At 66.2% G+C, this 57671-nt stretch carries 49 protein-coding genes (1 of these 49 running past the window's edge); 22 read left to right on the top strand and 27 right to left on the bottom strand.

Going from position 1 to position 57671, the window contains the following annotated elements; translation table 11 throughout:
- The 5 genes from L6Q96_16915 to L6Q96_16895 all read left to right on the top strand — a co-directional run.
- A protein-coding gene (locus L6Q96_16915; protein ID MCK6556239.1) for a S8 family serine peptidase crosses the window boundary here: on the top strand, positions 1 to 83 show its 3' end. 3853 nt of this gene lie to the left of the window's left edge; only the last 83 of its 3936 coding nucleotides appear in the window; its start codon lies off the left edge, out of view; the stop codon is at positions 81 to 83.
- Between the two features lie 139 nt (positions 84 to 222).
- Positions 223 to 813, top strand: coding sequence for a toxin-antitoxin system HicB family antitoxin (locus L6Q96_16910; protein MCK6556238.1), 591 nt, complete (start codon positions 223 to 225; stop codon positions 811 to 813).
- Positions 814 to 815: 2 nt separating this feature from the next.
- On the top strand, positions 816 to 1262 hold the full coding sequence (locus tag L6Q96_16905; protein MCK6556237.1) for a HEPN domain-containing protein: 447 nt from the start codon (positions 816 to 818) through the stop codon (positions 1260 to 1262).
- A gap of 543 nt (positions 1263 to 1805) precedes the next feature.
- Positions 1806 to 2105, top strand: a complete 300-nt coding sequence (locus L6Q96_16900; GenBank protein ID MCK6556236.1) for a hypothetical protein — start codon at positions 1806 to 1808, stop codon at positions 2103 to 2105.
- Positions 2106 to 2133: 28 nt separating this feature from the next.
- Positions 2134 to 2952: an IS66 family transposase gene (locus L6Q96_16895; protein MCK6556235.1), complete on the top strand. Its 819-nt coding sequence runs from the start codon at positions 2134 to 2136 to the stop codon at positions 2950 to 2952.
- Positions 2953 to 3065: 113 nt separating this feature from the next.
- On the opposite strand, the gene L6Q96_16890 is transcribed toward L6Q96_16895, so the two are convergent.
- The 4 genes from L6Q96_16890 to L6Q96_16875 all read right to left on the bottom strand — a co-directional run bounded on the left by L6Q96_16890 (position 3066) and on the right by L6Q96_16875 (position 7116).
- Positions 3066 to 5006 (bottom strand): hypothetical protein, encoded by a 1941-nt coding sequence (locus tag L6Q96_16890; GenBank protein ID MCK6556234.1) that lies wholly within the window; start codon positions 5004 to 5006, stop codon positions 3066 to 3068.
- A complete protein-coding gene (locus tag L6Q96_16885) occupies positions 5003 to 5866 on the bottom strand; it encodes a hypothetical protein (GenBank protein MCK6556233.1) in 864 nt (287 codons plus the stop codon). Before L6Q96_16885 ends, L6Q96_16890 begins: the two co-directional genes overlap by 4 nt.
- Positions 5863 to 6423 carry a hypothetical protein gene (locus tag L6Q96_16880; GenBank protein ID MCK6556232.1) on the bottom strand — a complete coding sequence of 187 codons (561 nt, stop codon included), beginning with the start codon at positions 6421 to 6423 and terminating at the stop codon, positions 5863 to 5865. The genes L6Q96_16885 and L6Q96_16880 overlap by 4 nt, the downstream gene beginning before the upstream one ends.
- Before the next feature lie 372 nt (positions 6424 to 6795).
- Complete coding sequence (locus tag L6Q96_16875) at positions 6796 to 7116, bottom strand: transposase (protein ID MCK6556231.1); 321 nt, start codon at positions 7114 to 7116, stop codon at positions 6796 to 6798.
- Between L6Q96_16875 and L6Q96_16870 the strand changes: the two genes are divergently transcribed.
- The 8 genes from L6Q96_16870 to L6Q96_16835 all read left to right on the top strand — a co-directional run bounded on the left by L6Q96_16870 (position 7109) and on the right by L6Q96_16835 (position 15519).
- Positions 7109 to 7258, top strand: coding sequence for a hypothetical protein (locus tag L6Q96_16870; GenBank protein MCK6556230.1), 150 nt, complete (start codon positions 7109 to 7111; stop codon positions 7256 to 7258). The genes L6Q96_16875 and L6Q96_16870 overlap by 8 nt on opposite strands.
- A gap of 487 nt (positions 7259 to 7745) precedes the next feature.
- The gene (locus L6Q96_16865; GenBank protein ID MCK6556229.1) at positions 7746 to 8801 is read left to right on the top strand and encodes a hypothetical protein; all 1056 of its coding nucleotides are present in this window, start codon (positions 7746 to 7748) and stop codon (positions 8799 to 8801) included.
- A 51-nt stretch (positions 8802 to 8852) separates the two neighbouring features.
- Positions 8853 to 9095, top strand: a complete 243-nt coding sequence (gene dltC / locus L6Q96_16860) for a D-alanine--poly(phosphoribitol) ligase subunit DltC (protein ID MCK6556228.1) — start codon at positions 8853 to 8855, stop codon at positions 9093 to 9095.
- Complete coding sequence (gene dltD / locus L6Q96_16855; protein ID MCK6556227.1) at positions 9092 to 10303, top strand: D-alanyl-lipoteichoic acid biosynthesis protein DltD; 1212 nt, start codon at positions 9092 to 9094, stop codon at positions 10301 to 10303. Before dltC ends, dltD begins: the two co-directional genes overlap by 4 nt.
- 5 nt (positions 10304 to 10308) lie before the next feature.
- Positions 10309 to 10482, top strand: a complete 174-nt coding sequence (gene dltX / locus L6Q96_16850; protein MCK6556226.1) for a teichoic acid D-Ala incorporation-associated protein DltX — start codon at positions 10309 to 10311, stop codon at positions 10480 to 10482.
- An 82-nt stretch (positions 10483 to 10564) separates the two neighbouring features.
- Positions 10565 to 12097, top strand: a complete 1533-nt coding sequence (gene dltA / locus L6Q96_16845) for a D-alanine--poly(phosphoribitol) ligase subunit DltA (protein MCK6556225.1) — start codon at positions 10565 to 10567, stop codon at positions 12095 to 12097.
- Positions 12094 to 14265, top strand: a complete 2172-nt coding sequence (dltB, locus tag L6Q96_16840; protein MCK6556224.1) for a D-alanyl-lipoteichoic acid biosynthesis protein DltB — start codon at positions 12094 to 12096, stop codon at positions 14263 to 14265. Before dltA ends, dltB begins: the two co-directional genes overlap by 4 nt.
- A 96-nt stretch (positions 14266 to 14361) precedes the next feature.
- Positions 14362 to 15519 carry a DegT/DnrJ/EryC1/StrS aminotransferase family protein gene (locus L6Q96_16835; GenBank protein ID MCK6556223.1) on the top strand — a complete coding sequence of 386 codons (1158 nt, stop codon included), beginning with the start codon at positions 14362 to 14364 and terminating at the stop codon, positions 15517 to 15519.
- Positions 15520 to 15679: 160 nt separating this feature from the next.
- Here the strand turns inward: L6Q96_16835 and L6Q96_16830 are convergent, their stop codons facing one another.
- Entirely contained in the window at positions 15680 to 16075 is a 396-nt protein-coding gene (locus L6Q96_16830) for an aspartyl protease (protein ID MCK6556222.1), read from the bottom strand.
- A gap of 71 nt (positions 16076 to 16146) precedes the next feature.
- Positions 16147 to 17973 (bottom strand): hypothetical protein, encoded by a 1827-nt coding sequence (locus L6Q96_16825; protein ID MCK6556221.1) that lies wholly within the window; start codon positions 17971 to 17973, stop codon positions 16147 to 16149.
- A 454-nt stretch (positions 17974 to 18427) separates the two neighbouring features.
- On the opposite strand from L6Q96_16825, the gene L6Q96_16820 reads away from it, so the two are divergent.
- From L6Q96_16820 to L6Q96_16785, 8 genes are all read left to right on the top strand, one after another.
- On the top strand, positions 18428 to 20008 hold the full coding sequence (locus L6Q96_16820) for a radical SAM protein (GenBank protein ID MCK6556220.1): 1581 nt from the start codon (positions 18428 to 18430) through the stop codon (positions 20006 to 20008).
- A gap of 539 nt (positions 20009 to 20547) precedes the next feature.
- On the top strand, positions 20548 to 21501 hold the full coding sequence (locus L6Q96_16815) for a glycosyltransferase (GenBank protein MCK6556219.1): 954 nt from the start codon (positions 20548 to 20550) through the stop codon (positions 21499 to 21501).
- Positions 21498 to 23168, top strand: coding sequence for a DUF2079 domain-containing protein (locus L6Q96_16810; protein ID MCK6556218.1), 1671 nt, complete (start codon positions 21498 to 21500; stop codon positions 23166 to 23168). The genes L6Q96_16815 and L6Q96_16810 overlap by 4 nt, the downstream gene beginning before the upstream one ends.
- 118 nt (positions 23169 to 23286) lie before the next feature.
- Positions 23287 to 24312 (top strand): hypothetical protein, encoded by a 1026-nt coding sequence (locus L6Q96_16805; GenBank protein MCK6556217.1) that lies wholly within the window; start codon positions 23287 to 23289, stop codon positions 24310 to 24312.
- A gap of 104 nt (positions 24313 to 24416) precedes the next feature.
- Positions 24417 to 26093, top strand: coding sequence for a radical SAM protein (locus L6Q96_16800; protein ID MCK6556216.1), 1677 nt, complete (start codon positions 24417 to 24419; stop codon positions 26091 to 26093).
- Between the two features lie 5 nt (positions 26094 to 26098).
- Entirely contained in the window at positions 26099 to 27469 is a 1371-nt protein-coding gene (locus tag L6Q96_16795) for a radical SAM protein (GenBank protein ID MCK6556215.1), read from the top strand.
- 100 nt (positions 27470 to 27569) lie between these two features.
- Complete coding sequence (locus tag L6Q96_16790) at positions 27570 to 28340, top strand: glycosyltransferase family 2 protein (GenBank protein MCK6556214.1); 771 nt, start codon at positions 27570 to 27572, stop codon at positions 28338 to 28340.
- On the top strand, positions 28330 to 29358 hold the full coding sequence (locus L6Q96_16785; GenBank protein MCK6556213.1) for a hypothetical protein: 1029 nt from the start codon (positions 28330 to 28332) through the stop codon (positions 29356 to 29358). The genes L6Q96_16790 and L6Q96_16785 overlap by 11 nt, the downstream gene beginning before the upstream one ends.
- Here L6Q96_16785 and L6Q96_16780 read toward each other — a convergent pair.
- The 14 genes from L6Q96_16780 to L6Q96_16715 all read right to left on the bottom strand — a co-directional run bounded on the left by L6Q96_16780 (position 29324) and on the right by L6Q96_16715 (position 48771).
- Positions 29324 to 30943 (bottom strand): hypothetical protein, encoded by a 1620-nt coding sequence (locus L6Q96_16780; GenBank protein ID MCK6556212.1) that lies wholly within the window; start codon positions 30941 to 30943, stop codon positions 29324 to 29326. The two genes, L6Q96_16785 and L6Q96_16780, sit on opposite strands and share 35 nt — an antisense overlap.
- A 67-nt stretch (positions 30944 to 31010) precedes the next feature.
- On the bottom strand, positions 31011 to 32000 hold the full coding sequence (locus tag L6Q96_16775; protein MCK6556211.1) for a GDP-mannose 4,6-dehydratase: 990 nt from the start codon (positions 31998 to 32000) through the stop codon (positions 31011 to 31013).
- On the bottom strand, positions 31997 to 33517 hold the full coding sequence (locus tag L6Q96_16770) for a B12-binding domain-containing radical SAM protein (GenBank protein ID MCK6556210.1): 1521 nt from the start codon (positions 33515 to 33517) through the stop codon (positions 31997 to 31999). Before L6Q96_16770 ends, L6Q96_16775 begins: the two co-directional genes overlap by 4 nt.
- Positions 33518 to 33520: 3 nt before the next feature.
- A complete protein-coding gene (locus tag L6Q96_16765; protein MCK6556209.1) occupies positions 33521 to 34696 on the bottom strand; it encodes a radical SAM protein in 1176 nt (391 codons plus the stop codon).
- A 136-nt stretch (positions 34697 to 34832) separates the two neighbouring features.
- Positions 34833 to 36272 carry an alkaline phosphatase family protein gene (locus tag L6Q96_16760; GenBank protein ID MCK6556208.1) on the bottom strand — a complete coding sequence of 480 codons (1440 nt, stop codon included), beginning with the start codon at positions 36270 to 36272 and terminating at the stop codon, positions 34833 to 34835.
- Positions 36269 to 37891, bottom strand: a complete 1623-nt coding sequence (locus L6Q96_16755; protein MCK6556207.1) for a cobalamin-dependent protein — start codon at positions 37889 to 37891, stop codon at positions 36269 to 36271. The genes L6Q96_16760 and L6Q96_16755 overlap by 4 nt, the downstream gene beginning before the upstream one ends.
- Positions 37892 to 37920: 29 nt before the next feature.
- Positions 37921 to 38883 (bottom strand): class I SAM-dependent methyltransferase, encoded by a 963-nt coding sequence (locus tag L6Q96_16750; GenBank protein MCK6556206.1) that lies wholly within the window; start codon positions 38881 to 38883, stop codon positions 37921 to 37923.
- Between the two features lie 292 nt (positions 38884 to 39175).
- On the bottom strand, positions 39176 to 40078 hold the full coding sequence (locus L6Q96_16745) for a hypothetical protein (GenBank protein MCK6556205.1): 903 nt from the start codon (positions 40076 to 40078) through the stop codon (positions 39176 to 39178).
- A complete protein-coding gene (locus tag L6Q96_16740; GenBank protein MCK6556204.1) occupies positions 40065 to 41093 on the bottom strand; it encodes a Gfo/Idh/MocA family oxidoreductase in 1029 nt (342 codons plus the stop codon). The genes L6Q96_16745 and L6Q96_16740 overlap by 14 nt, the downstream gene beginning before the upstream one ends.
- Before the next feature lie 12 nt (positions 41094 to 41105).
- Positions 41106 to 42026, bottom strand: a complete 921-nt coding sequence (locus tag L6Q96_16735; protein ID MCK6556203.1) for an NAD-dependent epimerase/dehydratase family protein — start codon at positions 42024 to 42026, stop codon at positions 41106 to 41108.
- Positions 42023 to 43231 (bottom strand): glycosyltransferase family 9 protein, encoded by a 1209-nt coding sequence (locus tag L6Q96_16730; GenBank protein ID MCK6556202.1) that lies wholly within the window; start codon positions 43229 to 43231, stop codon positions 42023 to 42025. Before L6Q96_16730 ends, L6Q96_16735 begins: the two co-directional genes overlap by 4 nt.
- Positions 43232 to 43263: 32 nt before the next feature.
- Entirely contained in the window at positions 43264 to 44925 is a 1662-nt protein-coding gene (locus tag L6Q96_16725; GenBank protein MCK6556201.1) for a B12-binding domain-containing radical SAM protein, read from the bottom strand.
- 20 nt (positions 44926 to 44945) lie between these two features.
- Positions 44946 to 46862: a hypothetical protein gene (locus L6Q96_16720; protein ID MCK6556200.1), complete on the bottom strand. Its 1917-nt coding sequence runs from the start codon at positions 46860 to 46862 to the stop codon at positions 44946 to 44948.
- A gap of 187 nt (positions 46863 to 47049) precedes the next feature.
- Entirely contained in the window at positions 47050 to 48771 is a 1722-nt protein-coding gene (locus L6Q96_16715) for a hypothetical protein (GenBank protein ID MCK6556199.1), read from the bottom strand.
- 1077 nt (positions 48772 to 49848) lie between these two features.
- Between L6Q96_16715 and L6Q96_16710 the strand changes: the two genes are divergently transcribed.
- Positions 49849 to 50622, top strand: coding sequence for a methyltransferase domain-containing protein (locus tag L6Q96_16710; GenBank protein ID MCK6556198.1), 774 nt, complete (start codon positions 49849 to 49851; stop codon positions 50620 to 50622).
- Positions 50623 to 50641: 19 nt separating this feature from the next.
- On the opposite strand, the gene hxsB is transcribed toward L6Q96_16710, so the two are convergent.
- The 7 genes from hxsB to L6Q96_16675 all read right to left on the bottom strand — a co-directional run bounded on the left by hxsB (position 50642) and on the right by L6Q96_16675 (position 57614).
- A complete protein-coding gene (gene hxsB, locus L6Q96_16705; protein MCK6556197.1) occupies positions 50642 to 52156 on the bottom strand; it encodes a His-Xaa-Ser system radical SAM maturase HxsB in 1515 nt (504 codons plus the stop codon).
- A 2-nt stretch (positions 52157 to 52158) separates the two neighbouring features.
- Positions 52159 to 52398 carry an HxsD-like protein gene (locus L6Q96_16700; GenBank protein MCK6556196.1) on the bottom strand — a complete coding sequence of 80 codons (240 nt, stop codon included), beginning with the start codon at positions 52396 to 52398 and terminating at the stop codon, positions 52159 to 52161.
- On the bottom strand, positions 52391 to 52894 hold the full coding sequence (locus L6Q96_16695; GenBank protein MCK6556195.1) for a hypothetical protein: 504 nt from the start codon (positions 52892 to 52894) through the stop codon (positions 52391 to 52393). The genes L6Q96_16700 and L6Q96_16695 overlap by 8 nt, the downstream gene beginning before the upstream one ends.
- 212 nt (positions 52895 to 53106) lie before the next feature.
- A complete protein-coding gene (locus tag L6Q96_16690; protein ID MCK6556194.1) occupies positions 53107 to 54765 on the bottom strand; it encodes a hypothetical protein in 1659 nt (552 codons plus the stop codon).
- A 47-nt stretch (positions 54766 to 54812) separates the two neighbouring features.
- Positions 54813 to 55202: a His-Xaa-Ser repeat protein HxsA4 gene (hxsA4, locus tag L6Q96_16685; protein ID MCK6556193.1), complete on the bottom strand. Its 390-nt coding sequence runs from the start codon at positions 55200 to 55202 to the stop codon at positions 54813 to 54815.
- Positions 55203 to 55234: 32 nt separating this feature from the next.
- Positions 55235 to 55858 (bottom strand): hypothetical protein, encoded by a 624-nt coding sequence (locus tag L6Q96_16680; protein MCK6556192.1) that lies wholly within the window; start codon positions 55856 to 55858, stop codon positions 55235 to 55237.
- 358 nt (positions 55859 to 56216) lie between these two features.
- Positions 56217 to 57614: a hypothetical protein gene (locus L6Q96_16675; protein MCK6556191.1), complete on the bottom strand. Its 1398-nt coding sequence runs from the start codon at positions 57612 to 57614 to the stop codon at positions 56217 to 56219.
- Positions 57615 to 57671: the final 57 nt, after the last annotated feature.

Genomic DNA, 57671 nt, shown 5'->3' with positions numbered 1-57671 from the left:
ACAAGTCCCTCCGCCTGATGGCTCGATCGAGCGATAGTAGGCGGTTCGATACGGATAAGCTGACTCTGGTGTGCAGGCCGTAATCCGCTAATTCCCTTTATCCTGGCGCGTGCGGCAGAGTAATCCCGGTGTGGAGGTCCCGGGTTTTCGGACCAACGCGAGTGCACAGGCCGTCCGCGGCCGGTTGCGCCGCCGCGGTCCACCATCGTAGTATCTTGTCGTATGGGTCGCGATACTACGATGCCCCGGCTGGGGCGTACCGCGGCTTCCGGGCGGTTCGTGCTTCGTGTGCCGGCGGGGTTGCACGCGGCGTTGCGGCGGGCGGCGGCGGCGGCCGGTCTGTCGCTCAACGACTATTGCACGCGCAAGCTGGCGGCGCCGATCGGCAGTCTGGGTGGCGCCGGCGGAGCGTCAGGGGTGGTCGAGCGGGCGGCCAGCGTGTGCGGCGATGCGCTTGTGGGCGTAGTCGCCTACGGATCGTGGGCTCGCGGTGAGGCGGACGAGCGCTCCGACGTCGACCTGCTCGTTGTCGTGGAGGCGAGCGTGTCGCTCTCGCGTGCGCTGTACAGAAAATGGGACGCGACGCCGCTGACCTGGGAGGGGCGGGTGGTCGAACCGCACTTCGTCCGTCTACCGGCGCTGCCGGAACGGGTCGGCGGGATCTGGGCGGAGGCGGCCATCGACGGCATTGTCCTGTTCGAGCGTGGACTGGTCGTGTCGGCGCGGCTCGCGGCGGTCAGGCGAGACATCCTCGCGGGGCGTCTCGTGCGGCGCTTCGCACACGGTCAGCCGTACTGGTTCGAGGTCGCCTGACGATGCGCAACCGCGAGCTGGCCGCCGACTACGTTCGACGCGCGACCGTGCGGTTGCGCGCTATCGACGTGCTGTTCGAGGCGCAGAGCTGGGCCGACGTGGTGCGAGAGTCGCAGGAGGTCGTCGAACTGGCACTCAAAGGCGTGCTGCGAAGTTGCGGCATCGACGCTCCGAGGATCCACGACGTCTCGGAGGTGTTATTGGCCGAGCGCGACCGGTTGCCTGCTGGCCTGCAGCAAGAGGTGGAACGGCTGGCGGCAATCTCGCGCGATCTGCGGCGCGATCGCGAGTTGGCGTTTTACGGAGCCGAGGACCTGACCCCATCGAGCTTCTATACGCGGGCCGACGCCATACAGGCACGGGATGGGGCGGCGTTCGTGGTGCAGGCGGTGACCCCCTGCCTGGCGGCAGTGGTAGACCGATGGACACCCATCGTTGACCCTGGTTGATGGACAACCATCGGTGTCTACCGTATCCCAGTTGTGGTCGGGCGAAGCGCCACCAACGACGGTGGGTGCCGACGGGTGTCCGCCACTCCCGGCGAGATGCGCCCCCCTCGGGGTCGGTATCGCTATCGCCTTCGGCATCAATGCTCTACTCCCCCGTTGGACTCGGCGCGTGTGGCCTCCGAGTGAGGACATGAACGACGCCGGGGCGCGCTCTCGACACGGGCACACCGGGGCGGTGTGTGCGGACGCCCGTGCCGCACGCGCTGGCATCCGCGGTGCCGGCTCGTGGACGGTGGTTGGACACACATTGCTTGAATCCACTCCCGCCTCCGCCCGGTGTTCGGCCGCGACCGATCGGAGTCGGGGTCGGTATCGGAATCGCTTTCGGTGCGCGGCGGGATTCGATCCCGATGTCGATAGCGATCCCGATTCCGATACCGACCGGGTAACGACCCAGCGCGCACATCAACCGTAAGCGTCCCGCCAAACACATATCCACCGCAGGGCCGGGCCGAGCGATAACCGTCGCCGGAGGTAAGGGCGATGAGGCAAGGAGCATTGGGGCTGACCGTACGGGGGCAGCAGTGGCAGGCGACGGTACGCGAGTGGGAGCGCAGCGGCCTGGCGATGCGGGAGTTCTGCGCGCGCCGGGGTCTGAAGGCGGCGACGTTGTCGTGGTGGCGACAGCAGATCAAACGTCTGGCAGAGCGCCAGGCGAGGCCAGAGCGGGTGGAGCTGGTCGAGATTGGCCGTAGAGAGGCGAGCCACGACCGCGCCACGTTCGAGGTCGAGGTTCCCAGTGGCGTGCGAGTGCGGGTGCCGATGCGCGCTGTACCGCATTGAGCAGATCTTCGGTCGCCACGGCATCGAGGTGAGCCGCGGCCTACTATCGCAATGGAACGGGGCGGTGGCCGACCTGCTGGCGCCGCTGGCGAAGGCGGTGCACGAGCAGGTTCTGCAATCGCGCTGGATCCAGTCGGACGACACGAAGGTAAAGGTGCAGGAGGTCGAGCGGGTGTATCGCAACGGTCATATGTGGGTGTACCGGGGCGAGTTGGGCGACGTGGTCTACGACTTCGACTGGCAGCGCAACAAGGGCAGTCCGAGTCGGATGCTGGCCGGGTATCGGGGTTACTTACAGGCGGATGCGGCGCCGGCGTACGACGACATCTTCGTCTGCAACGAGCAGATCGTCGAGGTGGCGTGCTGGGCGCATGCGCGGCGCTACTTCAGGAACGCGGAGCTGACGGCACCGGATGAGGCCGGGCCGATCGTGCTGTGGATCCGGGATCGGAAGGAAGAACTGGCTGCACATTGGCAGCGAAGCGGCAGCGCGGCGCACGGCCGTGCTGCTTACGTTGGTGAACACCTGCAAGGCGCACGGGGTCAACGTCTTCGAGTATCTGCGCGACGTGATCGAGCGCGTGAGCACGCATCCAGCCAGCCGAATTGCCGAGTTGACGCCGCGGATCTCGAAGCAGCTGCGGCAAGCGCCGGCATCCACAGCCAGGCCGGGTGGATCGGCCGCTGCGGCCCCACATCTCGCTACAGACGCAATCGCGCCGAACGCACCCATCATCGAGCCGTCGCAACCGCGCCGACATCGCCGCCCGCAGGAGGAGTCAGGGGGCGTCTTCGTAGTTCCTTGACTCCTCCGAGGACGGCGGCACGATCCGCCGCGATGGCGTGAACGCCACCGGCATCACAGCCTACGACAAGTTGCGTGCCGAAAGCAGAATCCGCCGACCCTGTGTTTCGCGGGACGCTTACCATCAACCCGGCCCAGGGTGTGGCTCGCCGACCTCATGGAACACCGCCCACCACCCTCTGCCGGAGGTCTCGTAGTGCCTGTATGCTCGCTCTCCCGTGGATGGGTGCATGCCGCAGGGTGTACGTTTCGCCGTCCAGCGCTCGGAGCGAGCCAGTCACCGTGTGATCCACGAGCCGGAGCTCCAGCGTCGCAACCTGACGCCCTTTGGCATCCAACACGACCCCCTTGCCGTCCCGCAGATCGACGCGAACCCTCCCGCCCTCAGGAAGCCATCGGCTGTCCATCAACACGTTCGCTTCGACCATGGTGCCGGTGCGTTGTAGATCCGCGATCTGCCACCGCTGCCCACCCGCCCGTCCCATCAACAAGCCGCTCTCCTGCGCGGCGACGGGGGTTGCCAGCACGGCGAGGACCAACAGTAACATCCCGCGGCGCACACTCCCCCGTCGCCACAAGATCAGCAGGAGAGCGGGAACGACCAGGAAGAGCATCGTGAGCCGAGCCGACGGTGCCGCAGTCGTAGAGCAGCTGATGGGAGGCGGGGGCGCATCTTGCACGGTCACCGGGCCGCGGCGCGTGATCACCACCGGCAGCGGGTCGTGGTTCGCGCCAACGACCACTGGCGGCACCTCCTTCCCGGACTGCGGGGCGAGCGTCTGGAACTCGTACGTGCCGAGTGGCGCATCGGACCGCGCGGTGAACGTGCAGTAGAGCACCCCATTGCCGTTGATCGCCGGTGCCGGCAACTGCAGCGAGTACAGCGTTGCTCGAATGCCGGTGTTTTCCCCGTATGCAAATGCCTCCTTGCGCAGCTCGTACCCCGACGGCACGGTCACCCCCGTAGGGCTGCAGTCCAGCGAGTGTACGATCGAGGCTGGCAGGAGCAGGTCGAGCGCCACGCCGCCGAAGTCGGAGCCGTGCCGCCTCACAGCGATGAAGAAGTGCCCGCTTCCGCCGCGCGCCACGGTCACCGGCCAGTACTCCAACTCAACCCGGTGCGGGAGGGTGACCGTCGCCGTGACGGTCTCTCCGCGGGCGTAGGCCAGATTCAGATCGAACACCGTGAGCCACCGGAACCAGCGGTCCGGCGGCCGGTCGACCACCAGCATCATCCGGCCGTTCCTGGCGTAGAAATCGACCAGCCCAAACGGGTTCGCCTTCGGCACGTATCCCTTGGGAGTCGTCACTGCACTGACACCGGTGGGTCGATTCGGCAAGGTCACGATCCCGTCCGCGTTGGACGGACCGGCGGTCAGTTCGCCGATCCGATCGATCTGGTTCTCGACCAATTGGTAACCGGTCACGGTCGCGCCGCTGACGGGTGCACCCTGGTCGTCCAGCACACGCACCCGCGTCGTCGTCGGGGTGTGCCAGATCTGCGCCCCAAAATGAGTGCGCGGCCAGACCCCGCGCCGCAGTTGAGCGCTGGTGTTCAGTGCCCACGCGGACCACCGCGACCACAGCCGCCAATCGTTCCACGGCCAGGTGTCTGCGCCGCCCATCCGGCCCTTGATGCCGTTCCACGCGGGGGCGACATCCTCGTACGTCAGGATTCCCGCGTGCCGTGCGCAGGCAAGGATCTCGTCGCGGTGGACATCGAAGTCGTGATTCGGATCCGGACAGCACCCCCTGGCGTCTGGACAGTCCGCGTCGACGAGGCACGGCTGTCCGAGCCGGTCTCCGTCCGTGCATTCGTTGTTGGTGCAACGAGCGTGGCAGAACCGGGCAAGGTAGAAGCCATTGTAGTCCGCGGCCGTGTACACCCCGTCGGGTACGCAGTCGCACTGGGCGGGAAATGGTGTGGTCGGCGTGCCGTTCGGATTCGGGATGTCGATGGCGAGTGGCGAGCCCGCGTTGTATACGTCCGGGAGCTCTAGGTAGAAGTGCCCTAACTCGTGCACGAGCCCCCAGTCCACCTCATCGACGTACGACGGCGCCAGCGGCGGGTTGCGCGCCGGGTCCCACGCCATCATCCAGGTTCCGTCCGGCTGGCGCTTGTCCGCCGCCGGCCAGGGGCCGCCCTCCAGGGGGTCAATGGTTCGGCGATGACCGTGACGCGGTCCAGGCGCATCTGATCCCGCACGCCCTGGGGCGCGACGATCGGGTACGGGGCGAGCGTGCGGGTGTTCATCCACTCCAGCGTCCGGTTCACCCAGTCCTCGTAACTGTACGTTCCCGTGAACAGCGACTGCCGGCTGTTGAACTGGTCGTACAGCTCCCGCTCGACCCACATCCACAGCGCCAGCGCGTCCGTTCGGACGCTCAGCCGGTTGTTCGCGGGCAGCACGTCCGACTGCGCGACCTCTGCCACCAAAGTCTGCGGAACGGCCGGCCACGCCCGCTGGAAATCGCTGGTGACCTCGCCGCCGGGGGCAATTGCGGGCAGCACGGTGGAGCCGACGAAGGCGTTGTCGGCCAGCCAGGTCACGGTGGTCGCTGGTGCGGGTTGCCCGCCCTTGTTGACCACATGGACGCGCCATGTGACCGTCTGGCCGACCGTCGGCCAGCGCTGCTCGGCGGCCTGCTCCGGCGCACAGAACGTCGTCGGTCCCCACCCAGCCCACGCGATGCAGTAGTTGAACAGTTTCGGGAGGCGCTCCATATACGTCACATCCCGCTCGAACGTGTCGGCAAGCTGGTTCGTCGTCACGGTGGCAGCCGCGCCGCCACCCGCGGCGTCCGGGGGCAACGGCGGGAGGGGCGGACACTCGGCCGTCACCACGCTGCCCGGGTTTGCCGGATCCGGGTGGGAGCAGAGGCGGGCGAACGCATGGAATGGTGTCGAGACGGCCACCGTCGACGCCAGGACAGCGATCCGCACCCGGGTCGTCATGGCTGGCCCTCCGTGCACCCGTGCAGGGCGGCGTCGACCGCCTGCATGATCTCGTCGATCGTCACGACCCCGTCCCCGTTCTCGTCGCCCACGCAGGGCCGCAGGGCAGGTGACGGGGTCGGGGTGAGCGTCGGACTGACCACGGGCGTCGGTGTCCATGTCCCGCCCGGCGGGGCTGTGGGTGAGAGCGGCACCATCTCGAGCACCACATCGACGTCATGATCGGTGATCGTCACCGTCTCAGGACGCCAGCACCCGAACGGGTTGCAGCCAGGTTGAAAGTTGTATCTGGCCGGCGCCACGTTGTTGAACACGAGCCAGAGCCCTTCGACGTACGGCTCCGGTAAGGGCGGGATGCTCCGATACGAGGCGATCAGCGAGAAGATCCCGGAACCGCAGCCGTGCGGCCGGATCGGAGGCGGGAACTCCTGTGCACAGATGCGCAGTCGGTACCCCGTCTCCCCCGCGGCGGCCCGAAGGTCAGGGGGATCGACTGCACCCAGAACCCCCACCGTCACCCCAACGGCCACCAGTAGTGATGCCGACCTGACGGTCATGGACACCTCCTTGCTGCGGCAGTTACTACTGCGAGCCGACCGAGTGGTGCCATACCACCACTTCGGGGGGGGGGGCAAGGGAAAGGATTGCCGTGTGTTAGGAGCAGTGGGAATGTCCCGGGGGGTATTGTATTTTGCCTCTTCTCCAAAGCGTGTGGGTAGATTCTGGGCGTTTTGATCATGATGACGGACCGGTTGATGGGTGGAGCGGAGAGTTGGCCACAAGCTGACGCGCAGAGCGCGGGGCGGCTGGGTGCGGGCCCCTCACAAGGCCCGCGGCGGGGCGGGGAGCGATCGATCGAAGACGCAGGGGTCCTTCAGCTTGTGGGCAGCTCGGAGCGGGGTGCGTGGCGCCGGCGCGCGTGCGCACACTCAGATCTGCGGCAGCATGCAGGTGAGGACTTTCAAGCGCAGGTGCTCCTCGTCGCGCAGCCCGTAGGCACGGCGCTGGATCACGCGGATCTTGTTGTTGAGCCCCTCGACAAAGCCCGGCGACACCTTGTTCTCCTCGCGGCAGTAGGCGGCGATCCCCTCCCAGTGCCGCTCGATCATGGCCGCGAACTTCTCGTACGGCCTGAGTCGCTGCCACTTCAGCGCCGCCTTCCAGTTCTCGAAGAAACGTCGCGGCCAGCCCTCCGCGCGGTAGTCCCACAGCTGGCCGAAGGACTCCTTGAGGACGTAGGCCGTGTTCAAGCGCTTGTTGGCGGTCAGCAGCTTCTTGAGGGCGCGCCGCCCATCGAGCTTCTATTCGCGGGCCGACGCCATACAGGCGCGGGATGGGGCGGCGTTCGTGGTGCAGGCGGTGACCCCCTGCCTGGCGGCAGCGTCGAGATGAACGCGGTCCACTGGCGTTCGTCGCCTCCCGACACTCGCCCTGCAACCCCGACGCCGAAGCGTCGAGCGCGGTGCCGAATACCGCGTCGACGCGCGGCGCAGCACCGTCGAAGCGTGCCGCGGCGGTCCGCAGCGCCGCGTTCAATGCGCGCGGTACGCGCGCCCGCCGCGCCACCGCCGCGTCGCCGCGCACGTCCGCCGGCGCGCCGAGTGAGATGACATCGGCCTTCACGGCCCAGTGCCGCGGCAGGCGCGGCGACCCCGGACATCCTCGTCCGGTGTCGAGTCATCACGGAAGCCGACGGGAAGCAGCGCAAGGAGTTGCTCGTCCGGATCTTCGCTACACCGGATCTTGGCTATGTTGACTCGTTTGTTGCGAAGGTGGTAGCTGCGGAAGGATCGTTGTCTGCGCAGTTCTTCCAGACGCCCCGGCGGGATTCCCGCGTGGCAACGGGGCGTCGTTGAACGCCGAGGGAGAAGAGGCTGCCATGTTGCCCTGTACGACGAAGTCGAGCTTCCACGCTTTAAAAGTGGCTCTGGTGGCGGTCTGCCTTTTCGGGACCACCGCGTGTTCGGGAGGGTGGTTCGCGAGCCCGACGCCGACGCCGACCACGCAGCCGACGTCGACTCGGACCATGACCCCGACCCTCGCGCCGCGCGCGAGCGATACCCCAACGCCGGCGCCGACCGCCCCACCCACACCCGATGCCGCCGCGACGGCAACGGTTAGCGCGCGGCGCGCCGCATGCGAGGGCGCCGTCGCGGTGCTCTCTGGCCGTGAGAAGGATTCCGCGGCTCTCGACCGCGCCGAAGTCTTGGCGATGGCGGTGCAAGCGCCGGATCTGGTCATGTGCGGTGCGGTAGTGACCGACGACCCGGCGCGGTGCACGCGACTGATGCCCGAAGACCGCGGACCGGGCGGCGCGTGCCGCGCTCTGGTGTCGATATTCCATGAGTTGCGCACTTATCCCGGGCGCAACTCCTTCCTGATTACGGAAGACGATGGGAGGGAGCTGGCGCAGGTGAGTGCCCCGCCAGCGGGGGTGTGGGATGCCGTGCGCAAGGCGGTGCGCTCCGGCGACGCCAGGGAATGTGCCGCGGCGGGAGATCTCGCTTCCATATGTCGTGCGTTTATCGAGCTGGATGCGAAGCGCTGCCGCGTCGAGGGTAAACTGGCCGACTTGCGTGTCGTCGCGCCCAAGACGGAAGGCAAACCGAAGCTCGGTACGTTAATCGAGGACTTCTGCAAGGAGAACATCAAGACCAGGGCCTTTCTTGCCAAAGGGCTGGCGGACGTGGCCGAATCTGGCCCGCCGCGCGAGCGCGAACTGGCGCGGGCGGCGCTCGGGCGCGCCGGCGCCTGCGGTGCTCATGCCGAGAACGCAGTGCAGGTTTGTATGGGCGGCGCGGCGGTCGCAGCGGCGGGTACTACCGCGGCGCCGGTAAAGCCCGCAGCCGGGGCAGGCGGGCCGGCCCCGGGGGCTGCCGGCGGGCCTGCGGCGCCGGGCTCGGCAACCGGTACCACGCCGTCCCGAGCGCCTTGAGGCCCTACGACCCGCGGTTGCGAGGAAGTCGCTGCCGGAGAGGCTTGCGCCGTGTCGGTGCAAGAAAAAACCCTCGCCATTCTGGCGCGCATCGCCGAAACTGACGAGGTGCAGAAAGACCCGGCCCTGAGGCTGTTCGATCTTGCCGTACTCGACTCCCTGAAGACCGTCGAGCTGATCCTGGCACTGTCCGCGGCCTTCGGGATCGAAATCTCTCCGGCCGAGTTCGACCGCGACGAGTGGGCGACGCCGAGCATGATCGTCGCAGACGTCGAGCGCCGGGTGCAAGCGTGAGGCAACCCCGTCTGGCCGCGGCGTCGGCCGCGCTGGTTGTCTTCGCCGCCGCCGTGGCCGCGAGCGCTGCCTACGCGCGGCGCGCGGAGATCGGCGCCGTACACGCCCTGGCCCCGCAGATGTTCGCGCAGAAGATGCGCGGCATCGCTTTGCAACAAGCCGCGTTCCGACAGCCCGATTTGCTGCCGATATACGGCAGTTCGGAGTTGAACGTTCCAAACGAGTTCCACTCCAGCGCCCTGTTCCGGAGCTATCCCAGGGGGTTCACCGTGTTTCCGGTCGGCAACCCCGGCAGCACGAGCCTGATCTGGTTGCAGGCGCTGGCGGCGGTGGGAGGGGATCTGGAAGGGAAGAAGGTGGCGCTCTTCCTATCGCCGCGTCCCTTCATGACTCCGACGGTCGACCGGCATGCGTACGCGGCCAACTTTTCGCCGTTGCAGGCCAACGAGCTCGTCTTCAGCTCGCGCCTGAGCTTCGGCCTGAAACAGGAGGTTGCCAGACGCCTGCAGCAGTATCCGGCGACGCTGGCCGGCGATCGCTTGCTGAGGTTCGCGATCGAGCGGTTGGCCGACGGATCGGTATCGAGCCGTTTCCTGTATTACGCGAGCTGGCCGCTGGGGGCGGCGCATTGCCTGGTGCTTCGCCTGGCCGACCACTGGGAGAACCTCGCCTTCCTCCGTGCTCGGGGTGGCTCGTCCCCGGTGCCGCGGCAAGGCGCCGAGCTCGACTGGCCGGCCCTGCTCGGCCGAGCCGAGCGTGAGTCCGAGCGCGCCGCGGGCAGGAACCCGTTCGGATTCGAGAGCGGATTCTGGGCCGCGCATGCCGCCGAGATCGCCCGGCAGAAAGGCGCGTACGCGTCGCCCGCGGCGGCCCCGGACATCGAGGGGAGCGCCGAATGGAAGGATCTCGAACTGCTATTGCGCGTCATCGGTGACCTCGGCGGTCGGCCTTTCCTGCTCAACGCGCCGTTTAACGGGACGTACTACGACTACCTCGGCGTGCCGTTGCCGGCACGCCGCGCGTATTACGATCGGCTGCTGGCGTTGGCGGATGCCTACGGCGTCCCGGCGATGAATTTCGCCGATCGCGACACGGACCCTTACTTCACCGCCGATCCGATGGCCCACTTGAGCGGCAAGGGCTGGGTCCACTACGGCCGTGCGTTGGACGCGTTCTTCCATGACCGGCCCGCTGCCGGTGACGGTTAGATGCCATGCAGCCAACGACCGAGAACGCTGTGCCGACCCGTCTCCGCTGGCTGGTCGGGTCCCTCGCCGAGAGGCCCGTGGCCGTAATGCTTTACTATCTCGCCGTACTGCTGGGTCTGGCGCTGCTTTACGGCGGAGGCGAAGTTATGACCTCGGGGTTCATCTACCAGGCGTTTTGATCGAGGTCTGCGGGCGGACTTCACCGCGGAGGCAACGGCACAGCAGGCGGATTCTTGACGCACCGATCGCGGGCGCGAGACGGTGCTGGCGGCGAGAGATCGGGTTGTCGAAGAAATCGCGTTGCGGTTCACCGAAGGCGGACAAGGAGGGTCGAGGACGGACATCGTCGGCACGATTGACGAGTGGGGACGGCGAACCCCGGAGCGCGTTGCGCACGTCAGTGGCGGGCGCCGGCTGACCTATGCCGCGCTCTGCCGTCAATCCGACGCCCTTGCCGCGCATCTCGCCCGCGCGTTGCCGGACGACGGCTCGCCGGTTGCCGTAATCGGGCACAAGGAGCCCGAGGTGCTGGTCGCCTTCGTGGGGGCTGCCAAGGCCGGGCATCCGTACGTTCCGATCGAGAGCGCACTGCCGGCACAGCGAGCGGCACGCATCGTGGCCATGGCCGGTTGCGCTTTGACGCTGACGGTGGCGGATGTCGCCGAGCTGACGCGCGGCCGTGCCGCGGCGCCGGCGCGCCGCCGGGCGCCGGCCGAGCCGTACTACGTCATGTTTACTTCCGGCAGCACGGGCGAGCCGAAGGGCGTCGTCATCACGGGGGGCAACCTCGGTGCGTTCCTCAACTGGATGCTTTCGACCCACGCCTTTGCGCCCGGCGAGATCTACCTCAATCAGGTGTCGTACGCGTTCGACGTATCGTGCATGGACACCTACACGGCGCTGCTCGGTGGCGGCACGGTATTCAGCATTACCGGCGAGGACTTGAGCCGACCCAAACAGCTTTATCGCTCGTTGGCGGCTTCCGGCGTGAGCACCTGGGTATCCACACCGTCATTCGCGGGCATGTGTTTGGCCGAGCGCACGTTTGCCGCGGCGCTGTTGCCGCGACTGCGGCGCTTTCTGTTCTGCGGCGAGGTACTGCCTCCGGAGGTTGCGGCGCTGCTGCTCGATCGTTTTCCCGGTGCGGAGGTGTGGAATACCTACGGGCCGACGGAGACGACCGTGGCGACCACGGCGATCCGCGTCGATCGTGATCTGCTGGCGCGATATCCGGCGTTGCCCATCGGCCGGGCGATGCCGGGCGCGCGGGTGCCGGTCGTCGACAGCGACGACCGGGTGGTCGAGCCGGGGGCGATCGGCGAAATCGTGATCGCCGGGCCGCACGTGAGTCCCGGTTACCTCGGGCGACCGGAGTTGACCGCGAGGGCGTTTTTCGAGCTGGACGGTATGCGCGCGTATCGTACCGGGGACCGCGGTCACTACGAGGATGGCCTGCTGTTCTTCGATGGCCGGCGGGACGATCAGATCAAGTTGCACGGCTATCGCATCGAGCTCGGCGACGTGGAGGCGAACTTGCGGCGCGTGGCGGGCGTGCGCGATGCGGTCGTGTTGCCCGTGATGGACAAGGAACGTCCCCGCTCGCTTGCCGCCTTTGTCGTGCTCGGCGAGCGTCCGGAGGGTTCCGACTTTGAGGTGTCGCGTCGGTTGCGGATGCGTCTGGCGGAGCGTTTGCCTGCCTACATGTTGCCGGGGCGGTTCGTATTCCTCGACGCCCTTCCGATGACCGCCAGTGGGAAGGCGGATCGGCGCCGGCTCGCGGCATTGCTGAAATGATTCCGTACGCGAGCTTTCTGTATTTCGGCGTTTTGCTGTACGTCGCGGTGCCGGCCGTGTTGCTCGGGCTGGCCGGCAGGAACCTGCGGCCCTGGATACTGGCGGCCACGGTGGGGATGCTGTTGGTGCAGTACGGCGGCATCCTCCGCATCGAGCCGGGCGTGGAGGTGCGCGAGTTCTGGCTCGTCGCGGCTTACGCGCTGTTCGAGTGGGTTGTCGCCGTGGGCTTCTTGCGCTTGCGGGCGCGCGCGGACCGCCGGTGGGTCTTCTACGCGGCGGTGGCGCTTGCGCTCCTGCCGATGGTCGCCGGCAAGTACGTGCCGATCCTGGCGCCGCAGTTTCAGTTCGGGTTTCTCGGCATTTCGTACGTCACGTTGCGGGCGGTCGACATCGTCATCTGCACGCAGGACCGGTTGATCGTGTCGCTGCCGGTTCGGCAGTTCTTCGCTTTCCTGTTCTTCTTCGCGACGATCTCGTCGGGCCCGATCGATCGTTACCGTCGTTTCGCCGGCGACTGGGAGCGGCGCCGCACGCGAGCGGAGTTCCTGGACGACATGGCAGGGGCCGTGCACAGGCTCTTTCGGGGCTTCTTCTACAAGTTCGTTCTGGCCACCCTGATCGAGCGGCACTGGATGGCGCCCGCGGCGGCGCGAGTCGATCTCGCCGGCACGCTGTCGTACATGTACGCGTACAGTTTCTACCTGTTCTTCGATTTCGCGGGTTACACGGCCTTTGCGATCGGGATCGGTTACTTGTTCGGAGTGCATACCCCGGAGAACTTCGACCGGCCGTTTCTCGCGCGGGACATCCGCGATTTCTGGAATCGCTGGAACATCACGCTTTCGTGGTGGCTGCGCGACCATATCTACATGCGATTCGTCATGGCGGCGTTGAAAGGCCGCTGGTTTGCGAGCAAGTACGTCGCTTCGTACCTGGGATTCTTCCTCGCCTTCGGCCTCATGGGACTGTGGCACGGGGCGGCGCTGCACTACGTCCTGTACGGGCTCTACCACGGGGCGTTGCTGTCGTCCCACGAGGCGTTCGCACGCTGGAACAAGCGCCGGAAGCTCTGGGGTGACGGCCCGTTGTGGCATGCCGCCGGAGTGTTCCTGACTTTCCACTGCGTGTGTTTGGGGTTTCTGCTCTTCTCCGGGCATCTGACGGCGGGGGGCGCACGGCACGCCGATCGGGCCGGGGCCGCGTCGGCGTACGAGGGCAGTTACGAGCGGGCGAGTTGCGAGGAGATCGGAGGCTGGGCCCGGGACCGAGCCAATCCGCAGGCGCCGGTCGACGTCGAGATCGTGGCCGACGGCAGGGTGCTCGCCACCGTGCGTGCCGATCTTTACCGGCGCGATCTTGCCGATGCGGGCAAGGGTAGCGGGGAGCACGGGTTCGTCTACGTGCTGCCGCGGCACTTGCAGGACGGTTCGCGGCACGAGGTGGCGGTACGGATCGCGGGCACGGGTATTGCGCTGGGCGACGAGCCGAAAGCGATCGTTTGCAGTATCCCGGTGCGGAGCATGGATGGCGGGGACGATGCGCTCGCCGCCGCGGCCGCGGTGCCGGAGAAGCGGGAGCTCCCCGTCTATGTCGACAACCGGGATGGTACGATCGCGGCACGGCACACCGGGCTCATGTGGGAGAAGAAGGTTGCACTCGATGGCACGGTGGAGGGCGCCAACCTCCACGACACCGACAACTGCTATCCGTGGGCGGGGACCTGTGCAGCGGACGGTGCCGATTGTCGGGTCGATGCGGACTGCGGGGAGAAGGGGCGGTGTCGGGCCGGCGATTGCCAGGCGGCGGCGCCGAACGGGCGGACGATCTTTCAGTGGATCGAGCAACTGAACGCGGCACGGTTCGCCGGGTACGACGACTGGCGGCTGCCGACGGCGCAGGAGCTGCACGGCATCGTGACGCCGCTGGAGGAGGGCGACCCGGCGACCCGGGCGGCGTTCGTCGGCGAGGCCTGCGGCGCCGGCTGCCGCGACATTGGCGATCCGGCGTGCAGTTGCACGCAGACCGGACTCTACTGGGCGGGGTCGAACGCGCCCAGCCCCGACGAAGCGTGGATGGCGTTTTTTTACTGCAACGGCAACCTGTTCCTGGACGTGAAGTCGAACACGTTCTTCGTCCGCGCGGTGCGCGGCGGTGCGCCGCCGCCCTGATCGATCGCGGGCGCACCGTGGTCGGGGCGTTGCGGTCGGAGCACTTCGCTCTTGCCCAAGTATCACACTCCGTCTACGGTGGCGCCGAGTCGTCCCATGTCGAAGACGGAACAGCCCGGACGGGCCGTTGGCGACACGGACCGGGTGCCGTGGGTGCGCCCGATCATCGAGGGTGACGACGCCCTCCTATCCGACATTCGTAAGGCGTTGGTGACCGGGCAGGTCACCAACAACGGCGAGTTCGTGAGGACTCTCGAGCGCCGGCTCGCCGACTATTTCGGGGTTGAGGACTGCGTGGTGGTTGCCTCGGGGAGCGCCGCCCTGCTGCTCGCCACGCGCGCACTGGGTCTTGCCGGCGCGAGGGCTGTGGTGCCGGCGTTTACCTTCATCGCGACGCTGGGTGCCCTCGTGCACAACGGCGTCACGCCGGTGTTCTGCGACATCGAACCCGACACCTGGACTCTCAGCCCGACTCACCTTGGGCGTCTGCTGGCGAGCGACCCGGCGATTCGGCTGGTGGTTCCGGTGAACGTATTCGGGGTGCCGCCGGACCTGCCGGCGCTCAGACGACTGCTGAGCGGCACGCCGACGGCGCTGCTGTTCGACAACGCCCACGGGCTGGGGACGGAGTCCGGGGGCGCGCATTGCACGCGGGAGCCTTTAATTCAGACGTACAGCCTCCACGCCACGAAGACGCTGCCTGGGATAGAGGGTGGGGCGGTGGTTTCCAGCGATCCGCGGCTACTGGCCGAGGTGCGCCGTCTGCGCAATCACGGGCTGGCCGCCGATCCGCTCGAGTCGACGCCGGGGTTCAACGCCAAGATGAGTGAGTTGCACGCCGCCGTGGCGTTGCGCTCTCTGGAGAGCCTGGACGCGGCGCTGGTGCGGCGGCGCGAGTACGCGGCACGGCTGCGGCGGGTACTGGAGGAAGACGGGAGGGCGCTCTTTGTTACTCAACGGATTCCGGACGGAGTGCGGTCGAACTTTCAGAACCTGGCCGTACTGTGTCGGCGCGAGGATCGGGGTGGTTTGAGCGCGATACAGGCGGAGTTCGCCGGCGCCGGTGTCGAGACGCGCCGTTACTTCTGGCCGGCGCTGCACGACCTGCCCGCGTACCGGGGTCGGTTCTCGCTGCCGGTCACGGAGGCGGTGGCCCGCAACGTGCTGTGCCTGCCGCTGCACAGTCGGATGGAGCCGGCGGTGCTGGAACGCATCGAAGCTTCGATACGGCAGGTGGCAGCGCGGTTCGCGTAGGGGCCGTGCGTCGGGCCGGGCACTCGGCCACGGGACAACCTCCTCATTGCTGCGTTGAAGCGACGGACTGTGCCGCCGCGGACCGCGTCTGTCTGCCCGTACCGGTCGACGCAGGGCTCTCGACCGGGTGTGCGGCGATACCGTCCGAGAGGCGGTACGGTCACCCGCGCGGTGACCCTGCTACCACCATCGGCAGGGGCACGAGGTCGCGCCGAATCGCGTCCAGCACGAAGCCCAGCGACTCCAGCGAGACCGCGCCGAGCAGGGTCGCATCCCCGGCCTCGCCGAAGATGACCGGCGCGGCGCCGCGCGTTCCGGCGTAAAAGAACAAGGCGTCGCCACGGTCGCGTTCTATGATCGATCCATCGGCCAGGCGGAACCTCTGGTGCCCATGCGGCTGAATCCCCAGCCGTTCGAGCACGGCGCGCGGTACGAAAGAGTACACCGCGCCGGAGTCCACAAGGAACTCCACCGACTCGCGCGTGTCCGGCGCCGCGGGATTGGCGACCTCGAGGGTCAGCCCGGTTAAGGCCACGCACGCGAGGATAGACGGCACGTCACAGTCCGTCAAAGCCGGCGACGCGGCTCGCTGGCGATAGCGTCGCCGGCGATGCCGAGAGATGGCTTCTACCGGGCTGCTGCGCCGTAACAGGCCTCGAACACCGTCCGACAGGCGCGGAGATCGGCGTCGGGCGACGCCGACCCGGTGAGAATCGGCGGCGCCGGTCCCGTCGGACGCGCAAGAAGGTCGCGGCGCATCGCCGCCCAGTAGCCGTTCATCGGCGGGTCCGCGAGTGCGCACTGCGGGCGCGGCAGGCTCCGGCCGGTGCGGACGCGCGTGTAGAGGTCACCGAAGACGAGACATTCGAGTTGAACGGCGGCCCGGCAGTCGGTGGTTAGATCCGGGTCCACGAAATCGCGGCAGGACTCTTCGTTGCCCTTGCGATGCGTGCCGTAGAAGTAAGCGTAGGCGCGACGCTCGGTCGGACTGAGGTCTGTGGGCGGTGCGCCGTCCACCTTGCCGCCGCGTCGCCACGCCAGCTCGCGAGCCATGCCGCCGATGCAGTCGAGAGCGAGCGTGGGCGCGGAGAGCGATCGGCAACGCGCGATCGTGTGCTCGACCCGCGTCAGTCCATGCGGTGCAAGGCCGTGATCGTGTTCTCGCGCGAAACCCTCGCCGAATCGCCAGCCGCATGCGGCGCCGGCCTGGTTCTGCCGCAAAGCGGCCACCGGTCCGAGTCCTCCCACGATGGCATCCGGGCGGTAGAGCAGCAGCGTCACCACGATTGCCCCCGCGGCGAACCGGAGCCCGGCCCCTCGGCGAGCCGTCGCGCGCGCGCACGCCCATGCGAGGGCGAGCGCGTACAATACGACAAGTGTCGAGTATCCGTAGATCTCGTAGGCGTCGAGGCCGCCCTGCGCCATTGCCGAGAGCGCGACGAGGAACAGGCAAGTGAAGCCGACCACGAGGCCGAGTGCGACCGGCGCACCGGCGATCGCCGGATCGGGCCGGCGCGACTTGAACCGTCTCGCGGCGCGCACGAAGAGCACGATCCCGATCGCGAGCGCCAATGCCCACGCTGCCAGAAGCCCGATACGGTACTCGCCGAGAAAGAGCAGATCGTCGAGGAACAGCCCCGGAAAAGTCCGCGCGCCCCTTTCGGGCTTGGCGGCCATGGTCGCCCAGCCCAGCGCGTGGCGTTGCGCGACGACCAGCAACTCCGGCAGGGCCCCGAACGCGAAGCCCGCGGTTGCGGCCACGAGACGATGTCGGTAGGGCCACGCGACCGCCACCTCCGCCACCGCGAGGACGGGAATTGCGAGCGCGGTGCCCTTGTTCAGGTAGAGCGCCACGCCGACCAGTGCCCACCGGAGGGCGGCACCGGCGACCGACGGGCTCTGCACCCCGTAGGCGAAGACGGCGAGCAGGATCGTGTCAATGGCCGCTCCCTCGGCGTGGTTGCCGACGCCGTTCATGGTGGTGAGGGTGATCACGCGTGGGGCGCATGCGAAGGCGATCACAAGGGCGGCGGCGGCCACCCAGCGCACGCGTCGCGCCGTCAGTCCGAGCTCGCTCAAACACGCGCGCAGGAGCCACAGGGCGGCTACCGCACCGGCGGCGGCGATGACGTGGGTGGCAAGCTTCAGTGCCAGGACGTTGCGCCCGAGGATGGAGAACGACCCTGCCGTCAGCAGGCCGCTGAAGAACGAGCCATTGTCGTACTCGTTGGGTGCGTACGCCAGCAGCGGGAAGCGGATGCCGTGGGCGAGTACGTCGACGGCGATGCCGCCGATGTGACACTCCTGGTCGCTTTGCGGGATGAGATGCGCGCGCGCGAGGAAGCGAGCGACGAAGAGCAGGACAGCAAAGCCGGCAACCTCCGCGAGCATGCGCAGGACGGCCCGCGCCGTGGACGGCTTCGTCTTGCCGGGGTGATGCTCGGTGGCGATCATCCCCCGGGCAACACTTTCCGGCCAGGGTTGGCGATCGGTTGAACGCGGGTGCGGGCCGGCTTCGACTCACCCAGCTCGCGCAGTCGTCGGTACGATTTCACTGGGCCTTTCCCGCGCAACGCAACTCACCGGCGTTAGGAATCATCGCACGGCGAGGCGATTCCTGTACACCCTGTTCCGCGCCGCGTCCAATCCGCGGCGAGCCGCGCTCTGTCTTGACGACTTCTTTTTCTGTCCCGCAACGTGACGACACCCTGCTATGGTACGGCGTACAATGGAAGGCGCCGTAAATGCCTCGTCAGGGCCCCGCATTCGGCGATCGGACGGAGGGGGCAGGGCCCTCAGGGTTGCGCTGCTCGGTCACTCGAGCGCGCACGAAGACTTCACATACGCATTCGGGCTTTATCGCATCGTTGCCTACTGCCGCAGCCTGGACCTGCCGCACGAAATTCGCGTGTTCGACCGCAGTTCCAGTGCCGACGAGGACGAGGATCTGGAGCTCTTGCTCGACTTCCGGCCGGATGTGATTGGGCTCAGTGCGTTTCTGTGGAACCTGCCGCGCATCGTGCGCCTGGTCAGCCGCTTGCGCCTGGGTGGCACCTCGGCGGTGCTGGTCGTCGGCGGGCCAAGTGCGGTGGGATTCGAGGATCTGGCCTGCGACGGCTCGCGCCCGGATTTGCTGGTGATCGGATATGGCGAACAGACGTTCGCCAATCTGCTCGACGCCGTGTCGGAGGGTCGGCTCGACGAGAGCCTTGGGAAGATCGGTAACGTCGTGAGTTACCGGGGGGGGCGTCCCGAGCGGTTTGGGTGTTCGCAGCCACCCGACTCCCTCGACAGCCTCACGTCGCCCTACCTCGATGGTCTGGTCGATCTGCGCGGCCGCTCCACCATTTACATTGAGACGGATCGCGGCTGTCCCTACTCGTGCTCGTTCTGCATCGAGAGCACCGCCCCGCCCAAGGTGGCGCGTTTCTCGATAGCCCGCATCGAAACGGAACTCATCTGGGCGCTGGCACGCGGAATTCGGTACGTGGAGCTGTGCAGTGCGATCTTCAACCTCGATACGGATTGGGTGCGCGAATTCGTGACCATGGTAGAGCGTGTCGATCCGAGGCAGCAGATGTCGTTCTCGGCAGCGCTGTTCGCCACCCACATGAACGAGGAGCAGGCCGAGTTGTTCGGGCGTCTGCGCATGAAGTCCGCCCTGTTCGGGCTCAATTCGGTGAATCCGGCAACATTCAAGGACGTGCGTCGCGTGATAAGACCGGAGGCGTTCCGCGAGAAGATCGCCATCTACGCGCGTAGGGGCAGACCACAGGTATCGCTTATCATGGGCCTCCCGGGGGATACGCCGAACGGCTTGAAACAGACGCTGGCGTTTGCCGAGACGCTACCGGCCGACGTGATGCTGTTTCGCTTCATGGTGCTCGCCGGGACGATCTACTACGAGCGCCGCGAGCCGTTGAAGCTCGAGATCGACTTCGCGCATGGTAACCGCATCCTCAGCACGTACAGTTACGACCGGGCCGATTTCGAGCGCATGGAGGCAATTGCGGCGAGCGCCGGATTCGACGAGGTAAATCCGGGCGAGTGGGTGCGGCGCGCCGACCAGGAACGCTTTCGGGTGCGTAAGCCGATGTCGCGCCGGAAATGGAACTTGCTCTATCGGATATTGCGATCGATGCAGATGTCGCGACAGGCATGGCCGGGAGGCGCCCGGTATCGTCGCGTCTTTCTGGAGGTGCTGCATTTCGCAGGGGTCTCCTTCGAAGGTCCGGGCCCGACCCGGACGGATATCTACGTCTACGATCGAGACGACGAGGTTGCGGCACTGGAGCGGTCGCGCTTCTTCAGCCTGACGCTGCGGGACCGAACACGCCGCCCGACGGGCGGCGCGCCGGCCGAACCGGACAACGGTCGCTCTTTACTCGGGACGTTCGCGGCAGCGTTCAGAGCGGCGGAGATTGCGTCTATCGAGGCTCGCGGTTCTGCGGCAGGTGGCGGGGGCTCCGCTGGCTCGCGTCCGGAGTAGGTGCGGTTTGCAGCGGGGGCACCCTCCTCTTCGGGGGTTGTGTGCCACACCGTTGCCGTGGAGTTGGGGTAACCGTGGGACCCGCCCTTGCCCTTGGAGCCGAGCCCCCGATCGGCTTGTTGGGGCGCGGTTCTTCCTTGACGCTTGAGGGTATTGGCCGTAACTCACAATATGCAGTCGGTGGCTAAGTATTGATGGGCACAATTACGGCGACGTATTCCGTACGACGCTTCCCGTTCGCCCCGAGTAGCCCCGTTTTCTCAGGGGCGTATCGAGGGGCAGCCTGGCGAGCGGCTTTGCGGCCCCGCCCCTCGATACGCCGCCGAAAAGATGGCGCTACTCGGGACGAACGGAATACGTCGCCGGACTAATGAACCGGAGTACTAAGTAGAGTTCGGCGCAAGTGTGGCAACGTATTCGCATCTGTGACTGGCGGGCTGGTGCGGCTGTCGGTTCGGTGTCCGGACCCCTCCGGCTCGCCTTTCGCCAGGGGGTAGCCCCGGCGCGATCGAGTCGGCAGTTTCGACGGGGGCATCGCTGTGCTTGAGACGGAGCGATCCGGTGCGATCGTCGAGGTCGGGCCCGACGGGGGGAAGGGCGCGGGGCCGCCTGTCGCGCCGCCGTTCCTGAGCATCGTTGCACCGGTGCATAACGAAGCCGCGGTGGTCCGGGAGCTGGTGGAGCGCTGTGCCGCCGCTGCACGACGCTGTGCGGTGTCGTTCGAGGTAGTCATTGTCGACGATGCCAGTACGGACGACACGGCTAGCCTGCTCGCGAGCTTGGCCGCCGACCCGTGCGTACGTACGTGCCGGCTGCCGGCTAATGTCGGGCAATTTCGCGCCACGCAGGTGGGGTTGCGCGATGTGCGTGGTCAATCGGTCATCGTGCTGGACGGTGACCTGCAGGACCCGCCAGAAGCAATTCCACGGCTGGTGGCGGCATTGTCAACCGGCCCACGTCACGTCCTCGCGGTGCAGGCGGTCAAGGACAGCCGCGACGATCCGCTGCCGATGATGATCGGACAGCGCCTGTTCCACTGGATGCAGCATGTCCTGAGCGGGGTGGCGGTGGCGCGGGGAGCCGGCAGTTATTGCATCATGCGCCGCAGCGTGGTTCGGCGTGTGGCCATGGCCGATCTGGCACACGCCAACCTGGCGGCGGTTTTGGCCGTGGTCGTTCACGCCCTCGGAGGGGAGGTCGCGACGATCTCATACGCCAAGGGGGCCAGATACGACCGCCGCGGTCGCGTAGGTTGGATGGGGCTCGCTGCCGAGGCGGTCGAGTCGCTGGCGGTGACGGGGGCTTTGTCGCGGCTCCTGGGTGGTGGGGCGATCTTGTTAGGGCTGGGGGGCCTGGTGCTCGGGGGCTCGATGGCGATGCGGGCGGCGCTGCTTGCCGCCGCGGTGCTGACCGCCGGGGCCGCCCTCGGTTCGCGCCGCCGGGCCCGCCGTGCCGTTGCCGCCGGTTTGGCGGTTGGCGACGCAGACGGATGAGTGCCGGCGAACATCTCTGGCTCGCAGCCAACGCCACGGCGCTGGTTCTGCTCGGCGCCGTGCTGGCGGGATGGGCTCGCGCGCGGCCACGATTGCGGCTGCCCCTGCTCGTTGGGGTGGCAGGTCTGGGGCTGGGCATGGTCGTGGTGCTGTCGGCCTTCGGGCCGGCGCAGGTCGAGACCGGTTGGATTACGGTGCTGCAGGAGGGGCGGAGTGTTCGCAATATCCGGCAGCTCTATGGCGGCACTACCCACGTTGGCTCCGGCTTCGCGGCGCTGACGGCAGCGCTGGCGGACCCGGGTGTCGAAGCCCTGCGCGCGGTGGTGCATTTCAACCTCTGCCTGGCGGCTGCGAACGCGCTGATCTTTTTCCTGCTGGCCACTGTCGTGCTGCGCACGTGGCTGGGCGGCCTGGCTTTCGCGCTCGGTTACGTGTGCAACCTGAACACGCTGCACGCGGCTTTCTCCGAGACCCCCGCGATGTTGTGGACGACGTACTTCTGGCTGGGGTGCGTGGCCGCTGGTGTGGTCCTGGACGACGAGCACGGCTCGGGACGGTTGCGGTTGCTGGCGCTGCTCGCGTTGGGGTTGCTGGTTGTTCTGGCGGCCAGCGTGCGTCTGGAGTGGCTGATAATCGGCTTTCCGGCGATCGCCATTGGTGCAGCAAGGGTACTGGGCATGGAGGCGCCGATGCGCTCCGGCGTTGCGGCCCTGGGCCGCGTCGTGCGGAACGTGGTAGCGGGGCCGCTCTGGATCTTTCTCGTCGTCGTCGTGTTGTTGCTCGGACTTCAGAGCTTGCCGTCGTGGGGACCGGCAGCTTACGTCGTCGACGGCATGGCTCCCTTGAACATGTCCTTTCTGCTGTTGCCGCTGAAGCTCGGAGTGTTTCTCCCCATTGGCTTCATCGTCCTCTTCATTCTCGGGACGATTTACACGACGCGGCACTGGCTGAGGTTCTGTCTATTGCCGATCGCGCTGTTGACGTTGTTCAAGAGTTACTCGGCGGCAGCGCAGGGGAACTTCGAGCACTTCCGTTACGCGAGTTTCGTCGTGCCCGGGGTGTTTTACGTCGCGCTGTTCGGGTTTCGCGAGCTTGCGGAATGGGCCCAGAGATGGACCTGGCCGCCGTGGTGGAGGCGCGTGGCGTTGCTGTCGCTCGCGCTCAGCATGACGGTGTGGCAGCCGTTGGGGCCGCGGGAGCTGTTCGGTCGCCGCCAGCGGTTGCCCGGTATCGCCGATGCGATCCCGCTGCTGGCAGTCAACCAGCAGACAGAGGTTCGCTACCTGCTCGATCTCGTGACCCGGTATCCAGAGTGTGTCTTCCTGGCAAAGGCCCCGCGGAGCGAGTCGGTGGGCGTGGAGGTGGCCGGGGCCCGCTGGGCGGCGTTCGGTGCGCCGTTGCCGTACTTCCGGGAAGTGCCGGACGCCGGGATGGGGCTCGATGCGGTGGCGCGGGAGATTGCGCCGAGTACGGCCTGCGTTCTCTTCTATCGCAGCCTGGATTGCAGTCTCGTCGAGTTCGACGGTTGCCGTGCCGAGACGGAGGGCCGGGCGGCCGTGGAGGAACGCGTGCTGGAGAACCTGCCGTTCAGCGACATCGGCTCTTACGGTGCGCACCGCGCCGAGGTTGTCCTCGGCGTATATCCGGTCCTGGGAGAACCCCGGTGAAGGTCCGGGAAGGGGGTGAGGGTGGACAACTGGTGCAGCGCGGAGCAAGTGCGGTGACGGGTCAGCGTCGGTGATCGGTGGGCTGGTATTGCGAGCGAGGACGTACGGCGTCGAACTCATGAGCGCGGGTAAGAAGCCGACGGTGGGGCTTTCCTGGAAGCGGGCGGTGGCGCTCGTGCTGGGCGGGACTGTTGTCGCGGCCGTCTTCATCGAGGTTGCGGTCCGCGTCGCCCGCAATTCGCTGTTCACCTGGCAGAGCAGGGACAGCGAAAGCTCCGTGGTAGTCGACCCGGCGGTCGGCCGTCTACCAAAGCCGGGCCTCGTTTTTCGACATCCGGACGGTTTCACAATCACCATCGGCGAGCATGGCACCCGGAGCAACGGTGAGACGGGCACGGTGGCCGAACGGCCGTTGACGCTTGTGGTTGGGGACTCGTTTGCGATGGGTGACGGCGTTGACGACGAGGATTCGTGGCCGGCGGTGTTCGAGAGGCTGTCGGGGAGCCGGGTGGTCAACGCCGGCATGGGTGGATTCGGCCTCGACCAGGCCGTGCTGCGGGCCGAGAAGCTGGCGGAAGTATACGCTCCCGATTCCATAGTGGTGGGATTCATTCCGCACGACGTGCTCCGGTGCGAGATGTCGTACTGGTCGGGTCATCCGAAACCGTACTTCGATCTCGACGGGATGGGCCTTCGTTTGAACCCGGCTCCGGTGCCGGCACGGTCGCCGTTGGCGCCGCTGAAGCGGCTGGTGGCATGGAGCGAGACGGTCGACTTCCTGTTCCCGACGGCGCTGCACTGGGAAGGCCCGGAATCCGTTGCCGTGCACAGGTCTGGACGCGAGGTGGCGTGCCGTCTGATGGCCAGGTTGGCAGCGTTCGGACGGTCGCGCGGCGTCCGCGTTGTCGTCCTTGCGCAGCCGCAGCGACCCGAGTCTTCGGCGGATGACATCGAGATCAAGGACGGCGTCCTCGCCTGCGCCCGGGCAGCCGGGCTGCCGACCCTCGACCTTTTTCCAGTCATTACCGGTTTGCCGGCTGAGCAGCGTGCGGCCCTCTTTCCGCGTCACATGAACGCGGAAGGCAACCGGATTGTGGGCACGGAACTCACGCGCTTCGCTGCCGGCGGATATTCCTTGGATTAGCCGTGGACCCTATGTATGGTTGCCACTGAAGTCCACTTCAGCGAGGTGTATTGGGGCCCGCCCCGGGGTAGCGATCTCACTCCGTTGGAGCGGAAGCTGCGCGCATGAACGTCGACCCGTTGATCTTTCGAATCAATCCGTGGGCGGATATCGAATCGCTGCCGGCCGCCGAACGGCGATTTCTGAAGTGGTTCGACCGCACGGTGTTGCTGTTTCTCGGCAGCGCCTGCAACCTGGAGTGCGTCTATTGCTTCAAGATGACCCAGGCGCCTCCCCTTCAGCCGCTGGATGTGCTTGGCGAACAGGTGCGACGTACGGCGGCTCACGGCTTCAGGCGCGTCATCCTGACCGGCGGTGAGCCGACCCTTCATCCGGGGCTCGATCGGTTGCTGGCGATGCTCTCGGAGTCCGGTTTTGTGGAGTTCGGCATTCAAAGCAACGGTCTCAAGCTGGCGGACCCCGCGTTCGTCGAGCGTCTGGTGCGGGGCGGTATGCGGTTCTGCCACATCTCCTTCGACAGTCCCGACCCGAAGACGCAGAACGAGTTAGCGCGCAACGGCAAAGCCTTCGATTCCATCCAGGCTGCCTTGCGAAATCTTGCCCGGCATCCGGACGTCACTCTCCACATCAAGGCGGTGATCACCAGCGTCAACCAGGACCAGGCGGGTGCGCTGGTGGAGATGCTCGCGCAGCTCAAGGCGGAGATCGGGCTGAGCCCGGCGGTTACGATCACCCCGATGGTGCCGCCGGATGAGCACTACAGCGAGTTGCTTGTCCGCTACCGCAATATTGCGCCTGTCGTCCTTGACGCGATCGATGCGGGACGCCGGGCGGGACTGGCGACCTTCTACCACCACGTGCCGTATTGCGTGATGGATGGCCGCACGCGCGAGTCGATCGACTATTTCACCTGTGACTCCGGCTTCCGGCAGGACGGCTCGCTTGACGGCGAGACCATGTATCTGAAAGGGCCGCGTTGCACGACGTGTGCGCTCAATGGGGTTTGCCAGGGGTATCCCGGTCAGTACGCGGCGCTGTTTGGCGACGAGGCATTCCAGCCGATCGGTGGGGCGGCGGTTGGGGACCGGCCCATACCGGCGATCGCCCCTGTATCCGACGGAGGCGACGAGGTCAGTCTGCGTCTGCTCATCGGCACGGTGCGCGACGGCGCACCCGAGTATTGGTCGTACTTGAGTATCGAGCGGCGGCTCGATCAATTTCGTGATGTCGCGGCGCAGCGAGTCGTGATTACCGGGCCTGAGCCGCTCCGTCATCCGGCGCTCCCGCAGATCGTGAGTTTGCTGGCCGAACGGGGGCTGCCGGTGTGGATCGAGACCCTGGGTCTGGCGTTGTCGCGTCTCACGACCGTGGAGGCCCTGGTCGGCCGTGGCCTGCGCGGGGTGCGATGGCTACACTTGCCGGCGACGGCCCAGCCTTACCGGAGCCAGCTCGGTAAGCCTCTCCCCGCGGAGGTGGTCAGCCGTGTCGGTCTGGTGCTGGCCAAAGCCGGGGTCGAAGTCGAGCACCTCTTTCTGGTCGACGACGAGCCGGCGGACTCGATCCGGGCGCGGGTCGAGAGTGTGCGACGCCAGCCCTTCGAACGGATCAGGCCGAGTCACTTCCGTCTCAGCGTGGTCCCGTTCTCCGAGAAGTGGGGCGGGAGTCTCGGGCTCGTCGGTCTGAGCGAGCCGCAGGCGGCGGCCGTAGCGCACGAGCTTTCTCGCCTCGCCGCATTCGAATCGGCGCGTGTCTTCCGAACCATCAGGCCCCTTCCGGAGTAGTGCTGGTGCAAGCCCCCGTGCGACAGCAGCGCATTGAGTCGTATCGAGGATTTCGGCCGTTCTCGCGACCGGCCTCGGCGCGGGATATCCGCGCCCTCTGGGAGCGGCGACTGATCGGCGTTCCCGGGGGGCACCCGATATGGCTCCACATTCACGTCCCGTATTGCCCACAGAGTTGTGCCTATTGCCATTGCGGACGGCAGCAGCTCGCCGACCGGAGCCAGCTCGACGGCTGGTTGGAGCGTACCCGTGCGGAGGTCGAATTCTTCGCGCCCGTGTTGGCGGGGACCAGCGTGCGGCAGGAGTATTTCGGGGGTGGCACGCCCAATCTGCTTTCTCCCGACCAGCTCGAAGTCCTTTTTACGCTCGTCGAGACGCACTTCGACCATGGGTCGGTGGCGCGCCGTACGTTCGAGATGTTGCCGAGTGCGTATCGGCCGGGCTCGCTCGAGGTGGTGGCGAGGCACGGCATTCGGCGACTGAGTTGCGGGGTTCAATCGACGGGTACGGATGTGCTTAAGCGCGCCGGCCGGCAGTCGGACTTTGCGCGCCTCGGAAGTCTCATGGAGGAGGCGCGCGGTCGGGGGATCGACGACGTCAACCTCGACCTCGCCTGGGGGTTGAAGGGGGAATCCGAAGAGGGGCTTTTTCAGAGCCTCGATAACGTTCTGGCGTTGCAGCCGACCTCGATCAGCGTGCACATCATCTCGCCGACGGCGAAGAATCCGATGTTCGAGACCGAGGCTGAGGCCATCGCTATGTACCGGCGCTTCCGGGCGCTGCCGCATGGTCCGCACGGCCGCCGGCTAATCGAGCTGTGGCCCGAGTACACGTGGCGTGAGTTGCCGACGGTGATGGTCGTGCTGCGCAAGGACTACGTCGATGCCGGGCGGTACCGTACTTGGCAGTATTCCGATACCGAAGCGGTCGGGATTGACCAGTTCGGTATCGGACGGCATGCGGGCTCGCACCTGCTCGGCTGGGCGCGCTTCATGAACATGACGGATGTCGAGCGCTTCGACCCCGACGAAGCCGGATATCTGCTGTCGCAGGCCGATGCGGTAGTCGACGGCGCGATGGATGCGTTGGCCGGGCTGATGCGCGACGACTACTTCGATTTCGCGGCGATCGCCGGCTATTACGGTGTGCAGGCCGTCTCTCCGGTTCGTGCGGCGATCGAGGAGCTGGTTGCCGAAGGACAGATCCATCGAGACGGTAGCTTTTATCGCTGTTCTCCCGGAGCCGGCGGGTACATGCGGCCGGCGGAGTTGGCGCTTTTCGATCTGGCCACCTCGAGGGCCGAGGCGATCGAAAAAGGCAGTAGATCGGCGCAGTCGCCGGCGCCGGCCGACGTGGAGCGGCGGGCGCCGGCCTGAATCGGGGTAGGGGGAACAAGGGGCATCGCCGTGCGTCACCGAGGCTCGCTTGAGCGGTCTGCCTTGACCCGCCGACTTGGGGGAAGGTAAGAGTCCGCCGATGTCCACGAACCGCGCCGTCGTCAGACTACAGTCCACGAGATCGTGTGAGGCGGCGAGCCCGGAGGCGCGGGTGAGCGTGATCCTGCCGGCCTACGACGAGGCGCAGACGATCGGCGATATCGTCCGGGGAGTGCGCGGTTGCGCTCTGAGGCTGGCCGAGGTCATCGTGGTCGACGACGGCTCCGCCGATGCCACAGCGGCGGTTGCCGAGGCCGCAGGGGCAAGAGTGATCCGGCATCCGGCCAATCGCGGCAAGGGTGAAGCGGTGCGTACGGGCCTGCGCGCAGCGTCGGGAGACGTCGTCCTGTTCCTGGACGCCGATGGGCAGGACGATGTCGGCGACATCCCCTCTCTACTGGCGGCGATCGAGCCCGGTGTCGACATGGTGATCGGGTCGCGCTTTGTGGGCAGGCTCGAGGACGGGGCTATGACGCCGCTCAATTGGTTGGGCAACCGCTTGCTGACGGGTGTATTTAACGGCCTCTATGGATCGAGGATCCGCGACACGCAGGCCGGTTTCCGGGCGGTAAGACGCAGCAGCATGGATCCCGAAGCGTTGCGGGCGCGCTCGTATGACATCGAGACAGAAATGCTGATCCACGTGCTGCAGCGCGGAGGCCGGGTCGTCGAAGTACCCGTCACGCGTTACGCCCGGGCCGGGGGGGCGACGTCGTTCGTCCCCTTTTATCACGGGCTCGGGATCCTGCGGGCCATGATTGCCGGTAAGCTGCAGGGCTGGGTCCGCGGGCGAGCGTGCCATGAGGCCTGACCGGAACCTCGAGCGCCCGAGGGGTGGCGAAGAGATTCAGCGACAGCGGAGGTCGGTAGCGGGCCGGCGTGTGCCGGACATCGAGGCGATGCGGCGCTGGCTGGTGTGCGATGCCGTGCGTCCCGACGGGGCGGTCGTTTCGTGGGTCAATCCCGCCCATCCGGGTTATCCGTATCCGGAGGCGGCGGGACTTCTTCTGAGCACGATTTGCGGGATGTCGGGGGGTATGACCGACATCGCGACCGCCGACCGCATCGCCGGATGGTTATGTCAGGCGATCCGTGACAACGGTGGGTTTGGCCGTAACGGTACAACGTACTTGTTCGATTCGGCGGTGGTGTTGGCCGGGCTCGTACGGTACCGCGAAGCCGGAGGGCGGATCGGAGGCGAAGCCTTCGTCCACCGGCTGGGGAGCTTTGTCCACGATAGTATCGCCAGCGGCGCCGCCGTGGCTCCGCGGTCCGCGGAGGGCGATGGACGCTGGTCGACGCAGTTCGGTGCTCATCTCGTGAAATGCCTGCACGGACTGCAGTTGTACGCGTGTATGTTCGGCGGTCCGCTGCCGGCGCATCTGGTGACGGCGCTTATCGACCGTTCCGGCCATCAGCCGAGCCCGCTGTATGTGCACCCGTTCTGCTACGAGCAGGAAGGCCACCTGGTCGTTCAGCACTACGGCCTCGCCAGTCTGCTCGAGCCGATCGACGGGGCTCTCGAGTGGTTGGCGGCGCTGCAGCAACCGGACGGTGGCATCCTCGCGTTCGCCAACGGGATGGACGGCTTCGGCGAGGCCCGGTCCGACTCGACGGCCCAGGCGGTTCGACTATGGCTGTTGCGCGACGGGGCGCGCTTTGGCGCGGCAATCGAGCGGGCCCTCGCTTTTCTCGCCGCGTGCCAGGCTCCGGAAGGCGGCATTCGATATGCACCTACGTCCGACGACGTCTGCAGTTGGGCGACGATGTTTACCTTGCAAGCGGTCGAGTGGTTTATTGGCCGACCGAACTTCGAGGAACTTCTGTAGCGGCGCCGCGGGGGCCGCGGCGCAGGCGACCGCCTATCCACTTGTCGCCCGAGACGGTCCAGTCGACCGCATCGAACGGAGGTCCGGACAGAGCTTGTACTCGGTGCGTCGAGTCTGTGCGCATGACGACGGCAACCTCGCCCGGCAATGACACGATCTCTTCCCGGAAGATCCATGGTGCGTAGAAGTATCGTTTGGTGCCGAAGAAGATCTCGAACTGACGCGTGGCCGGGTTGGTCAGAGCTCTCATCTCGTGTTGCATGTCAGGTTGAACGATCTGGCGCACCCGGACCTGGAGTTCGGGGGCCCGGGCGGACAACCACCGGTTGAGCAGGTGCTGGTCTGTAACTACGACGGTGCCCCGGGGCAGTGCGGTCTCGATCCAACCGACGATCTCGCCCAGTTGTCGTGCATGATCGCCGATGTACAGGTGGGTAGTCGGCAGCAAGGGCCACAGACCTGCGGCGGCGGTTGCCAACAGCAACGGCCCGGCGAGGCGTTTGGACAGGAAGGCGAGAGCTGCAGCGATGGCGCATGCAATTGACGTGGCGCAAAGTAGTATTCCGGCAAACCCACCGACCCACATCAGTCCGGCGGCGCCGAGGCCGACGAGAAGTCCGCCTCGCAGGGCGCTCTCCCGCCGTCCGCAACCCCACCGATCGACGGCCCGGGCGATCGACAGCGCCAGGAACGGGAGGGCAGGCAGGACGTACCGCGGCGAGGCGTCGACGTAGATCAGGTGGGTGAAGGGAAGGAGGCGCAGGGCCGCCACGAACGCCAGCGCGGCCAGCGTGAGCAGATTCTCCAGCGGCGCGCCCCGCCACGATATCCAGACGAGCACGGATATGACCGGTGTCAGCGCCAGCAGGGTCGTGATTGCATCCGCGGGCGAACCCCCGTATCCCGCCCGTTCGGCGGGGTCGATGACCGGATTGTCCGGCACCGAGGATGGGTAATGCAGCGGCCAGAGGACGTCCTGATGGTAGACCGCGCCAGCCATCACGAAAGCCGCCGGGATCACCACCACGGCGGCCAGGAGTGGGCGGGAGTTCCGATCTCGGATCGCATGGGCCACGAACGCTGCCGTTAATACCACGGTCTCGACGCGCGCGAGTACCACGAGACTCAGCACCAAACCCGCGGCGATGGGGCGTTTGCGTGCCGTCAGCCACGCGGCGAGGAGCACTCCCAGGGTTGCGTCCGTGTTCTGAACCCCGGCTGCCGCCGCGGCGAAATACAGGGGCGAGAGAGCTACCAGACTCGCCGAAAGATTGGCGTTCGCGTGTCCGAACCGACGTGCGAGGGCGGCGGTAAGCGGGATGGCTAGGCTCGCCATGACAACGTGTACCGAGAGAAACGCCGGGAGTCCGGCGACGGCCACGGGCGCATACAGGGCCGAGATCGGTGGCCTGGCCTTGAGGAGAAACAGCATGTCGAGCGGAGCCTCGGCGGTGAGGCCGGCGAACATCCAGCTCAGGATACCTTCGTTGTCGAGAAAGCTGTCGGTGTGTACGGCAAGCAAACCGGCAAGGGCGAACGCAGCGGCAATACCCCACGCGACCGCGGGGCGTGGGGCGGACGGCATCCCTTTGCCGCTGCCGCCGCCGGTTTTCGCTTCGGTTGCCCGGTCTGGGTTGGCGGTGCCGGTCACGTCAATGGCGCTCGAAACCTCTGGCCCACGCGGCAGTTCGTTCGATCCCGTCGCGCAGGCCGACCGCGGGCCGCCAGCCGAACAGGCGCTGCGCGAGCGCCGCATCGCAGCACAGGCGATGCACCTGAGCGCGCCGGTCGTCGACGTGCACGATCTCGGATCGGCAACCCGTGATCTCGCGGACGTACCTGGCCACGGTGCCTATCGTGACGTCGTTGCCGGTTCCGAAGTTGACCGCCCGGCCGACCGCCTCCGGGTGGGCGCCCATCGTCAGGAATGCCTCGACCATGTCGGTGACGTAGGTGAAATCGCGCGACTGCTCCCCGGTGCCGTGAATCGTCAGCGGTTCGCCACGCAGCGCGGCGCGAATGAACAGGGGGATGACATCGTAGACGTGGCGGGGGCCATACGTATTGAACGGACGGATAATGGCCACCTCGGTACCGAAGGTGCGGTGCCACGCAATGGCCAGGCGGTCGCAGGCCACCTTGGACGCGGCGTAGGGAGAGGTCGGCTCCAGCGGATGGGATTCGGCGATGCGGTCGGTCGTTGCGGTGCCGTAGATCTCGCTCGACGATGTCACCACCACGCGCGGATTGCGGCCGGACCGGCGGACCGCTTCGAGGACGTTCAACGTGCTCTGCACGTTGTTGTTGAAAACGTCCACCGGAGCGGTGAGAGAGCGGGTCACCCACGCATCGGCGGCGAGGTGAAACACGACATCTATGTCCAGGGCGGCGATCTGGTCGATGGCTCCGCTGGCGGCCAAATCGCCGGTGAGGGTGCCGCGCAGCCGCGGGGCCAGCTCGTGCAGCGGACCGGATCGGGCTCCGAGCGCGGCGTGAGACGTATAGCGCACAAAGGCAAACACCTCGGCGCCGAGGGCCAGGAGGCGCTCGACCAGGTGCGAGCCGACGAACCCCGCGGCGCCCGTGACCAGCGCTCGGCGGCCAGCGTATGCACCCGGATCGTAAGGGTCGGCGTGGCTCACGCGCCGCGGCCTCCGATGCTGCGCGCCACGCCGGCGGCAGGCGCCGCCGCCGCGGCGGCGACGGCCCGGGTAGGCTTGCCGCGCCGTCTCAGGAAACCGGCGCTGGCCAGGGCGAACTCCAGAAACTCCTTCGTCGTCAGGCGCTCGAAACGGGCGCCGAAGTAACCGTAAAACAGCATGCCGACAAGTTCGTAGAACCGATTCGGTTTCACCTTGATCAGTTGCCGGACGAGCGGCAGCAGAAACGGATACCGCACCACAATAGAGAAGAACTTCTGCAAGTTGACGAGCCGATCGATGCCGGGGAAATCCAGGGGGCTCTCTTTCAGGTAAAAGAATGCGAAGTCGTCGGCGCCGAAGTCCTCTTTGAACAGTCCTTCGCGTTTGCACGACTGGTAGAGATCCATTGGCGGATAGGGATGCAGGATGCTGCAGCGAGCCCACATCGGTTGCAGCCGCACGTTAATCTCTAACGTGGCCAGCGCGTCATCGAGGGTCTCGCCGGGGATGCCCACGACGTTGAACATCTTGACCGGAATCCCGTACCGGTCGAGGTACGTCATGGCATTCTCGACGTCATCGAGGACGAACTGCTTCTTGAGCACCTCGTTGCGCAGGCGGTCGTTCGCCGTCTCCAGTGACATGGACACGCCGACGCAACCGGTTTCCTTGAGCAGACGTGCCATGTCCTCGGTGACGCTGTCGGGCCGGGTCATGACGTAGTACGGGAGGCCCACCCGTTTCGCGTATAGCGTGAAGGCGGGTTCCACCCAGGGTCGCATGTGTAAGATCTCGTCGTCGTTTTCGAGCGACACGATGCGCAATGGATCCCAGTGGTCCCGCACGTAGACGATCTCGTCGACAAAGCGCTCCGGCGACACCTTCCGTGCCCAGCGCCCCTGGCCGGCGTAAAGACGCATGGCGAGGTGGTTATGACAGAACGTGCAGGGGAACTGGCAGCCGCGGCCGGGAATGAAAGTCTTGTTCCCGCGCTTGCGCAGGATCGGATAGCGGTAAGGCAGCGAGCGGTCGGGAAAGGGCAGGGCGTCGAGGTCGGTGACGAGAGCGCCCACCGGATTTTCGTGGATGCGTCCCCGTTCGTCCTTCACCCAGGTGCCGGGAACGGCGGTGTAGTCGTCGCGAGCGGCGATCGCAGCACAGAGGTCCCGCATCACGTAGTCGCCCTCGCCCCGCACGACGACGTCGACGCCTTCCCGTTCGATCACTTCCGGAATGAAGGTGGCGTGCGGCCCTCCGAGAACCACGAACACCCGCGGCGCTGCCGCCTTGATCTGCTTGCACACTCCGAGCGCCCAGACGTGCATGCCAGTGATGATCGAAATGCCGACGATGTCGGGCTGCCACGCCAGCACCGAGCGCACCAGATCGGGTTCCTGCGACTCGAGAAACAGCCGAGTTTCGTGCCCCGCGTCCTTGAGCACCGCGGAAACGCACATGCCACCCATCATCTCGGTGGTCAGCGTCTGGACGAACGCTACCCGCAACGAGTTCCCCATGCGTTACTCTCGAGCCGCTCCGGTTTCCGGCACGGCAGCGAAAGGGGCACGCCGGCCTTCGGCCAGCAAGCGTAATGCACGGCCCGCCGTCATCCGTATGGTCCGCGCGGGCGCGCCGGCCAACGCGGGATATGCTTCGCATGGTGTGAAACACCCGCCACAGGCCAGTCTTTCGATGTCCGCCCGGGCATCGAGTACGGGCGCGGAGCCCCACAGGTCGGCAACCGGTTGCCGGAGCGTGCTGCCCAGAGGCCGATCGTAGACGTGACACGGGTAGAGATCGCCCTCCGGAGAGATGAAGGCGGCGCTGCGCAGTGCCTGACAGATAACGCCGGCGGGCTCGCCGCGACGGTAGAACTCGAGGTTGGTCAGGAAGATCAGCTCCATGATTTCGACCAGGTTGCGGGGCAGACCGCGGCGGCGGACGTGGTGTCGCACGAGATCTCGCGTCGCCACCGCAGGCAACCCGACGAGGTCGGAATTGCCGAAGAAGTGCGGGGAAATCTGCAACCAGTTCCAGTGCCACTCGGCGCTTCGGAAGCCGGGAATGTCGCGGTGTAACAACCGGCCCAGCTCCTCGACGTGATCCACATTGAAGGGACTGACGGTAGTGCCCGCATAAACCGCACAATCGTCGCGGCCACGAAGCGACCGGAATGTGTTCCACGCGCGCCGAAACGAGCCGTCTACGCCACGAACGGCGTCGTGTACCCTCGGCGGACCGTCGATGCTGACGGTGACGATGAGTTCGACCTCGGGACGCCGGGCGCGGACCATCTCGACGACCGCGATCGTGCGCTCTCGAAACCAACCGTTCGTCTGAAAATGCAGAACGCGCAGCGCCGGCGTGGCGTCGAGGACGGCGGCGAACAACTCGGCGACGTCACGACGCAGGAAGGGCTCGCCCCCGGAGATGTCAAGCCAGAACAGGCCGGGCATTTGCGTCAGCACCCGCCGCACTTCGTCCGGGGTCACCTCAGGTGCCGGTCCAGCCTGATACGTCTTGCACGTGCGGCAGCGGAGATTACAGCGACGGGTAACGTCGAACATCAACCGCGTCGGTGTCGTCGGCCGGCGAAACCAGGTCTCGGTGAGGCGAGCGATCAAACCGACACGGCGGGCGAGCTGCCAGCGACGCGAGAAGCTTCGTTGCGATTGCACGGCGACCCCGGAGCGCATCCCGTCGTCTACCAAATCTCGCACCGGGCGGAAATGCAAGCCGCCAGACGATACGCGCACGCGCGGTAGCAGCGACCGCGGACATCGGCCCGGCTGCGAGTTCCGGTCCCCGACCGCCCCGATTCCGCAAGCGGGGTCAGCCCGATCCCTCTGCCGTTTCGATGGCTTCGATGAGCACTCGACCGCGGCACCCTGCCGGGTATCTCACCCCGAGCAGAAAGCCGATCGTCGGAGCGATGTCCATTATCGACGGCCGGTACTCGATACGCTTGCCCTTGCGGATACCGGTTCCCCACAGCAACAACGGCACGTACTTCTCGGCGTCGAACAGCAGGTAGGAATGATCGATCGCCACCATGCCGTGATCCGAACTGACCACGACGGCGGTGCGCGCCGGCCCGTGGTCTTGCAGCCATTGAAGGATGTCCGCAATCCGCTGGCCGGCGCGGCGGATCGCTTCGAGGTACTGCGGCGAGTCGCTGCCGTACGCATGTCCCAGGAAGTCCGCCTCGCTCAGGTCGGCAACGAACAGGCGGGTCTCGTCCTGGCGCCGGAGATCGTCCTTGAGCCATTCCAGCATCAAATCGTCGGAGCGGTACACGCTGTGGACCGGTAACGACACTATCCTCGTCCGCCAGTGCCGTTTCGAGAAGTGCTTTACGTGCATGGAACCGTAGAGAACCGTCTCCACGATGTCGGGCAGCCCCTCGACCTTGATTCGCCTGCCGAGGTTGTTGTCGCGTACGCCGTGGACCTCGGGAGGCGTGCCGGTCAGGATGCTCACGAAAGCGGGGTTGGTCAGCGCCCGATAGACCGTCGTGGCTCCGTTTTCGAACCAACTCCCGTCCCGGCGGAGGGTTTCGACCAGCGGCAGGTCCGCCTCGCGGAACCGATCGAGCCGGCAGCCGTCGATGTTCAAGAGGACCACTCGGTCGGCAATCCGACCGCGCGGAGTCGGAAGAAATGCACCTTCGGCCCGCGGTTTCGGCCGGGTCCGCCGTGCCACGACGGCCGCGACCAGGAAACTGGCCCACAGTCCCAGTGCCGCCGAGTCGACCAGCGGATTAGGTTTGAAGTACAGCATCAGCGCGCAAAGCGTCGCGAAGTAGATCGATATCGACGCACTGACCGTCGTCGGCGCGATCGTAAAGAGCGAGTTGTACAGCTTGCGCACGGCCACCGTCGGATCGCGCGCGACGATGGAGTCGGGAATGCCCATGAACAGGAACTGAATGAAGACGAATACCAGCACGTTGGCGCCGAGCAGTTGCGCGGCAATGGCCGTCTCGAATCCGGCCACGCTACCGCCGAAGGCAACGAACAGCGGGGTGAAAAGCAGGAAGACCGGATAGAAGTCCGATAGCTTGAAGCACGCGTAAACCCCGGCGAGGACCGGAACGAACAGGGCGGGGTGCGGTCCGGCGCTGCCGAGGAGCGCCAGACTCGTCAGGCTGCCAATGAGGAAATAGGTGTCGAGCGTGTTGTTGAAATACAGCACGCGCGTGCACAGGTCTTCGATACGTTCCGTATAGAAACGCGCGACCAACCGACTGCCCAACGCGGCGATCGACGTCATCGGAGCGCCGCGGGCGACGGATCCGGAGGCGTGGGCGCGTCTGCCGGTGCGGCAGGCGTCCCCGGCGCGACTTCCTCCGCCGGCGCCGACTTGTAGACGTACTCGCTGGGGCCGAAGAGCCGCGCCCGCAACCGGCGCTTGATCTCGAACAGGTAGGTGCGGATCGCCCAGAGCGCGTAGTAATCGCGTTCGATCAACGATACGAAGAGATCGATGGCGATGATGAGCGGCGTCTGCGGCACGTGCAGGAACAGACGCTGCAAACGGTGGCGGAGGACGAAATCCATTGCCGGCGTCGGCGTAATCGGCAGCAGCCGAAACAGCACGTGATAGCTCTTGAGCTGGCGGACCGTCTCGATATCCTCCACCGAGCCGTGCGCAAGGTAGTGTTCCTGCCGGCCTTCCTCGATCTGTTCGATCTCGCGCTGGCCGATCAGCCCCTCTCGGTGCGCGCGCTCGGTCAGCGACACGCCGGGCAGGTATTCCAACCAGAAGATGCTGGCGCGGCGCAGGCCGCGGCGGCCGCTGAGCAACCGCAGGGCATCGATCAGGTCCTGCTCGCTTTCCCCGGGCAGGCCGAGGATGAAATCGGTCGAGTAACCGATGCCGGCGGCGTCCATGTTGTCGAGCGCATCGCGGATCTGTGCGTTGCTCTCTGGCCGCAGCAGGACGCCGCGCCGGATCGCCTCGTTTACGGACTCGATGCCCATCTGAATGTGGTGGCAGCCGGCGGCGCGCAGCGCCAGCACCACTTCCTTCGTGAGCAGACGTGGATATCCCATGATGCGAAACGGCAGGCCGATCTCCGCCCCGTAACGCCGCAAGAACTCCAGCGTCCACTTCTTCGATCCCGACAGCACGTTGTTCTTGATGTCGATGTATCGGAGTCCGTATCTGGCCCGCATCGTCTTGAGTTCGTCGATCACCTTGTCGACGCTCTGGTCGCGCATGAACGGTCCGAGTCGACGCTCGTGCTCCCAGTGCTCCTTGAAGTTCTCCGAGCAGAAGGAGCAGCGGCGAACGCAGCCGCGGTTCGTTACGGTGAGGTAGTAGTGGCGGTACGGGATGTAGTCCTCGAACAGCCGCTTATCGATCATGGGCAGTTCGTCGAGGTTCGCATTCGGCCGCGGCGGGTTGCGAATCACCTGACCGTTGCGCTTGAACCACAGGTTGGGGATGTCGTGCTCGATCCGACCGCGCTCGATGCTCGCGGCGAGTTCGGCGATCGCATAGTCGCCCTCGCCGACGCAGACGACGTCGACGCAGGCTTCTCGTATCACGCGCTCCGGGACCGTCGTCGGATGGATGCCGCCGAATACGACGGTCACGTCTACCTCCCGCTTCACCCGCCGGCAGAGATCGAGCGCCCATTGGTAGTTGTCGGCAAACACGGAGACGCACAGCAGGTCCGGTCTCGCCGCCACGATCTGTCGCACGACCTCGTCTTTTGCGTCGAACAGACGTGCGAGCCATGGAATCGAAAAGTACTGCGCGTCGTTGAACAGGGCGCGATCGAAAGCGACCTGGACGCGGTGGCCGTTCTGCTTCAGCACGGCCGAGATCGCCTCGAGGGAAATGTTCTCGGCGCCGGTTGCGGCCAGGACGATATCGAGCGGCATGCGGGTCTCGCCGGATAGCAGCAATCCGTTCAGGGCGCGGCTTTACGTAAGACGGCGCTGAACAGGTTGCCTTTGCCGGCCAGCAAGCGGGCGGCTGCCCTGGCAACCCGGCCAAACCCCGAAGCCGTGTCGATCTGGGGCCGGATGTAGAAGGTCGAGTATTGCCTGCACTCGACCACGGTATAGTCGGCGAGGTTTTCCGCAAGAAGGTGCGGCAGCGAAAACCCCTTGTCTCGGTCGATACGAATCGGCCCTTGTTCGACCGGCGAGTGGAATTCGACCAGCCGGAGAATGTCGGCGGGAGACAGGTCGGTGGCCACGGGCCGAAACCCGCGGAGCCGGGAGTTGATCTCGGCGCAGGTGTCGCGGGGAACGCGCATGCCGAAGCCCATGACCTTCCACGCCGAGGCGGCGATGCGAATCAGCGGAGACCGAAAGAAATCCCGATTCGGTTCGTGCGCCAGCACGAGATAGCCGCCGGGCTTGAGGACGCGATCCAGTTCGCGGATGACCGCTCGGTAATCGAAGCAGTGGTGCAAGAGCGAGTTTGCCGCGAGCATGTCGAAGCTGCCGTCGCGGAAATGCAACTTCGCCGCGTCGCCGCGAACGAAGACGCAGCGGCCGAGTTGCGGGGCGGCGAGTTTCGCGCCGGCGCGCCGGAGCATGCCCGGGCTTTGATCCACGCCTACGATCAAGTCGCGCGGGCCGAGATGGCCGGCGAGAAGATCCATGACGAATCCCGTCCCGCAGCCGACATCGAGTATCCGAAGGCCGCGGCCGGGCGTCGAACGGGACGCAAGGTCTCGGAGCAGCGCCGCCCCGCGCGCTCTCCACCACTCGGCGTCGCCCTCGATGACCTCGGGGTGAGCCTCGTCGTAGCGCTCCGCTTCGAGATCGTAGTAGACGCGGTTTAGCGTCCGGACGAGCGTGTCGTCCGGATCGATCCGAGCCTCCGGGGTCGCGCCACTGCTGCCTGCCGGATCAGAGTGCATCGATCAGCACGGGTTGCCGCCCGCAACCCAAAGCGAACAACCAGCCCGTTCGCCCCTGCCGAGCCTGTCCCTCGATACGCGCCAGAGCCCTTCGATACGCCGATTGAGAAGACATCGGCTACTCAGGGCGATCGGGTCGTCGAGAAGGCGCTACTCGGGACGAACGGGAAGGCACTGCCGCTCCATGGCCTGAAGGTTTCTTCTCGCCGTGCGCGCAAACTCGGAAATCGTAAATCGGGGTGAGCGGGTCGCATCATGCAGAATACCTTGGCGAATTCATGAACCAGAGTACTCAGGCACGTGGAGTTCCATGAGTTAGTCTGGAGACCGTATTCACGGTTACGGTGTCGGCGACGTCGACGACCGCGGAACGGATGCCCAGCCGCTGCAGGTACTCGAGGGCCTGCGGCAACGTGGCGGTCCCGCCGGGCGCGATGCGGTCGGCCACGATAAACCGGTCCGTGGTGCGCAGAAGCGATTCGCAGGCCGGTGGCGTGGGCTTCATCAGGAACCCTGACGCATTGAAAGGCGCGACGACGATGCGAATGTCCAAACCCCACTGCGTCAGAACTTGCATCAGAGAGACGAAGTTGTTGGTTACCACTCCCGGCTCGGCACCGAAACGCTTGCGCACCACATCGGCAAACACGCCCAGCGCTTCGTGGTTTCCGAGGGCGACGGCGATGTCGGTTATCTGGCTGTGGAGCAGAACCACCGGCGGCCTGAACTTCCTGAAGGCGGCCATTTCGACGTCGATGAGCAGCGAAAGGATGGTGCGGAAATCGCGCGACAGGACGCCGCGCAAGACGGCGAGTCCGCGCAGACCGATGCCGAAGAGATCGGCAACGCCAAGGTTGCGCAGCACTCGCAGGCCGGCGCCGACCATTCCGTGGTCGGTGGCGGCGCGCACGTAGCCCATGACGTTGGGAATAACCGGATACACCTCGAGCCGTGAGGCGACCCGCGCCAATGCCAGAGCCTGCAGCAGCACCGGGTCGTTGAGCGGGGCGAACGCTCCGATACCGCAGTCGGCAGCCGCGTTAAGCAGGTGCGCGCTTGCGGCGGGCTTCGAGAAGCGCACCAAACAGTCGAGGTCGTCCTCTTTGGAACCGCCCGAAACCCCGAGGAACGGGCGCGCACTCAGGATCGTTCGCGGCGGTCCCTGCCAGCCGCGGGCGCCGTCAGAGGGCGACATGTCCGCCGTCCATGGATCGGTAGACCGCGTCGATAATTTGCTGCACGGCGAAGCCTTCGTGCCAGGAAACCGCCGGCCTGTCGCCGTTCGCGCAGCAGGTCAGGAAGTCGAGGTCCTCGTTGTAGTAACCCTCCCCGCCGTATTCGACGCTCAGGTCGACCGGCGCGGTGTCGAATCCGGACCGGTGGAATTCGGTCCATCCCCGCGGAAAATTGTCGGCGGCCCGGGTCAGGAACAGGCGGGCCCGATCGTCGGTAAGCTCCAGCGTACCGCGCTCGCCGACGAGCACGATCCTGGTGTACTCGACCGGGTAGCCGGCGACCGACCAGGAGGTGTCTACCGACGCGACGACGCCGTTTTCGAACTCGAGAATCGCCGTCGCCACATCTTCGACGTCCGAGTGGATACCGCGGCCGCGCGCGAAGACGCCGCAGGCTTTCCCCAGTATCCAGTGCAGGAGGAAGAGGAGATGAGACGTCGAATTGATCACGATGCCCCCTCCCGAGGTCGCCTTGCGAAAGACCCATCCGCTCGGCGGGCGGAACACCTGGCTCAGGTAAACGGTGCCGTGACACTGGTGGATCCGGCCCAGAGTCCCCGCCTGGACGAGAGCGCGCATCTGCCGGTACAGAGGATAGTGGCCTTTCATGTACCCGACGGCGTGGACCAAAGCGGTGTCCTTGACCAGCTCCAGCAGTGTGGCGGCGTTCTCGAGGGTGTCGGCGAGCGGTTTCTCGACGAACACGTGTTTGCCGTGCGCGACACAAACCCGGGCGACCGGCAGGTGGGCCGCGGCGGGCGTACAAACGAACACGGCGTCTACGGCCGTGCGGTTCAACATGTCGTCGATCGAAGTGAAGAACGGAGCCGCCAGACCGAGGCTGCGCACCTGATGTGCCAGGGAGGCCTGCGGGTCGACGACAGCCACGACCTGTGCGCCGGGAATGGCACCGATATTCGCCGCGTGCATGATGCCCATCTTTCCCAGTCCGACAATGGCAACCCTGATGTTCAACGGCGCCTCCGATCAATCCGTGCGGAATCCCTTGCGGTCCGTGCAAAGCCGCCGGATGCCCTCTGCGAAGCTCAGCGGGGAAAACCCGAAGTCCGCCTGGGCCCGGGAGATGTCGCATTCGTTCATCTGGACGATGCCGATGATGTTTTCGACCGTAAGCGGGGGGTTCCTGGAGATCAGCGCCATGGCTCTCGCCAGCGCGAAGCAAACGGGGACCGGAATGCCAATCTTCGGCCGTTTCTTGCCGACCACCTCGCCGACGCCGTCGATGAAGCGCGCGAAGCTCACCCCATCGAGTCCCCCGAGGTCGTAGGTTCGACCGACCGTGTTGTCGGACCCGAGGCAACGCAGGATCGCCGTCGCGACGTCGTCGACGTGCACGGGCCGGAACCTCTGTTGCCCGCTGCCGACGAGCGGGATGACCGGGAATCGGGCAACGTGCTGGGCGATCTTCGCGAACAAGCCCCGTGCCCCCGGTCCGTATATCGTGCTCGGCCGCAGGATGGTGAAGCGTAGGCCCGAGGCTTCGACGAGCCGCTCTGCCGCGAGCTTCGTCATCCCGTAAGCACCGGTGTTGCGTTCGTTGGCCGAAAGACTGCTGACGAACACGAACCTCTCCACCCCACCCTGGCGGCATGCGGACAGGAGATTCCGCGTGCCGATGACGTTGGCGCGTTCGCTCCGTGCGAAATCGGCGGCCATCTCCGACGTTGTGCCGGCGCAGTGCACAACGGCGTCGACGTTCGACACGGCGGCCACCAGCGAAGGCGGGTCCGTCACGTCGCCGATCGTCATGCTCGCGTCCACGCCGCGCAGGAGAGCGCGATCGCTGGAGGGCCGAATCAGGCAGCGCACGGTGTGGCCGAGCGCGGCGGCGGTACGCGCCACGTGCGAGCCGAGGAACCCCGATGCTCCGGTGACGAGAACGATCATTGGCGGATCGCCGCGCGCACCCGCGGCAGGCTCGCGGACCGCGCCTCCAATGCCATCTGCACCGCCGCCCAGGCTTCGTCGACGGAAATCGACTTCATGCACACGTTGTTGCGGCAGGAGCTGTTGTCCTTCGAGTAGTACGCGTTCAGGCACGGACTGCACGGTACGTTCTTGTAAAGCACGGTGTCGGCAGTACCGCGCGGCCCGTAGAGGCTCGGCGTTTCGGGTCCGAAGAAAGATACGGTCGGCACACCCACGGCCGCCGCCAGGTGCAGCGGACCGCCGTCGTTCCCGATGAAAAGCTGCGACCGCTGCAACAGGAGCACGAGCTGTTCGACCTCGAGCAGACCGCAGAGGTTCGTTACGCGAGGGTTCGGGGGTATCAGAGCGGCCACCTCGTCGACGTACGGCGCCTCGTCGGCCGCTCCGATGAGCACGATGCGATGATCCGGGTAGTGCGTGGCGATGCGACGAATCAGCTCTCCGTACGACGCCAGCGGCCACCGCCGTTTGTAGTCGAGGGGACCGGCGTTGACGCTGACACAAATCGGCAGGTCGGCCGGTGCGACTTTATGCTCGGCCAGAACCCTGTCCAATGCGGTGCGCAAAGCCGGCGAGTCCGGAACCGGCTTTGCGAGGGCGAGGTCGTCGGTGTCGGCCCCGAGCGCCTGCAGTGCCTTGAGGAAGATCTCCGTCACGTGACGCGAGTGGTCGAACGACACCCGTTTGGTGTAGAAGCGCTCGCGCCAGAACTTCGGCGTATGAAAGCCGACGGTGAGCGCCGCTCCCGACAGTGCGGTGACGATCGACGTGAAGTTCGAGAAGAACTCCATGTCGATCACCGTGTCGAAGCGCTCGCGTCGGAGAAGACGCACGAGGCCGATGAAGCTCCTCACGAACGCAGCCACGCTGCCGGCGTCGTACGGGTGCACGCGATCGATAGCCTGGATCATCCTGCAAATCGCTTCGTTCTGCGCGAAGGTCAGGAAGGTAACGCGGCAATCGGGATAGGACTTCTTCAGGGCCCGCAGTGCCGGGGTCGCCATGACGATGCTGCCCATGCCCCAGAACTTGATGACAAGAACCTTGCGGATCGGTGTGCCCGCCGCCCGATGCCGTGCCGGCCGCCATCGCTCCGCGCAGGAGCGCAGGAGACCCAGAGCGAGACAGAGCGGCGGCCCGAGGTGCTGATCGATGCGCCGCATGATGCGGGTCGACCGAGGCGATACTGCGCGGGTCATGAGGCGCGCCAATGGGCCAACGGCCGGGGTCTATCGAGGGCGGGAATCACGACGGTTCCGTCTCCGCCGCTGAGGGCGAGACGCATGGCCAGTTGCCGCCGGCGACGATGCGCCATCGCCATGGTCAATCGCGTCGAGGTGTCGCCGGTCGCGAGGGCCATGGCAAGCCGGACCGCGCGGCGCGGCCGGAGCGCCAGACTCAGCGCGTAGAAGAACGCCATGGCCGTCAGGTTCAGTCGAGACAACGCCCGCGAACCGGCGATTTCGGCGTACGACACGCTGTGCACAGGATCGTTGAAAGCCAACAGGGAGCGGAAGTACGCGGCGTCCAGTTGCACCTGGCCGCTCGCAAGCAGAGACGAAAACATCTCCGAGCCGGGGTACGGCGAGAAGGGAAAGACGTTCACGTCGTCGACCCCGGCCACGGCGAGGCGGAAGAGAAAGCGGAAGCTGGCGAAAACGTCGCCCCAGGTCCAACCGGGAAACCCGAATACCAGGCTGGTCTTGATCGCGAGCCCGGCGCGCCGGGCGTTGCGGATCGACTGCATCATCCGGTCCGGATCGATGCGCTTGTTGATACGGGCGAGCTCCGGGCGGGAACCGCTTTCCGGAGCATAGGTGACGATGCGGCACCCCGAAGCGTGCAGGAGATTCGCGACCTCCGCGTCGATGGCCTCGCTCCTCGTGCCGGACGGGAGTTGCCAGGTGATGTCGAGCCGCTCGGCAATCAGCAGACGGCAGAAGTCGACGATCCAGCGTTTGTTGACTATTGCGGTCAGGTCGTAAAAGTCGAAATTGGTAATCCCGTAACGGCGGATGTAGTCCTTCATCTCCGCCACTACCGCCGACGGCCGGCGCGCCGTCCATCGCGTTGTCCACATCGACGGGCTCGAACAGAAGGTGCAGCGATAAGGACAACCGCGGCTGGCAAGAATGGGCATGCAGCGTCCGAGGTTGGCGCCGTGAGTGAGGGCGTTGTCGATGTAGGTCTCGATCGGGAAGAGAGTCCAGTCCGGCGGTGCAATGTCGTCGACCGCCCGGATACGGTCGCGCGGCGGGGTTTTCAGGATGCGGTCCCCTGCGGGCGCGCGGTAGACGATGCCACGCACGCCGGCAATATCCCGCCCCTCGGCGTGGGCGGCAAGGAGATCGACGACGGTTTCCTCGCCTTCCCCCAGCACGCCGGCGTCAATCGCCGGGCAGTCCGTGAGGGTGAACTCGGGGCACGCGGTGACGTGCTCGCCGCCGACGACGATGAAGGCTGCGGGCACGGCGTTGCGGATCGCAGCGATCAGGGTGGCGGTGAGGGGCCATTCGACGGAAAACATGCAGGCGACGCCGACGACGTCGGCCTGCCGATCGATGCGCTCGACGATCTCCTCGGGGCGCAAGCCGTGCGACAGGGCGTGTTCGTGCCAACGCACACGGCTGTACTGGTGTACCGCCTCGCCGACGGCATCGACGACGCTTACCTCGTGGCCGGCGCGGCGCAATGCCCCGGCGATGTAAGCCAGACCGAGCGGCGGCACGGCATCCTGCCCCAGGCCGCTGGCGCTGGTCAGTGTCGGAGGCCTGACCAGGCAGATGCGCAAACGCCGCGCGGTCGACGCCCGATCCATGGGCCCGCTCGCCTCGCCGGTCGGCGGTCCTGCTGCCATCGGAGCGGTTACTTGCGGCGTCATTGCCCGAAGCGCAGCCCGTCGAGCAGGTGCTCGTTGGCCTGCGTTACCTCCACGATGTTCGGCCGCCATACCCAGGGGAGATCGCCGGGCAAAGCGGCGACGAACTCCAGCTCCAATAGGCCGGTCGCCGCCAGCCGGTCTGGCAGTCGGATCTCCGGCCCGGGCAGAGGGCCCTCGAAGTCCACGCCGGAGACGCCCACTATGCGCCAGCTTGCCGGCCACTCGTTGCTCGTGCGGACGATGTGCGGAACTCCACGTCCGGGGGTCCGAACGGGAACTTCGTAGCGCACGGTCGAGAAGCCCGGCAGTCGATCCGGTAGCCGAGCGCCAGGCACGGTGAACGGCTCGCCGAACTCGACATAGGGCCAGTTGTGAAGGAGGGGCCGATTTATGCGTGGCCCGGCACAGACATACGCCGTCGGCCGTTCGTGATCGACCACCCACTCGCATCGGCGCATGCGCAGCCAGTCCAAATAGCTGCGTTCGGCCTTGACCGCGATTGCGGAGGTGGTGTCATCGACGGGTACGGCGGCGACGATCCCCTCGGTCCGGGCGATGGCAGTGTTCGGCACCTTCAGGAGCAGGAGGGAAGACCCGTCGCCGGACCGGAGTGCCGATGCGGGTTCGCGGAAGAGGTCCGGGTCGCGCTCCGCGAGCAGCGACATCAGTTCGTCGACGGCCGGGCCGTGGAGCGAGGCGAGCAGACCGACGTAGGTGTGGCCGCCGCCATATAACTTCGCCACCACGCGCTCCGCTTCCGCCATCGTGAAGGACTGCGGCGCGCCGCGTTTGGCTAATGCGACGCGGTCGGTGGCGGCCAGTGCGATCGCGCAAAGACAGATCGCGATCGGCGCCCACAGGAACCGCGCCGGGCTCGCGCCGCGACCGCGGCGAACGAGAGCGACGATCGTGCCGGCGGCATACATCGTCACCACTGCCAGCACGGCGACCTGGAGTACCTTCATTGCGTGTGGCGCCGCGGGCAGCAGCACGAGGGCTGCGCTCTCCAGAGCCGCGACGGCAATGGTTGCCGGGACGCCGAGCGCGCCCATGCGGGCGGCGATCAGGCACAAGAACGGGACACTTGCGGGCAGGAAGTAACGCGGGGCTGGGAATGCTTCCATGAGCAGCAGGCAGGTGACGAACATCGTCACGGTGGCGTAGACGAGGGCAGCCGTCATAACGGTGTGCACTCGATCGGTTACCGCTGTGTCGGCGGAGAACACGCTCCGGGGAAGGAAGCGTGCCGCGAGCGCTATGACACCGCCACTGAGTGCGAGGCCGACGGCGAAGCGGGCCGTCGGGACCTGTCGCGCGATCTCTATAGCGGCGTCGGTTGACTCCACGCTGAACGGGATTGCGAAGGCCAAACCGCATGCCGCCACGGCAAGCAAGGGCCGCCGGCAGGCGAGGGCGGGCAGCAAGAGATGGAACGGCACCATGACAATAGAGCCCAGCTCGGCACTGACGGCCGCCGCCAGAGCGACCGACGCAATTGCGCCAAACACGATAGCTCGAAATTCCACCAGCAGCGCCATGCCGGCGAAGTACACCACCCACGGCAACGGCAGCAGGTTGGTGTAAGTGAAGTTCGTGATGTCGGTTCCGACCAGGACGACCGGGAAGTACAGGCCGAGCCCCAGGGCGGCTCCGCGCAGCCCCGCGTAGCGCTGAAGGAAGAAAAAAGCGAACGGAATGGAAAGCAGCCACGAACCCAGGATTATGTCCTGAACTGGTGTCTGGTCGCCTCCAGCCCGCAGGGAGTAGGACAGTAGCCGGTTCCACACGGCACCATGGAAGAGCGGCAGCGCGCCGGTGCGGCCGCCGAGCGAGGGGCAATCGTTCAGCTCGACGCAGCGCCGCGCCTGCGCAAGATACTCGGAGAACGGCGATTGTCGCGCGATGGACGTCACCGCGGCAACGGCGGTCAGCGCGCCCAGCCCTGACGCCAGAGCGATCCAAGAAAGACGCGTACGTCGAGCCGCGCGCCCGTCCGAAACCAGCGAGTCACGTGCCGCGGTGCGCACTGCTTCCCCAATAGGCGACCCCGCAGGTCAATTCAATTAAAGAATCCGGACCCCGCCGGGGCCGGCGCCGGTCCTACGGCCACGCGTAGGTCGCCAGCACCACCTCCGCTCCCGTGTGACCCGATTGGAGCGGGTTGTTGTATGGGCGCGACCAGAATCGGTACTCGCCGAGGAGCCGGTGTCCGTCGACGAATGACGTGCACCGATCGGCGAAGGTCAGATTGCAGTCGCCACCGTAGTACAGACGGACACACGACGCCCCACCGGCGTACCGTCTCACGATTTCCTCGACGAGCATGTCCCCTTCCGGCACTACCACCGGTTGAGGGATCGGCTTGCCGAAGACGACATGAGCGTATCGTGTTTCAACCTTGGGGTCGCCGCGGTGGTCCTCGATCACGCGACCGATGAACACGCAGTCCGGGTTGTTCTCGGTCAAGGACATGAGGTGGCGGACCTCACGCTGATTGTCCAGATCGAGCAGGATCTGGGCGAACCCACCGCCGGGATCGTATTCGGGACGAGTGTAGAAGGCCACGATGCCCGGCAGGGGAAGCGTGAACCATGCCATCAGGTAGCCGACGCGGACTACGCGGCGCCATGTCGGTTGCCAGTACCGGTTTACGATCGTGTCGAGTTCACGTTTGCCGAACAGCCCCAGAAGGAAGATGGCCGGCATGACGTAGCTCAAGTAGCGTCCCATTTCGTAGTAATGGTACTCGCCGGCAAAGTACATCCGCACCAGGATCAGCAGCGACAGGGCGAGTCCGGCGAAGTTCCGGAACTGCAACGTGGCGCGGACGAACCCGAAGGCGGTGGCCACGCTGGCACCGATCGGCAACGCCAGCATGGGGAGATAGAAGAAGAGTGCCAGAATCGACGGGTTGAAGGGGTAGAGCGCACTCGTTTCCGAGCGGCCCGCCAGTCCCCACGGCAGACCGCCGATGGCGAACCATACTCCTGCCAGGCTCAGCAAGATGACAACCGTCGGATGATCGTCGAGGAACGCGATTACCCGCGCGCAACTCTGTCCCAGGCGGTGCCACGCCGCCGACCATGAATCCTCGCCGAGGAAGTAGTATGCCGCTTCGACCGCGAGCGCCACGATACCGAGGATCACCACTTCGGGCCGGGTCAGCGCGGCCAGGATGGTAAGTACCGCAACGAGCCCGTAAGCCGCCGCGCGTGCGCCGCGCGCTTGCGGCAGCGGATCGGTCACTACCGCCCAGGCGATCACGCCGAGGAGGAAATACAGCCCGAGCAGATTTGTCGGCAACTCCGAAAACGCCGCCAGGAACATCGCCGGATTCAACGCGAAGACGAGCGTCCAGGGGAGCATCCATGCGGGCCCTGCGACGTACCCGGCCACGAAGAGAAAAATCGTGGCATTGACCAGCGCCAGCAGCAGATTCAACCACACGACGTTGTGCAGTGTGGGCCAGTGCCATCCTGCCGCTACCGATAGGACGAATACGAAGTTCTCACCCACATGCGCGCCACGCCCATAGAGGTGCATGATGGCCTTCCGACCGAGGCCGTGGTGCAGGATGGTGACCCACTCGGTGGGGATGTCTTCGGCCTGGACGGCGATCAGGTACGTCAGCGTGACTGCCAACACCGTAAGCAGCCCGGCGGTGACGACCGCGCGGCGGCGGCCGTGGCGGCACCAGGCAAACAGCACAATGGCCAACAGCACGATGGCCAGGGCGTGGAGAACGGAGAGCGCGACCGGCCAGGCGGCGCCCACACCGGCGCCGCCGACCGAAAGCCGGTTCACGAGCGCATTCAGGCCCATAGCGTCATCGGGTGGATTGCTGGACAGGGCCGGAGACGGTAATGCCGCGGTCGGTCCGCCGTGGCCGACATCTCAATGGACGGGCGAGGACGGGCACCCCTCCGGGGTGGCTTTCTCGATGAACGCGGCGGATGATGATGGCTGACCTACGCCGGCCGCGCGCTGAGCTCGATACGCGGTCTTTATGGCCGGTCTGCAACTGGCAGGTCAGGGATTTCCCTCGTGGCTCCCGCCTTCGTCGTCATTCCGGCGGCGGGGCCGCGATCCTTTGGCATCGTCGTCCCCAGGCTCACCCGCTTCCTGGGAGTCGTCCTCGCCGGAAGCGCCGCCTTCGGTGAAGATGTCCGACAGGCGTTCCCGCAATCGGCCGCCTTCCCGCCGCCGGTGATCGATCCGCGCCTCGATATTGAGGCTGGCCACGATGTCGGCCATCAATTCGTCGGCGGCAAGCTCGGCGAGCCCGGCAATCCGATTGCCGAAGCGCTCTCTCAAGCGCGCCTTCGCGGCCTCCAAGAGGAGTGCCCGCAAGGCATCCCGGGTGACCGACTCGGCCTCGGCATACAACACCTGAGACATTTCCAACTGAAGAAAGCGCGTGTCGGGACCGTCCCCGCGTTCACCCGCCTCGACCTCGCGCCGTTCCCGATCCCTTCCGGACTCGCAGCAATCGCGGCGTTCGGGACCATCGTCGCACCGGCGGCGATCATGGTCGTCGCAGTGCCGATCGCGTCCGTGTTCATGGTCATGGTCGTGGCCGTGCCCATGACCGTGACCATGGCAGTGACCGTAGTCGTCTTCGCAACCGCCGTGTCCTCTGCCCCTGCGATTGTGCATGCCGGTGACCTCCTGGCCGTCTCGGAGATAGCAGATCCGCGCACTGCGCCGCTAGCGCTTGAATGCCCTTCGGCATTTCGGATATCGGCAAGGCACCACCGGCATCGTTATATGGACCAACAGCGGGAATACATCTTCTGCCCTCTGTGCGGCGGCACAAGCCATCGGTTGATCTACGATCTGAGGTCCATGGATGCCGCGGGCGCGGTGCCGGGATGCGTCATGCGTTGCAGCTTCTGTTCGATGTGGTTCAAGGTCCTTGCCCCCGGCGTCGAGATCCCGACGGAGTACCCGGGCGAATCGGGCGACGACGAGTTCGCGCGAAACTATCTCCTCGGCGACGCGGCGCGAGCCTTGTTTCGCGGGCTGCTGACTCACTTGCGGCCGCGCCCGGACGGCTACCGTCGCCGACTCCTGGACATAGGCAGCGGGCAGGGGGCGCTGCCGGAAGAGGCCGCACGATTGGGTTTCGAGGCCGAGGGCATCGATCATGCGCCGTCCAACGTCCGCCTTGCCCGAGCCCGTGGAATCAACGTGACTCAGGCGACCGCCGAAGATCTCGCCGCCGACCGGGAATTCGACGTCGTTGCAATGGTCGACAGTATCGAGCATCTGCGCGACCCCCTGCGCGTGCTGCGCGCCGTTCATCGGGGGCTCAAGCCCGGCGGAGAACTCATCGTGTATACGCCGAACCACCGGGCGGCCGTGGTCTTGCTCGCACGACTGCTGTATGCGGGCGGCATTCGTCATCCCGTCGAACAGATCTTTGGCCGCAATCATCTGTGCTTCTTCGACGACCGTTCGCTGCCTTCGATGCTGCGCCGAGCGGGATTCGAACTGACGTCGCTGCGGTTACTCCCGTATGACCCGGCTCGTCCGGGGCAGGAGGTGTCGGGGGCAGCTCTTGCTGTCGTGCGCCTGGTGGAGACGCTCGGGCGGCCGCTCGGGAGGGTCTTCCGGATGATTGCCTATGCGGACAAGCCCACCGGCCCGGATTCCAACCGCTGTGGTGCCTGAGCCGGAACGGGCGATCTCGTCAGGGTGCCCCCTTGAGGGCGCGTCCGTCGTTGGCCAGTCGAGGCCGCATGATCGTCCAGCGCTTCAGAATCTCCAGCGTCTCGGTGTCGTTCTCGTTGGCGAGCAACTCGAACAGCCGGCCCGACACCGACATGTACTCCTTGCACTTGAAGGAACGGGGGCGCTGTCCGAAGAGGTCCTGCTCGGTGACGAAGTTGTACAGCGGACACACGCCGCAGAAGGGCTTGTTCCAGCAGTCTGCGCACATCGGCTGAGCATCGAGCAACGAGGCGGCGGCGATGGCGCGCGTCGTCGGGTGGCGCAGCATGGCCGGGACGGTCAGATCCCGGACGTGGCCGAGCTCAAAGAGCGAATCGCCCATGGCATCCACCATACGGGCTTCGTCGCAGGGGAAGACTCGGCCGTCGAAGTTGTACGCCACCTGACCGGTGGTGGCTCCGCAGGGGGATTGTATGTCCACGAAGCCGGGATCGTCGGAGGTCAGGATCTTGGTCAGAAAGATCGAGGCCGTCCGTTCCATGATCTCGACGCCCTGCCGGTTCAGCTCGAGGATGTAGTCGAGGGCCTTATGGTAGAAGTCGAGGTACTCCTCGGCGGTGTAGCCGATCGTCTGCCAGGTGTCGCGCGCGAAGCCGGACGGATTGAGCGGCCGCAGGTGGATGGTCCGCATGCCTCGCGCCACGTACTCGTCGATGACTTCCCGCCACGCGGCGATGGTCTGGCGCGTCGTGGTCATCAATGCGTCGATGTGCCAGAGGCGCGGCTCCCGTCCGAGTTCGATGTAGCGGCGGTTGAAGTAATCGATCCAGCGCACCACTTCGGTGTGTGCGCTGCCGTGCCTCCATTTGCGGTTCATATCGTGGACCCGGGGCGGTCCGTCGAGGCTGGTGCAGACCAGGATGTCGTTGGCGATCAACCACTCTGCGCGTTCCTCGGTCATGTGGGTGAAGTTGCTGACCAGGCTGAAACTCAGCGACTTACCCGCCCGTTCCCCGCGGGCTCTGGCCACTTCGACCACGTGCCGCAACACGTCGTAATTCAGCAGTGGCTCGCCGCCCTGGAACTCGAACGTGATTGCGGGCGAGCTACTCTGCAGCGCCAGGTCGACGACCTTTTCCGCCGTCTCGGGCGTCATATCGACGCCCACGGTGTCGGCGGTCTCCCGCGAAACCTGGCAATATGAACAGGTCTGGTTGCAGCGCAGCGTGAGGATGACGATGTGCAGATGGGGGCCGCGGCTGACGTGGCGGGTGCGCCGGGCCAGTTTCTCCGCGAAGCTGTCCAGGTTCAGGCCGTCGCGCAGGATGCCTTTGCCTTGCAATTCCTCGAAGCGGGGATGTTCCGCCGCGATTCGCCCTGCGAGCAGATCGTCGAATTCGGAGTCGGTCAAGAAGGCCCAGTCGCCGGCGTCGGTGGTCACCAGAACCTTGCCGGCGATTCGGCCCCAGCGGAAGTAACCAAGGCGGTCGTCCGCGATTTGCCGCTGCGGGACCGCGACTATATGCCGGTTCACGGTTAACGCTCCTCTGCCGCTGCCCGGCGCTTGCGGGCAATGGTTTCGTGCAGGACGTGATTGCAGAACGCGTGCGTCAGGGTGTGCAAGTCCGCATCGTCGCCGGTGCCGGAAATGGTTGCCAGGACGGCTTCCGGGGTTGTCGTTAGTGCGATGTCCGCGTGTTCGGCGTAAGCCGCCGCCGCGGCCTCGACGGCTTCGGGCAGGTACAGATAACTATCGAAGCTGACCTGCTCAGCCATCGTTCCGCTCCGGCTCCTTCTTCGGCTCCACCTCCTGGGCCTGTGAGCCGTGCTTTTCCTCCCACGGGACCATGATTTCGAGCGGATCGTCCCCGAGTTCTTCGGATTCGAGTTCGGCAAGCAGTTCGTCGATGGACGGGCTGGCCGTCGAGGTCGCGGCGCGCAGTGCGGCAGCGCTGTAATATTCGCGTATGCGCATGGTCGACTGTGCGAGGCGGGCGCGCAGGGCCTGCGACAACAGTTCGTTGGCGATTTCCCCTGCGAGCGTGTCGAGCTCGGCGGGTGTGGCGGATGTCCTCGGGGTGACCCGCACGTTGATTACGCCGGGCTGTGAGCGCGAAAGGAAGAGAAAACAGCGGTCAACGAACAGATAACAGGCCCCGTAGACCGTCTCGAGAGGATAGACGCTCTCGTCGACGTCGAAGGCGATGTGATCCGGTGCGATGGCGAAACCGAGGCGCGACTCGGACGGGGTTACGGGTGCAGCATCGGTCACAGAAGCCTCCGGTCCCTGGCGCCGACCGGGTCGACGGCAAGCCGAGCGACAGACACGTGTCGCGACAGCATTTCGCACCTCCGTGAAACGTTCGAGATTGATTTGGAGCTACCACAGGGCTCCGAATGAGGCAACGCGAAACCGCCACGTGAGGTGCGTCCAAGCACCTCACGTGGCGGGGGACGGTCGTGTCTATCGAGGCCTTGCAGGCTTCAGTCGTTCTTGTCTTTCCACTTCAAGGTCTCGCCCGCTTTGCTCCCCGGCGGGGAGGTGTAACTGGCCGTCCAGCAGGTACCCGTCGTGCTGTTGATCAGCAGAGCGCGGACCGGGTTCGGAGCCTGCGTGAGCGGCATGAGCGGTACGGTCAGGTTGCTGCCCTTGCCGACGAGCGTGACCTTGCTCTTGCCGGCAACTCCGGACTGGACCAGGAAGTTGGTCATGCCGTCGGGCGTGCCGTCCTTGCGTTTGTACTTGAAGCCGGTCTTGGTCGCCTTCCAGCACGGCTTGCCGTCGGGGCAGATTCCGCCGGCCGGCGCCAGCAGATCCATGATCTTATTGTCGGCGCCGTCGTAGACGCACAGCCGATAGGCGGTAACCGTCAGGGGGTCTCCGAGTTCCGGCAGTGTGGTGGCGGAACCCTTTGACAGTTTCCATCTCAACTTGCTGCGCGTCGGGTCGCCGGTCTTGATCGAAAGGTTCAAGCTCCCCTTGCCGACCTCGCCCGTCTTGCAACCAGGGGGCGGCGTAACCGGGCACACTCCGAGGGGGGTTGAGGTCGGCGTTGGCGTCGCGGTCGGGGTTTCGGTTGCGGTTTCCGTCGGCGTTTCGGTGGGGGTTTCCGTCGGGGTGTCGGTCGGCGTCGGGGTCGGCGTCGGGGTGTCAGTTGGCGTGTAGCTGTACAACGGCGTCGCCGTTTCCGTCGGCGTTTCCGTTGGTGTCGGGGTTTCCGTCGGAGTCTCGGTTATGGTCGGGGTGTCGGTGGGGGTTGCCGTCGGGGTGTCGGTTGGTGTCTCCGTTACGGTCGGGGTTTCCGTCGGGGTGTCGGTCGGGGTCGCCGTCGGGGTTTCGGTCGGCGTCTCCGTGGGGGTACTGGTCGGCGTGGAGGTCGGGGTCGGGGTTGGTATGTACTCGTAGTAGAAGCCCAGGTCGACGTGGCTGACGTCGAGGTCGGTGCCGTCTCTCGTCTTTGTCAGGTCGAACACGATCGGGCACGATCCGCCGGTTGGCGTGCCGGGAGAGACGGCAGCCTGTACCTTAACGGTCATGGAGAAGCCGGTCACGCCGCTGGAGAGCTGGAAGACCAGGTCGATGTCACCGCTGCTGTTATTGGCCGGGTTGCCGCCGGTGGCGACCGCGGTGAGTGTCCCGCCGGTAACCGAGCCCACCGAGAGATCCAGCTTGGTATTGACGGCCTTGGTGCCGCCGATGATCGAGTCCCACACGGTCGTCGTACCGGTGTAGCTGATGGACCCGGTTCCGCTCTTGAACTGGTCGGTGCCGGCCACGGGGCCTGCGGTGCCGACTTCCTTGACGCCGTTTACGAATGCGTCGTTGCGGATACCGAAGTACAGGTTCTGGAACGAACTCGCGTTGAGCCCGCTACAGGTCACGGTCGCCCCCGCGGTCAGGCAGGCGTTGCCGGCCACCGTGCACGTGCCGGTCACGCCGCCCGAGCCGGCATAGTACGGACCGCCGTGCAGCGTCAGCCCCGAAGCGCCGGAGGCGAAACCGAGCAGCCCGAGCGCTGCCACGGTGGCGAGCAGCTTCGTCGTACCCCCGCGGGTGCGACGGCCGATGATGTTCCGTGATTCGGCCGGCGAAGCCGTGTCGTTCGCTGCCGACCTTTTCCCCTGAAGCTGAACTCGCGTCATAACCACGCCTCCGCTAGCGCTGCGGCGCTGCGCTCGACCGAATGTTTTCACCACGATCCGTGCGATCCGTGACTGCCGTGCGATCCGTGACTGCCATGACTGCCGTGGCTGCCATGACTGCCGTGACTGCCGTGGCTGCCGTGCGAGCCGTGGCTGCCATGGGAACCATGGCTGCCGTGGCTGCCATGACTGCCGTGACTGCCGTGCGAGCCGTGGCTGCCGTGACTGCCGTGCGACCCGTGGCTGCCGTGGGACGCATGCGACATGTGCTGAGCCAGCAGCATCTTCTCGTTGTGCGGCTCGGTGCGCAGGGCAGCGGCCGCCTCGGCGGCGTCCAGATTCACGTCCGGATTGACTGCCTGGCGCGCTTCGTCGCGGCTGAGAAACTCCACCGGATTCTTGCGCAGGGAGGGAAGCTCGTTCTTTTTCTGGCCCATGTGTGCTCCTTACGAGGTCCGCCCACCCGCGCTCAGCGCAACTGCCCCGCGGCGGTTGCGAACTGACGTTCCCTCTCGCGCTGCGACAACAGGGCGGTCAGCACCGCGGCGTTGCGCCCGTCGACTTCATTGGCCGCCAGCACATGGGCCAGCTCGGCCACCGCCTGCGCCAGCCCTTCGTCGGTCGGCGTCTCCCCCTGACCGCCATTCATGACCACCAGATCGAGGCACCCGGTAAACACCAGACCCTGCGGCCGGCCGTCGTTGCGGCACAGGTGTACCCGGTGCGTGCGGCCGCGTGCGTTCTGCAAGCTGACCACGAATGCGCCATTGACCACCGGCGTCAGATCGACCACGCGCCAGCCCCGCGCCACCACGGCCCCGCGCTCCAGCGGTCGCAGCAGCTCCCACGGTGGCGGTTCGGGCGGCGGCGCTGCCGCCACCGGTGCGGCGGCCTGCTCGCCCGCAACGGTCTCGGGCCGGGTCGCGGCCTCGTCGCCCGGCAGGGAAAAGAACTCGTCGTTTCCGGGCTCGGAACCGTTCGGTACGGCGCCCCGGCTGCGTGCCAGCGCCACCCCTGCCGTCCCGGCGCCGGCCGCCGCGGCTACCGCCGCCCCGGCGGCAAGTCGACTAACCAGTTCGCGTCGCGAAAGCATTTCGCACCTCCGTGCAACGTTCGAAATTTAGTTGCAGCTACCACAGGGCTCCGGATGAAGAAACCGCAATCGTTTGTGGATGAACCAGCTTCCAGGTTGCACGGGGGAAGCGGTGACCGGCTGCGTTAGGGTGCAGCCGGCGGGAAGGGGGCGAGCGTCGAGCGTCCGTAACCGGGTGGCGGAGCCGTCTTGCGCGGTCAGGTTTGGCGGTTGCACTTGGCACCCCCGAACGCCTCATTCGCTTGTCCGTATCCTCAAGTCACTGTCTTGTACTTACCGTTCTTGAACGGGCATGCGGGTCGCGATTCGCAACCCGCATGCCCGTGGTTCCGGTCGGCTGTCCGCGCCTCGTTTGGCGTCAGTCGTTCTTGTCCTTCCACTTCAGGGTGTCACCCGCATTGCTCCGCGGCGGGGTGCTGTAGCTCGCGGTCCAGCATGCGTTTGTCGTGTTGTTGAGCAACAGTACGCGGACCGGGTTCGGCGCCTGTGCAAGTGGCATGGTCGGCATTGACAGGTTCTCGCCCTTACCCGCGATGCTCACCTTGGTCTTGCCGGCAGCCCCTGACTTCACGGACATTCCGGTAACGCCATCCGGTGAGCCACTGCGCCGCTTGTATCGGAAACCCGTGTTGGAGGCCTTCCAGCAGGGCTTCCCGTCGCAGATGCCGCCGGCCGGTATCTGCATATCCATGATCTTGCTGTCGGTACCATCGTAGACACACAACCGGTACACGGTGGCCGTCAGCGGGTCTCCGAGCTCCGGCATCGTAGCGGCGGAACCCTTCGACAGCTTCCACCTCATCTTACTGCGGGTCGGGTCGCCGGCCTTGACCGACAGGAAGAAGCTTCCCTTGCCGAGTGCGCCCGTCTTGCAGCCGGATGGGGGCGGCACTGCGGGGCAGACACCCATCGGTGTCGGGGTCGGCGTCGGCAAGGCGGTCGGCTCCTCGGTTGGAGTTTCCGTCGGCGTCTCGGTTGACGTCGGCGTGTCCGTGGGAGTGTCGGTCGGCCCACCCGTCGGCGTGTCCGTTGCGGTGGGCACGGCGGTCGGGGTGTCGGTGGGAAGTTCCGTCGGAGTATCGGTGGGGACACTCGTCGGCGTGTCCGTCGGGAGAGCGGTCGGCGTATCCGTCGGGATAGTGGTCGGCGTATCCGTCGGGACCTCCGTCGGCGTATCCGTTGCGGTGGGTACGGCGGTCGGGGTGTCGGTGGGAAGTGCCGTCGGGGTGTCGGTGGGGATAGCGGTCGGCGTATCCGTCGGCACGGCCGTCGGCGTGTCAGTCGGGATGGCCGTCGGCGTATCCGTCGGGATAGCGGTAGGCGTATCCGTCGGGATAGCGGTAGGCGTATCCGTCGGGATAGCGGTAGGCGTGTCCGTCGGGACCTCCGTCGGCGTATCCGTTGCGGTGGGCACGGCAGTCGGGGTGTCGGTGGGAAGTGCCGTCGGAGTATCGGTGGGGACACTCGTCGGCGTGTCAGTCGGGATGGCCGTCGGCGTATCCGTCGGCACGGCCGTCGGCGTGTCAGTCGGGATGGCCGTCGGCGTATCGGTTGGCGGAACTGGCGTGACGGTCGGCGTCCGGGTCGGTGTCGAGGTCAGTGTGGGTGTGGGTATACTCTCGTAGTAGAAGCCCAGGTCGACGTGGCTGACGTCGCGATCGGTTACATCTCGCGTCTTGGTGGGATCGAAGACGGTCGGACAAGAACCCGCGCTCGGGGTGCCGGGAGAGACGGCGGCCTGTACCTTAACGGTCATGGAGAAGCCGGTCACGCCGCTGGAGAGCTGGAAGACCAGGTCGATGTCACCGCTGCT

The organism is Candidatus Binatia bacterium (assembly GCA_023150935.1).
Lineage (GTDB): Bacteria > Desulfobacterota > Binatia > HRBIN30 > HRBIN30 > JAKLJW01.
This window is presented reverse-complemented; position numbering and strand designations above follow the sequence as displayed.

What these genes read in the sequence shown, in the direction of transcription:
- L6Q96_16770 (MCK6556210.1), bottom strand. Translation starts at nt 33,517, where the DNA reads ATGGGGAACTCGTTGCGGGTAGCGTTCGTCCAGACGCTGACCACCGAG.
- L6Q96_16805 (MCK6556217.1), top strand. Translation starts at nt 23,287, where the DNA reads ATGAGCGCGGGTAAGAAGCCGACGGTGGGGCTTTCCTGGAAGCGGGCG.
- L6Q96_16900 (MCK6556236.1), top strand. Translation starts at nt 1,806, where the DNA reads ATGAGGCAAGGAGCATTGGGGCTGACCGTACGGGGGCAGCAGTGGCAG.
- hxsA4 (MCK6556193.1), bottom strand. Translation starts at nt 55,202, where the DNA reads ATGGGCCAGAAAAAGAACGAGCTTCCCTCCCTGCGCAAGAATCCGGTG.
- L6Q96_16715 (MCK6556199.1), bottom strand. Translation starts at nt 48,771, where the DNA reads ATGGGCCTGAATGCGCTCGTGAACCGGCTTTCGGTCGGCGGCGCCGGT.
- L6Q96_16680 (MCK6556192.1), bottom strand. Translation starts at nt 55,858, where the DNA reads ATGCTTTCGCGACGCGAACTGGTTAGTCGACTTGCCGCCGGGGCGGCG.
- L6Q96_16810 (MCK6556218.1), top strand. Translation starts at nt 21,498, where the DNA reads ATGAGTGCCGGCGAACATCTCTGGCTCGCAGCCAACGCCACGGCGCTG.
- L6Q96_16910 (MCK6556238.1), top strand. Translation starts at nt 223, where the DNA reads ATGGGTCGCGATACTACGATGCCCCGGCTGGGGCGTACCGCGGCTTCC.
- L6Q96_16725 (MCK6556201.1), bottom strand. Translation starts at nt 44,925, where the DNA reads ATGGCAGCAGGACCGCCGACCGGCGAGGCGAGCGGGCCCATGGATCGG.
- L6Q96_16790 (MCK6556214.1), top strand. Translation starts at nt 27,570, where the DNA reads ATGTCCACGAACCGCGCCGTCGTCAGACTACAGTCCACGAGATCGTGT.
- L6Q96_16785 (MCK6556213.1), top strand. Translation starts at nt 28,330, where the DNA reads ATGAGGCCTGACCGGAACCTCGAGCGCCCGAGGGGTGGCGAAGAGATT.
- L6Q96_16800 (MCK6556216.1), top strand. Translation starts at nt 24,417, where the DNA reads ATGAACGTCGACCCGTTGATCTTTCGAATCAATCCGTGGGCGGATATC.
- dltX (MCK6556226.1), top strand. Translation starts at nt 10,309, where the DNA reads ATGCAGCCAACGACCGAGAACGCTGTGCCGACCCGTCTCCGCTGGCTG.
- L6Q96_16750 (MCK6556206.1), bottom strand. Translation starts at nt 38,883, where the DNA reads ATGCACTCTGATCCGGCAGGCAGCAGTGGCGCGACCCCGGAGGCTCGG.
- L6Q96_16825 (MCK6556221.1), bottom strand. Translation starts at nt 17,973, where the DNA reads ATGATCGCCACCGAGCATCACCCCGGCAAGACGAAGCCGTCCACGGCG.
- L6Q96_16700 (MCK6556196.1), bottom strand. Translation starts at nt 52,398, where the DNA reads ATGGCTGAGCAGGTCAGCTTCGATAGTTATCTGTACCTGCCCGAAGCC.
- L6Q96_16880 (MCK6556232.1), bottom strand. Translation starts at nt 6,423, where the DNA reads ATGACCGTCAGGTCGGCATCACTACTGGTGGCCGTTGGGGTGACGGTG.
- L6Q96_16765 (MCK6556209.1), bottom strand. Translation starts at nt 34,696, where the DNA reads ATGCGCTCCGGGGTCGCCGTGCAATCGCAACGAAGCTTCTCGCGTCGC.
- L6Q96_16865 (MCK6556229.1), top strand. Translation starts at nt 7,746, where the DNA reads ATGTTGCCCTGTACGACGAAGTCGAGCTTCCACGCTTTAAAAGTGGCT.
- L6Q96_16730 (MCK6556202.1), bottom strand. Translation starts at nt 43,231, where the DNA reads ATGCGGCGCATCGATCAGCACCTCGGGCCGCCGCTCTGTCTCGCTCTG.
- L6Q96_16905 (MCK6556237.1), top strand. Translation starts at nt 816, where the DNA reads ATGCGCAACCGCGAGCTGGCCGCCGACTACGTTCGACGCGCGACCGTG.
- L6Q96_16760 (MCK6556208.1), bottom strand. Translation starts at nt 36,272, where the DNA reads ATGACGTCGATCGCCGCGTTGGGCAGTCGGTTGGTCGCGCGTTTCTAT.
- L6Q96_16835 (MCK6556223.1), top strand. Translation starts at nt 14,362, where the DNA reads ATGTCGAAGACGGAACAGCCCGGACGGGCCGTTGGCGACACGGACCGG.
- L6Q96_16675 (MCK6556191.1), bottom strand. Translation starts at nt 57,614, where the DNA reads ATGACCGTTAAGGTACAGGCCGCCGTCTCTCCCGGCACCCCGAGCGCG.
- dltB (MCK6556224.1), top strand. Translation starts at nt 12,094, where the DNA reads ATGATTCCGTACGCGAGCTTTCTGTATTTCGGCGTTTTGCTGTACGTC.
- L6Q96_16710 (MCK6556198.1), top strand. Translation starts at nt 49,849, where the DNA reads ATGTGGTTCAAGGTCCTTGCCCCCGGCGTCGAGATCCCGACGGAGTAC.
- L6Q96_16885 (MCK6556233.1), bottom strand. Translation starts at nt 5,866, where the DNA reads ATGACGACCCGGGTGCGGATCGCTGTCCTGGCGTCGACGGTGGCCGTC.
- L6Q96_16735 (MCK6556203.1), bottom strand. Translation starts at nt 42,026, where the DNA reads ATGATCGTTCTCGTCACCGGAGCATCGGGGTTCCTCGGCTCGCACGTG.
- L6Q96_16755 (MCK6556207.1), bottom strand. Translation starts at nt 37,891, where the DNA reads ATGCCGCTCGATATCGTCCTGGCCGCAACCGGCGCCGAGAACATTTCC.
- L6Q96_16780 (MCK6556212.1), bottom strand. Translation starts at nt 30,943, where the DNA reads ATGCCGTCCGCCCCACGCCCCGCGGTCGCGTGGGGTATTGCCGCTGCG.
- L6Q96_16890 (MCK6556234.1), bottom strand. Translation starts at nt 5,006, where the DNA reads ATGATGGCGTGGGACCCGGCGCGCAACCCGCCGCTGGCGCCGTCGTAC.
- L6Q96_16690 (MCK6556194.1), bottom strand. Translation starts at nt 54,765, where the DNA reads ATGACGCGAGTTCAGCTTCAGGGGAAAAGGTCGGCAGCGAACGACACG.
- L6Q96_16745 (MCK6556205.1), bottom strand. Translation starts at nt 40,078, where the DNA reads ATGTCGCCCTCTGACGGCGCCCGCGGCTGGCAGGGACCGCCGCGAACG.